Origin of the sequence: Streptomyces luteolifulvus, from assembly GCF_008806595.1 — a bacterium.
GTDB lineage: Bacteria > Actinomycetota > Actinomycetes > Streptomycetales > Streptomycetaceae > Streptomyces > Streptomyces luteolifulvus.
Map to the genome: position 1 here is coordinate 1007 of NZ_VZRB01000038.1, position 57124 is coordinate 58130.

The 57124-nt window shown below is 70.5% G+C and carries 50 protein-coding genes (1 of these 50 only partly in view); 19 read left to right on the forward strand and 31 right to left on the reverse strand.

Going from position 1 to position 57124, the window contains the following annotated elements:
* Positions 1 to 136 precede the first annotated feature (136 nt).
* From F7R91_RS34615 to F7R91_RS34635, 5 genes are all read right to left on the reverse strand, one after another.
* On the reverse strand, positions 137 to 949 hold the full coding sequence (locus tag F7R91_RS34615; RefSeq protein ID WP_150956299.1) for a DUF2637 domain-containing protein: 813 nt from the start codon (positions 947 to 949) through the stop codon (positions 137 to 139).
* 12 nt (positions 950 to 961) lie between these two features.
* The gene (locus F7R91_RS34620; RefSeq protein WP_150956302.1) at positions 962 to 1168 is read right to left on the reverse strand and encodes a hypothetical protein; all 207 of its coding nucleotides are present in this window, start codon (positions 1166 to 1168) and stop codon (positions 962 to 964) included.
* A gap of 225 nt (positions 1169 to 1393) precedes the next feature.
* A complete protein-coding gene (locus tag F7R91_RS34625; RefSeq protein WP_150956305.1) occupies positions 1394 to 1597 on the reverse strand; it encodes a hypothetical protein in 204 nt (67 codons plus the stop codon).
* Between the two features lie 280 nt (positions 1598 to 1877).
* Entirely contained in the window at positions 1878 to 2477 is a 600-nt protein-coding gene (locus F7R91_RS43905) for an LPXTG cell wall anchor domain-containing protein (protein WP_191971769.1), read from the reverse strand.
* A 366-nt stretch (positions 2478 to 2843) separates the two neighbouring features.
* Positions 2844 to 3248 carry a DUF2637 domain-containing protein gene (locus F7R91_RS34635; protein ID WP_150956311.1) on the reverse strand — a complete coding sequence of 135 codons (405 nt, stop codon included), beginning with the start codon at positions 3246 to 3248 and terminating at the stop codon, positions 2844 to 2846.
* 267 nt (positions 3249 to 3515) lie between these two features.
* On the opposite strand from F7R91_RS34635, the gene F7R91_RS34640 reads away from it, so the two are divergent.
* A complete protein-coding gene (locus tag F7R91_RS34640; RefSeq protein ID WP_225320960.1) occupies positions 3516 to 4781 on the forward strand; it encodes a S8 family peptidase in 1266 nt (421 codons plus the stop codon).
* 67 nt (positions 4782 to 4848) lie between these two features.
* Here F7R91_RS34640 and F7R91_RS34645 read toward each other — a convergent pair whose 3' ends face one another.
* Positions 4849 to 6282 carry a polysaccharide biosynthesis tyrosine autokinase gene (locus F7R91_RS34645; RefSeq protein WP_191971770.1) on the reverse strand — a complete coding sequence of 478 codons (1434 nt, stop codon included), beginning with the start codon at positions 6280 to 6282 and terminating at the stop codon, positions 4849 to 4851.
* A gap of 229 nt (positions 6283 to 6511) precedes the next feature.
* Between F7R91_RS34645 and F7R91_RS34650 the strand changes: the two genes are divergently transcribed.
* The 11 genes from F7R91_RS34650 to F7R91_RS43910 all read left to right on the forward strand — a co-directional run bounded on the left by F7R91_RS34650 (position 6512) and on the right by F7R91_RS43910 (position 18634).
* On the forward strand, positions 6512 to 8353 hold the full coding sequence (locus F7R91_RS34650; RefSeq protein ID WP_191971771.1) for a DUF4012 domain-containing protein: 1842 nt from the start codon (positions 6512 to 6514) through the stop codon (positions 8351 to 8353).
* A gap of 79 nt (positions 8354 to 8432) precedes the next feature.
* A complete protein-coding gene (locus tag F7R91_RS34655; RefSeq protein WP_150956324.1) occupies positions 8433 to 9599 on the forward strand; it encodes a glycosyltransferase in 1167 nt (388 codons plus the stop codon).
* Positions 9596 to 10576 (forward strand): NAD-dependent epimerase/dehydratase family protein, encoded by a 981-nt coding sequence (locus F7R91_RS34660; protein ID WP_150956327.1) that lies wholly within the window; start codon positions 9596 to 9598, stop codon positions 10574 to 10576. The genes F7R91_RS34655 and F7R91_RS34660 overlap by 4 nt, the downstream gene beginning before the upstream one ends.
* Positions 10560 to 12023: a lipopolysaccharide biosynthesis protein gene (locus F7R91_RS34665; RefSeq protein ID WP_150956330.1), complete on the forward strand. Its 1464-nt coding sequence runs from the start codon at positions 10560 to 10562 to the stop codon at positions 12021 to 12023. The genes F7R91_RS34660 and F7R91_RS34665 overlap by 17 nt, the downstream gene beginning before the upstream one ends.
* A gap of 182 nt (positions 12024 to 12205) precedes the next feature.
* Positions 12206 to 13312 carry a glycosyltransferase gene (locus F7R91_RS34670; RefSeq protein WP_150956333.1) on the forward strand — a complete coding sequence of 369 codons (1107 nt, stop codon included), beginning with the start codon at positions 12206 to 12208 and terminating at the stop codon, positions 13310 to 13312.
* A 173-nt stretch (positions 13313 to 13485) separates the two neighbouring features.
* Positions 13486 to 13995, forward strand: coding sequence for a GNAT family N-acetyltransferase (locus tag F7R91_RS34675; RefSeq protein WP_150956335.1), 510 nt, complete (start codon positions 13486 to 13488; stop codon positions 13993 to 13995).
* Positions 13995 to 14663, forward strand: a complete 669-nt coding sequence (locus F7R91_RS34680; protein WP_225320961.1) for a PIG-L deacetylase family protein — start codon at positions 13995 to 13997, stop codon at positions 14661 to 14663. Before F7R91_RS34675 ends, F7R91_RS34680 begins: the two co-directional genes overlap by 1 nt.
* On the forward strand, positions 14660 to 15358 hold the full coding sequence (locus F7R91_RS34685; RefSeq protein WP_150956338.1) for a WbqC family protein: 699 nt from the start codon (positions 14660 to 14662) through the stop codon (positions 15356 to 15358). The genes F7R91_RS34680 and F7R91_RS34685 overlap by 4 nt, the downstream gene beginning before the upstream one ends.
* Positions 15355 to 16515 (forward strand): glycosyltransferase, encoded by a 1161-nt coding sequence (locus tag F7R91_RS34690; RefSeq protein ID WP_150956341.1) that lies wholly within the window; start codon positions 15355 to 15357, stop codon positions 16513 to 16515. Before F7R91_RS34685 ends, F7R91_RS34690 begins: the two co-directional genes overlap by 4 nt.
* Positions 16516 to 16657: 142 nt before the next feature.
* Complete coding sequence (locus F7R91_RS34695) at positions 16658 to 17434, forward strand: class I SAM-dependent methyltransferase (RefSeq protein WP_191971772.1); 777 nt, start codon at positions 16658 to 16660, stop codon at positions 17432 to 17434.
* Positions 17435 to 18634, forward strand: coding sequence for a glycosyltransferase family 4 protein (locus F7R91_RS43910; RefSeq protein ID WP_150956359.1), 1200 nt, complete (start codon positions 17435 to 17437; stop codon positions 18632 to 18634).
* A 95-nt stretch (positions 18635 to 18729) separates the two neighbouring features.
* Here F7R91_RS43910 and F7R91_RS34705 read toward each other — a convergent pair whose 3' ends face one another.
* From F7R91_RS34705 to F7R91_RS34730, 6 genes are all read right to left on the reverse strand, one after another.
* A complete protein-coding gene (locus F7R91_RS34705) occupies positions 18730 to 19470 on the reverse strand; it encodes an FkbM family methyltransferase (RefSeq protein WP_150956362.1) in 741 nt (246 codons plus the stop codon).
* A 19-nt stretch (positions 19471 to 19489) separates the two neighbouring features.
* The gene (locus F7R91_RS34710; protein ID WP_191971773.1) at positions 19490 to 20479 is read right to left on the reverse strand and encodes an NAD-dependent epimerase/dehydratase family protein; all 990 of its coding nucleotides are present in this window, start codon (positions 20477 to 20479) and stop codon (positions 19490 to 19492) included.
* 123 nt (positions 20480 to 20602) lie between these two features.
* On the reverse strand, positions 20603 to 21484 hold the full coding sequence (locus tag F7R91_RS34715) for an FkbM family methyltransferase (RefSeq protein WP_150956364.1): 882 nt from the start codon (positions 21482 to 21484) through the stop codon (positions 20603 to 20605).
* Between the two features lie 24 nt (positions 21485 to 21508).
* A complete protein-coding gene (locus tag F7R91_RS34720) occupies positions 21509 to 22633 on the reverse strand; it encodes a glycosyltransferase family 4 protein (RefSeq protein WP_150956367.1) in 1125 nt (374 codons plus the stop codon).
* Between the two features lie 37 nt (positions 22634 to 22670).
* Complete coding sequence (locus tag F7R91_RS34725) at positions 22671 to 23795, reverse strand: MraY family glycosyltransferase (RefSeq protein WP_191971774.1); 1125 nt, start codon at positions 23793 to 23795, stop codon at positions 22671 to 22673.
* 11 nt (positions 23796 to 23806) lie between these two features.
* Positions 23807 to 24886, reverse strand: a complete 1080-nt coding sequence (locus tag F7R91_RS34730) for an NAD-dependent epimerase/dehydratase family protein (RefSeq protein WP_150956373.1) — start codon at positions 24884 to 24886, stop codon at positions 23807 to 23809.
* A gap of 253 nt (positions 24887 to 25139) precedes the next feature.
* On the opposite strand from F7R91_RS34730, the gene F7R91_RS34735 reads away from it, so the two are divergent.
* Together F7R91_RS34735 and F7R91_RS34740 are read left to right on the forward strand one after the other, a co-directional pair.
* The gene (locus F7R91_RS34735) at positions 25140 to 26420 is read left to right on the forward strand and encodes a nucleotide sugar dehydrogenase (RefSeq protein ID WP_225320962.1); all 1281 of its coding nucleotides are present in this window, start codon (positions 25140 to 25142) and stop codon (positions 26418 to 26420) included.
* Positions 26421 to 26850: 430 nt separating this feature from the next.
* A complete protein-coding gene (locus F7R91_RS34740; RefSeq protein ID WP_191971775.1) occupies positions 26851 to 28665 on the forward strand; it encodes a diguanylate cyclase domain-containing protein in 1815 nt (604 codons plus the stop codon).
* On the opposite strand, the gene F7R91_RS34745 is transcribed toward F7R91_RS34740, so the two are convergent.
* The 15 genes from F7R91_RS34745 to iolC form a co-directional block, all read right to left on the reverse strand.
* On the reverse strand, positions 28642 to 29211 hold the full coding sequence (locus F7R91_RS34745; RefSeq protein WP_225320963.1) for a hypothetical protein: 570 nt from the start codon (positions 29209 to 29211) through the stop codon (positions 28642 to 28644). The two genes, F7R91_RS34740 and F7R91_RS34745, sit on opposite strands and share 24 nt — an antisense overlap.
* A 154-nt stretch (positions 29212 to 29365) precedes the next feature.
* Positions 29366 to 29950 (reverse strand): vitamin K epoxide reductase family protein, encoded by a 585-nt coding sequence (locus F7R91_RS34750; protein WP_150956379.1) that lies wholly within the window; start codon positions 29948 to 29950, stop codon positions 29366 to 29368.
* Positions 29950 to 30447: a DUF5949 family protein gene (locus tag F7R91_RS34755; RefSeq protein ID WP_150956382.1), complete on the reverse strand. Its 498-nt coding sequence runs from the start codon at positions 30445 to 30447 to the stop codon at positions 29950 to 29952. The genes F7R91_RS34750 and F7R91_RS34755 overlap by 1 nt, the downstream gene beginning before the upstream one ends.
* Before the next feature lie 181 nt (positions 30448 to 30628).
* A complete protein-coding gene (locus F7R91_RS34760; protein ID WP_150956385.1) occupies positions 30629 to 30868 on the reverse strand; it encodes a chaplin in 240 nt (79 codons plus the stop codon).
* A 214-nt stretch (positions 30869 to 31082) separates the two neighbouring features.
* The gene (locus tag F7R91_RS44110) at positions 31083 to 31919 is read right to left on the reverse strand and encodes a chaplin family protein (protein ID WP_150956388.1); all 837 of its coding nucleotides are present in this window, start codon (positions 31917 to 31919) and stop codon (positions 31083 to 31085) included.
* A 103-nt stretch (positions 31920 to 32022) separates the two neighbouring features.
* A complete protein-coding gene (locus tag F7R91_RS34770) occupies positions 32023 to 32250 on the reverse strand; it encodes a chaplin (protein WP_150956391.1) in 228 nt (75 codons plus the stop codon).
* A gap of 441 nt (positions 32251 to 32691) precedes the next feature.
* Positions 32692 to 34260, reverse strand: a complete 1569-nt coding sequence (locus tag F7R91_RS34775; RefSeq protein WP_150956394.1) for a vWA domain-containing protein — start codon at positions 34258 to 34260, stop codon at positions 32692 to 32694.
* A gap of 147 nt (positions 34261 to 34407) precedes the next feature.
* On the reverse strand, positions 34408 to 35268 hold the full coding sequence (locus F7R91_RS34780) for an ABC transporter permease (protein WP_150956397.1): 861 nt from the start codon (positions 35266 to 35268) through the stop codon (positions 34408 to 34410).
* A complete protein-coding gene (locus F7R91_RS34785; RefSeq protein WP_191971776.1) occupies positions 35265 to 37907 on the reverse strand; it encodes an alpha/beta fold hydrolase in 2643 nt (880 codons plus the stop codon). Before F7R91_RS34785 ends, F7R91_RS34780 begins: the two co-directional genes overlap by 4 nt.
* A gap of 121 nt (positions 37908 to 38028) precedes the next feature.
* Positions 38029 to 39426, reverse strand: a complete 1398-nt coding sequence (locus F7R91_RS34790) for an APC family permease (protein ID WP_150956400.1) — start codon at positions 39424 to 39426, stop codon at positions 38029 to 38031.
* 247 nt (positions 39427 to 39673) lie between these two features.
* Complete coding sequence (gene mmsA / locus F7R91_RS34795; protein ID WP_150956403.1) at positions 39674 to 41176, reverse strand: CoA-acylating methylmalonate-semialdehyde dehydrogenase; 1503 nt, start codon at positions 41174 to 41176, stop codon at positions 39674 to 39676.
* Positions 41177 to 41190: 14 nt separating this feature from the next.
* Positions 41191 to 43092, reverse strand: coding sequence for a 3D-(3,5/4)-trihydroxycyclohexane-1,2-dione acylhydrolase (decyclizing) (iolD, locus tag F7R91_RS34800; RefSeq protein WP_150956406.1), 1902 nt, complete (start codon positions 43090 to 43092; stop codon positions 41191 to 41193).
* Positions 43089 to 43937, reverse strand: a complete 849-nt coding sequence (gene iolB, locus F7R91_RS34805; RefSeq protein ID WP_150956409.1) for a 5-deoxy-glucuronate isomerase — start codon at positions 43935 to 43937, stop codon at positions 43089 to 43091. The genes iolD and iolB overlap by 4 nt, the downstream gene beginning before the upstream one ends.
* A 7-nt stretch (positions 43938 to 43944) precedes the next feature.
* Positions 43945 to 44835, reverse strand: coding sequence for a Cgl0159 family (beta/alpha)8-fold protein (locus F7R91_RS34810; RefSeq protein ID WP_150956412.1), 891 nt, complete (start codon positions 44833 to 44835; stop codon positions 43945 to 43947).
* Positions 44832 to 45782 carry a 5-dehydro-2-deoxygluconokinase gene (gene iolC, locus F7R91_RS34815; RefSeq protein WP_150956415.1) on the reverse strand — a complete coding sequence of 317 codons (951 nt, stop codon included), beginning with the start codon at positions 45780 to 45782 and terminating at the stop codon, positions 44832 to 44834. Before iolC ends, F7R91_RS34810 begins: the two co-directional genes overlap by 4 nt.
* A 155-nt stretch (positions 45783 to 45937) precedes the next feature.
* On the opposite strand from iolC, the gene F7R91_RS34820 reads away from it, so the two are divergent.
* A complete protein-coding gene (locus tag F7R91_RS34820; RefSeq protein WP_150956418.1) occupies positions 45938 to 46855 on the forward strand; it encodes a sugar phosphate isomerase/epimerase family protein in 918 nt (305 codons plus the stop codon).
* Positions 46856 to 47053: 198 nt separating this feature from the next.
* On the forward strand, positions 47054 to 47254 hold the full coding sequence (locus F7R91_RS34825) for a helix-turn-helix transcriptional regulator (protein WP_150956421.1): 201 nt from the start codon (positions 47054 to 47056) through the stop codon (positions 47252 to 47254).
* Between the two features lie 53 nt (positions 47255 to 47307).
* On the opposite strand, the gene F7R91_RS34830 is transcribed toward F7R91_RS34825, so the two are convergent.
* Positions 47308 to 48351, reverse strand: a complete 1044-nt coding sequence (locus F7R91_RS34830) for a zinc-dependent alcohol dehydrogenase family protein (protein WP_150956424.1) — start codon at positions 48349 to 48351, stop codon at positions 47308 to 47310.
* A 60-nt stretch (positions 48352 to 48411) separates the two neighbouring features.
* A complete protein-coding gene (locus tag F7R91_RS34835) occupies positions 48412 to 50616 on the reverse strand; it encodes an MMPL family transporter (protein ID WP_150956427.1) in 2205 nt (734 codons plus the stop codon).
* Positions 50617 to 50814: 198 nt separating this feature from the next.
* On the opposite strand from F7R91_RS34835, the gene F7R91_RS34840 reads away from it, so the two are divergent.
* The 3 genes from F7R91_RS34840 (at position 50815) to F7R91_RS34850 (ending at position 54113) form a co-directional block, all read left to right on the forward strand.
* A complete protein-coding gene (locus F7R91_RS34840) occupies positions 50815 to 51519 on the forward strand; it encodes a TetR/AcrR family transcriptional regulator (protein ID WP_150956430.1) in 705 nt (234 codons plus the stop codon).
* A gap of 63 nt (positions 51520 to 51582) precedes the next feature.
* Positions 51583 to 51825 (forward strand): heavy-metal-associated domain-containing protein, encoded by a 243-nt coding sequence (locus F7R91_RS34845; protein WP_150956433.1) that lies wholly within the window; start codon positions 51583 to 51585, stop codon positions 51823 to 51825.
* 32 nt (positions 51826 to 51857) lie between these two features.
* Complete coding sequence (locus F7R91_RS34850; RefSeq protein ID WP_150956436.1) at positions 51858 to 54113, forward strand: heavy metal translocating P-type ATPase; 2256 nt, start codon at positions 51858 to 51860, stop codon at positions 54111 to 54113.
* A 701-nt stretch (positions 54114 to 54814) separates the two neighbouring features.
* Here F7R91_RS34850 and F7R91_RS34855 read toward each other — a convergent pair.
* Both F7R91_RS34855 and recD2 read right to left on the reverse strand, forming a co-directional pair.
* A complete protein-coding gene (locus F7R91_RS34855) occupies positions 54815 to 56104 on the reverse strand; it encodes a citrate synthase (protein WP_150956440.1) in 1290 nt (429 codons plus the stop codon).
* Between the two features lie 232 nt (positions 56105 to 56336).
* Positions 56337 to 57124, reverse strand: partial view of an SF1B family DNA helicase RecD2 gene (recD2, locus tag F7R91_RS34860; protein ID WP_150956443.1) — the final stretch only. 1471 nt of this gene lie beyond the right edge of the window; 788 of the gene's 2259 nt are visible here — the last part of the coding sequence; its start codon lies beyond the right edge, outside the window — the gene reads right to left on this strand; it ends in the stop codon at positions 56337 to 56339.

Below are 57124 nucleotides of genomic sequence, written 5' to 3' on the forward strand. Positions count from 1 at the left end.
CCTGCCTCGACGGGATGTTGGGTCTGGTGGAATTTACCGCCGCTGCGGGGCGCCCGGGGTGATCCGGTGCGCACAGCCGCGCGGTACCGGGGAGATCCGACCCGCCCTCAAACAGACCCGTCCGTCATCGCACCCGTCATCGCAGGAACCGCTTGCGGTCCACGAAAGGAGAGTTCATCGCGGTGAGCCGCAGCCGGTGCCGGGGCCTGCCCCGGCGATGCGGCCGGGTCAGGGTGATCTGGCGGACGAGTTGCTGGAAGCAGGCCAGCGACGCACAGCTCGGCAGGGCGGCCGCCGCGGCGTCGGTGAGCGTTCCGCGCGCCTGGACGACACACAGCAGCACCGAGGCGAAGGAGAAGAGCAGCACCACCACCCAGGAGTGCATGGCACGGCACCGGTGCAGCGCGGCACGGAGGATCGACAGCGCCGCCACGAGCCAGGGGCCGTACACAAGCAGCGGCCACCAGGAAACGGAGTCGCTCCGCGTATGGAAGACGGCGACCAGCCGCAGGGGTTCATACGTGGCCATGCCGCCGAAGACGCTCACCATCGAGGTGATGACGGCGGCCAGCGCGGCGATCAGATAGCTGAGGGTGCGCAGCCCGCTGACGCGTCTGGGTTCGCGCAGCTTCCGATGGCTCTGGGGCACCGTCCGCAGCGGCGGCAGTTCGGCGGTGATGTCCTGCAGATTCCTCAGGGGACTGCCCGGTGGCGGCGCGCCTGCCGGCGCCTCGTCGCGGACCGGGGGTGCGCTGGGGACCCGCTCGGCCGCCATGGCGTCCTGGAGCAGGTAGGCGAGTTCCTCGGCCGGGTCCCAGGTGGGGTCCGGCGGAACCAGGGGTTCCTGGAACACGTCCGCGCGACGGTGCCGGCCGGTGCCCCCCATGTCGTACGGGCCGAGGTGACCGGCGTAGAACCCGGAGTGGTAGTCAGTGCGCTCGTCGTTCATGGCGCAGCTTGATCATTCGGCCCGGGGGCAGGGACGGCGGCCTTCCAGGGTGCCCCAGCGTTGGAGGAGGTCGTCCTCCAGCCGCACCATGGTGTCCAGAAACGTCTGCAGCAACGGTTCGGTGACCTGCAGGACGACGGGCAGTCCCTCCTTGCTGAGGGTGCCGTTGGCGCTGGGCGCGGAGTACGCCGAGGCCGGAGTGTAGATGTAAGGGCCCATCGTCACCGCATGGGCCCTCGTCAGGCCCCTCCGGTCCTCTCGATACGCGAACAGGCCGATATTCCTTGCCCTAGTCATGCCCCGAATAACGCAGCCTCTTTGCCATGGATGCGCGGCAAACGGGTGAAGGAATGCATGGATAGGTACCTTATCGAGAGGCCATTCGACCATGTTCCACTGCTGTGCGAAAACCATATTATGAGCACGGCATGACCGGTCCGCGCGTCATGACCGGTCCGCGCCGACGGTCTCCGGCTGACGGTGCAACGGGTGAGTATTCTCTTCCAGCACTTCGATCATCCGGCGGCGCTGACGCAATTCAATGACATCGATCCGCCACATCCGGCCGAGCGGGTGCGACCCCAAAAGGGATCCCACGGTGCAGACAGAAGCACAGACGAGCAATGACCACAGAGCGGCGTTCCACATGATTGTCTCCATCGTCGAATTCGCGGCACACGGATAACGCGGACATGTATGCACAGTGACGGAAGAGACACAAGACGCCCCACAGGGACTAACCGGATGACTGCCGTTCCATCCCACATAACCGGTCGCGGTCGGGTCATCGCTTTTCAGCACGGACGGCAACGGCCGGCAGCGGACTCCCGACGCGACGCCGTGAAACGTGCGCAGGAAGTGTTGCTGCCGGCCGTCGTACCACAGGTACTGCCGCGGCTTCGCGGACCACGCTATGGGCCCGCCCCGGTCAGCCGCGCTTCACCCGCCGGGTGAGAACCATCGCCCCGCCACCGAGCAGAAGCAGCCCGGCGACCCCGCCCAGCAGGGCGGCCGAGTGGTCGTCACCGGTGTCGGCGAGGTGCGGCTTGCCGTGGTGGTCCGGCTTGCCGTGGTCGCCGCCGTTCCAGGCTCCGTCGCCGGACCCGCTTCCGTTGCCGGAACCGCCACCGCTGCCGGAACCGCCACCGCTGCCGGGCCAGCCCGGAGCCTCAGTGGGGTCGTCGGTCGGGGGGTCAGTCGGGTCGTCGGGCCTGTCCGGACCGTCGCCCGGACGGCCGGGACCGCCCGGTCCGTCACCGTCACCGTCACCGTCGCCGAGCACCCGGAGTCCGGCCGACAGGGTGAGGTCCGGGGCCTCGGCCCTCAGCAGGAACCGGTGCCAGCCCGGCTTGGTGTTCTCGGGAATGGTGACCGTTCCCTCCACCGTCCCGGTCCCATCGGCCTCGAAGTTGCCCAGAATGACGATCCTCGACGCAAGGGCAGCCTCAACGTCCTGGTTCGGCTGGAAGCCCGTTCCAGTGAAGTCGACCTCACCCCCCGCCTCGACCTCCGTCGGGTCGATGGTCAAGCTCCCCGCCGGGGGCGGGTACGGGGGTGGATACGTATTGGCAAGGGCGGGCTGCGCCCCCAGCACGGGTACAACGGCCAGGGCAGCGGAGGCCGCCGTGGCCGCGAGTGCAGCACGCCATTTGGATGACGCCGTCATCGCATTTCACGCTCCTCAAGTGGGATCAGGCCGACGCCATGGCGCGACCCGCGAGTACGGTATATGGATGTATGACGCCAAAAGGTCTGCCATAACGGCTGTTGGTGGATAAGAGGCCATCTGGCGCATGAAGATCACCGGAACGACGTCAGGCCTCCGGCGTTCGGCCGAAGCGCGCAACATCCCTGCCTCCACGCCAAGTTGGCGCATCGACAGGGCGAGGCGGGCTCAGCAGGGTCCCTGCTGCCGCGCGATCCCGCGGACCAGCAGCTGAAAGACGGTCAGCGCCACGACGACCGGGAGGGCCACGGCGCAGATGCCGTGCAGGGTCTTCGGCTCCCGGGCCACGCACAGCGCCACCGCCAGGGCGGAGAAGAACAGCACGACACACCACGCGTGCGTGGCCGGGTCGCGGTACAGGGCGGACCTCAGGATCGACAGCGAGGCGACCATCCAGGGCCCGTACACCACCAGCGGCCACCAGTTGTCCGCACCGAAGCGGGCGGGGCCGGCGGTCACCACCTCGGGCAACGGGTCGTAGGCGACGACACCGCCGAACACTCCGGCCATGGCGACGACGACGGTTCCCACCGCGGCGATCAGAAAGCCGACGGTCCGCTGCCTGGTCGTCATACACGCCACAACGAGTCCGGCCGTGAACCGGGTGCGAGGCATCCGGGTGACATGGGCGTCGCGACAAGGGGGCCACAGAGCCACACGGCTGACAGATGGTCGGGAAATCCCGCATCGCCGGACGTCGGGGTGCGGGCACCCCTCGCGCACCTGCAAGCTCTAGGGACACAACGAGCCGGACATACACGGCATAAGCCTTGATCCGCCTCGTCCCCTCGACGCATTCGAGAAAGGTCCGGGATGCCCAGAACATCCAGAACGTTTGGTGTGACCCTCCTCGCGCTGGCTCTGGCGGCCGCCACACCGAGCGCCCTCACCGGCTCGGCCTCGGCAGCGTCGCCGTCCAAGGCCGCCGCCCCCGACAAGGCGGGCATGATCGCCGGCCAGTACATCGTGATGCTCAAGGACGCCTCCGACCGGACGGAGGACATGGACGAAGTCCTGACGGCGGCAACCGCGCACGCCTCCGACATGGGCGCCCTCGTACGCCAGGTCTATCGCCATGCCCTCCTCGGCTACTCGGCGACGATGACCGCGGCCACCGCGGCCGAGCTCGCCAAGGACCCGCAGGTCCAGGCGGTGCAGAAGGACCAGAAGATCCGTGCCATGGCCCAGCCGGTCCCGACCGGCGTGAACCGGGTCGACGCCGACCTCAGCCCCACCGCGAAAATCGACGGTGTGGACAGGCGGGTCAACGCGGATGTCGCCGTCATCGACACCGGTATCGATCCGAACCACCCGGATCTCAACGTGTACCGGGCCGGCGGCAAGAACTGCCTGTCGTCGTTCCTGCCGCCCCGCGACCTGAACGGCCACGGCACGCATGTGGCGGGCACCATCGGCGCCCTGGACAACAACACCGGGGTCGTCGGCGTGGCGCCCGGGGTGCGGCTGTGGCCGGTCCAGGTGCTCGGTCCCACCGGCTCCGGGACCACCTCGAGCGTGGTGTGCGGCATCGACTACGTCACCCAGCACGCCGACGAGATCGACGTGGTCAACATGAGCCTGGGCGGTTCCGGCTCCGACGACCGCAACTGCGGCCTCAGCAACGGCGACGTCATGCACCGGGCCATCTGCAACTCGGTCAGGGCGGGGGTCACTTACGCCGTGGCAGCCGGCAACAGCCACGCGGACGCTGGGGGCACCGTGCCGGCCGCCTACGACGAAGTCATCACCGTCAGCGCGCTGGCGGACTTCGACGGCAAGCCCGGGCGCCAGGGCCGGGCGACCTGCTACGACGATCAGGACGACACGTTCGCCGACTTCTCCAACTACGGCCCCGACGTCGACCTGATCGCCCCGGGCGTGTGCATCCTCTCGACGTACTTCGCCAACCGCTACGCCACCATGTCCGGTACGTCCATGGCGACGCCGCATGTGGCGGGCGGCGCCGCGCTGTACCTGGCCACCCACCCCACCGCGTCACCGGCGGCCGTCAAGGCGGCCCTTCAGGCGGCGGGAAACCTCAACTGGACGCAGACAGGGGACGGAGACAACGTCAAGGAGCGTCTCCTCGGGGTCGGCGGGTTCTGACCGGCCGTCACCCCGGGCACACCCCCTCGGCAGCGCACCTCGGCATCGGCCGGAGTGCGCTGCCGGATCATTTCTCCCCCGCGAGATCCATCGGCGCGATCTCACGGCGGCCCACCGAAATACGCGGCGAGGGCAGGTCGCCGTAGGCGGCGTAGCTGTCGCCCTTGGGGGCCGCGGCCATGTTGAAGACGGTGCCGAGAATGCGGCCGCCCACGCGGTTCAGCGCCTCGACGGCGGTGCGGACCTGGTCACGGCTGGTCTTGGCGGCGCGGACGACGAGCAGCGTGCCCTGGGCCAGCGGAGCGAGTCCGATGGTGTCGGCGACCGGCAGCAGCGGTGCGGTGTCGACGATCACCACCTCGTAGGTGTCCGCCAGGTCGTGCAGGACCTCGCTCATACGGGCCGAGGCGAGCATCTCGGTGGGGTTCGGCGGAATGGCGCCGCTGGCGAGCACCGACAGCCCGTTGCCGGCCTTCTGCATCACGTCCTCGGGGCGGGCCTGCCCGATGAGCACGGTGGTCAGTCCCGCGTCCCGGACGAGACCGAAGGTGCTGGCCACGCACGGGCGGCGCAGATCGGCGTCGACCAGACAGGTGGCGACGCCCGCCTCGGCCAGGGACAGGGCCAGGTTCACCGAGGTGTTGGTCTTGCCCTCGCCGGGCACCGAACTGGTCACCATGATGATCCGCGGCCGGTCGTCGACCTGGGCGAACTGAAGATTCGTGCGCAGTTTGCGGAAGGCCTCGGCGCGTTTGGAGTGCCCGGCGGCGGTGACGAGCGGCTGTCCGGGGGCGTTCTTGTCGTACGGAATGGCCCCGAGGCCGGGCAACTCGGTGAGCTCGCCAAGCGCCTGGGTCGTCTTGAGGCTGGTGTCGAGGGTCTCCAGCAGGAAGACGATTCCGGCGGCGAGCAGCAGGCCGCCGAGCACACCGGCGGCCAGATTGAGCAGCGGCCGGGGCGAGACGGGGGCGGAGGGCGCGACCGCCATCTGCGTGACGCCGAGCGAGACCGGTGAGACGGGCTCGGGAGGTGTGCCCGGCTTGCGCTGGGGGCCGGTCGGCGCGGGGGTCTCCAGTCGCTCGATGACGGCGCTGAAACACGCGGCGACGGCATTGGCGATCCGCGCGGCGCGCTCGGGCTCGGTGTCCCGCACGCTGATGTTGATGAGCACGGTGTTGAGCGGGGCCTCGGCCGTGATCCGGGAGGCCAGTTCCTCCGGTGTGGTGGGCAGCTTCAGTTCACGCACCACCGGCCCGGTCACCCGTTGGGTGGACACGATGGCGGCGTACGACTGCACACGCGCCTGCGAGAAACTCTGCCCCTGATTCAGCTGGGTGGTGTCCTCGCTGGTGCGGGCCGCGACGAAGAGCTGCGTCCGGGCCTCGTATTCGGGGGTGCTCCATGCCGTGACGGCGACCGCCGCCCCGATCGCGAGAACCAGGCAGACCACCGCGGTCAGCCAGCGTCTGGACAGAGCCTTCAGGAATCCGTGGAGATCCAAGCTGCACCCCTCAAGAGAACCGAGGAAACCACCTAAACGGGAGGTTTGTTCCCTATGTACCCGGCTGAACATAGGTGCTGGAACGTCTCGATCCACGGAGCCACCCCCAATGTCGGCCCGACAAACAGCCCTGTGGCGGCCGTCCAGGTACCAACCAGTCGGGTGACTTCCGGGCAACACCCGTCCGCTCCTCGGCGGGGTGCTCCGTTCACCGATGTATGCATGTCTCATGACGGAGCGACAGGTGCCCCCCGTCCCCGAGCCTCCCGGTCCAGCCCAGGGCGTCCTACGCCTGCGCGCATACCTTCGGCGCCGTTCGGTCAGGAACGCGCTGCTGGTCTCCGCCGCACTGTGCCTGGCCGGTGTCGCCTGGATCGGCGTCACCGGGCTGCTCGCCCGCTCCGAGCTGCTGAACGTCCAGCGGGAGCTGTCCACGCTCAAGCAGTCCGTCACCAGCCCAGCGGGGAACACCCCCGGCGCGAGCCCCGAAGAAACGATGCGGAAGGCGGCGGCACATGCCGCCCGGGCCCATCAACTCACCACCGGGCCCGCCTGGTTCATGGCCTCGCAGGTGCCGTATCTGGGCCGGCCCGTCAGCACCGTTCGCGGCATCTCCGAGGCCGCCGACCGGCTGACCGGGGACGTGCTGCCGCCGATGGTGGAACTCGTGGCGCGGCCGATCGACGATGCCGGCCACCAGGGGCTCGGGGCTCTGCTGTCCGAACTCCGCGGCAAGGCTCCGGCCTTTGACCGGGCCGCCCGGGCGGCCGCCGACACCCGCAGGCTCGCCGACGGTCTCCCCCGTTCCCCCTGGGTGCCGGGCGTGGACCGCGCGCGCACCCGGCTGGTGACCCAGCTGCGACGGACGGCACCCGCCATGGCCGACATGGCCGTGGCGGGCCGTGTGCTTCCGTCCATGCTCGGTGCGGACGGTCTGCGGCGCTACATCGTGGTCTTCCAGAACACCGCCGAAGCGAGAGGCACCGGAGGTCTGCCGGGAGCCTTCGCCGTGCTGACGGCCGATCAGGGAAAGCTGTCCTTCGAGACCTTCGGCACCGACACGATGCTGGCCCATGTGCGCCCCACCGTCGACCTGGGAGCCGAGTACCGGGCCCAGTACGGGCGCATGGACCCCACCGGGACCTGGGCCAACTCGAATGTGAGTCCCCACTTCCCCTACGCGGCCCGTATCTGGACGGCCGTGTGGCGCAAGCACAGCGGACAGCGGGTGGACGGGGCGGCCGCGGTGGATCCCAGCGCCCTGGCGAGGCTGCTGCGGGCGACGGGCCCGGGCCGCCTGCCCGACGGAACTCCGCTCACGGCGGACAACGTCCTGGACCTCACCGAGCGCACCGGTTACGCCCGCTTCACCGACAGCCGGGAGCGCAAGGAGTTCCTCCTAGGTGTCGCCCGCGCCGCCGCCACGACGTTCACCGGTGCCCTGAGCACGCCCCGGCAGCTGCCGGAACTGCTCAGGGCGGCTTACGACATCACGCAAGAAGGACGCCTGAAGGTGTGGAGCGCCGAGCGCCGGGAACAAGGTCTGCTGCAACAGCACCCCTTGGCAGGAGCCATGCCGGCCCGGCCCGGACCCCTCGCCGGCGTCGTGGTCAACAACGCCGCGGGCGGCAAGCTCGACTACTACCTGGAACGGAAGCTGCACTGGATTCCCGGCCAGTGCACCCGGCGCGGACGCATGGTCACCGCGCGCGTCACGGTCGCCAACCAGGCCCCCGCGTCGGGGCTCCCCCCGTATGTCACCCAGCGCGTCGACAAGCCGCCGTACGCCACCCGGCCGGGAGACAACCGGCTGCTCCTGTCCTACTACGCCAGCGCGGGCGCACAGCTGAACGACGTGAGCATGGACGGCCGCCAGGTCAGCGTGGCCGGCACCGTCGAACGCGGCCACGCCGTCTACACGCTGGATGTGGAACTGCCCGCAGGGAGCAGCCGCACGCTGACGTTCCATCTCTATGAGCCGGTCAGCAACCGCGCCCCCGTGCTGCTGGACCAGGCGCTGGTCACGCCGACGCGTGCCCGTCTGGAGGCCGTGCCCGTCTGCGACGACTGACGCCGAACGCGCGCAGGCGCTCATCCCCTCCGATTCGCCATGTCATCGGCCGACACGCCCCTCGACGACAGGACCGCCCATGCATCTGCGCATCATGAGAGTCATCGCCAGGATGAACATCGGCGGTCCCGCGCTCCAGGTCTCGGCCCTGATGCGCGGCCTGGACACCGAGCGTTTCGACCATCGGCTGTTCGCCGGTTCCGTGGGCCCGGACGAGGCCGACTACCTGGAAACGTCGGCCACCGATGTGGCGGTGACCCGTATGCCCTTCCTGGGGCGAGCGGTACGGCCCGCCGACGACGTACGGGCGCTGCGGGAACTCGTCGCGGCGATGCGGCACTTCCGTCCGCACATCGTTCACACGCACACGGCCAAGGCCGGGGCGCTCGGGCGGGTCGCTGCCGTGGCGGCCCGTGTTCCCGCGCGGGTGCACACCTTTCACGGGCATCTGCTGCACGGCTACTTCTCACCGCGCAAGACCAGGCTGGTCGTACACGCCGAGCGAGGGCTGGCGCGGGGCACCGACCGGCTGGTGGCGGTCGGCGCGAAGGTGCGCGACGAACTCCTCGCCGCCGGGATCGGCCGGACGCAGCAGTACGCGGTGGTACCGCCCGGCACCGTGCTCCCCGCGCCGCCGGAGCGTTCCGAGGCCCGGCGGATGCTGGGTCTCCCCGAGGACGCCCCGGTCGTGGCCTATGTCGGCCGGGTGACGCAGATCAAGCGGCCGGACCGCTTCCTGGCCGTCGCACAGGAGGTGCGCCGCGCCGTTCCCGGGGCCCATTTCGTGATGTGCGGGGAAGGGGACCTGGGAACGGCGCTGCGGCAGCACTCCGGCCTGGACGGCGCCCTGCACCATCTGGGCTGGCGCACCGACGTGGAGACCGTGTACGCGGCGGCGGACGTGGTCCTGCTCACTTCCGACAACGAGGGCATGCCGGTCAGCCTCATCGAGGCGGGCCAGGCGGGAGTTCCCGTGGTCGCCACCGACGTGGGCAGCGTGGCGGAGGTCGTACGGGACGGCGAGACCGGGCTGCTGTGCGCGCCCGACGCCCCGGAGCTGGCCCACCACACCGTGCGGCTTCTCGGTGACCCGCATCTGCGCCGCCACATGGGCGAGCGTGCCCGTTCCTGGTCCACCAGCCGCTTCGGCGCGCAGCGCCTGGTCGACGACACCCACCGCCTGTACGCCTCCATCGCCGTGGCGCGAGGGTGGTGGCCCGCTCCGACAGAGAGTCAAAGCAAATGAACGTAGTAGTCACCGGCGGAGCCGGATTCATCGGGGCGAACCTGTGCCGTGAGCTCTCCGCCCGTCCCGGTGTGGGGCGGATCATCGCCCTGGACGACCTCAGCACCGGCCGCGCGGGCAACCTCGAGGGCGTCGACGCGGAACTGGTGGAAGGCAGCATCCTCGACGCCGGGCTGCTGGACGACGTGGTGTCGTCCGCGGACGCGGTGGTCCATCTGGCCGCGCGTCCGTCCGTCCCCCGGTCCCTCGCGGACCCCTTCGCGAGCCACGAGGTCAACGCCACCGGCACCGTACGGGTACTGGAGGCATGCCGCCGCCGGGGCACTCATCTGATCGCCGCTTCCTCGTCGTCCGTGTACGGATCGGTCTCCACGCTCCCCAAGCACGAGGACCTGCCCACCCGGCCCCTCAGCCCCTACGCCGCCAGCAAGCTCGCCGTGGAGGCGTACGTACTCGCCCATGGAGCCAGCTTCGGCCTTCCCGTACTCGCGCTGCGCTTCTTCAATGTGTACGGCCCTCTCCAGCCCGCGGGACACGCCTATGCCGCCGTCGTACCGGCGTTCATCGACGCCATGCTGCGCGGAGCGCCCCTGACCGTCTTCGGCGACGGCCTGCAAACGCGTGACTTCACCTATGTCGGCACCGTCGTCCGGGTGCTGGCCGACGCGGCACTCCGCGAAGTCACCTGCGCGGGTCCCGTGAATCTGGCCTTCGGCACGCGGGTCTCGCTCCGCGAGCTCATCCAGCGTCTCTCCGAGGTGGTGGGCGGCCCGCCGCCCACCGTGCACCACCTGGCGGCCCGTGCCGGGGACGTCCGTGACTCCCAGGCCGCCGACGACGTACTGCGCGGGCTCTTCCCCGATGTCGTGCCGGTGCCGCTGGAGCAAGGGCTCGCGGAGACGGTGCGGTGGTTCCGTGGGCTTCCGGCGTATGCGCCACAGCCGGCGGGCGAACCGGCTCGTGCCGGTTCGCTCTGAACCGGACGACGAGGTGCACCGGCAACAGGGCGGGACATCACCGTCATTCGCAAAGTCACCGGATGCCGCGACGGGGCCCCCGGCGCATGGCGGACAACGCAGGTCCTGGCGGCGCCATCTGCGGACCTTCGGCTCGCTGACCGCTGCCAGCCAGGTCGAGTCGGCGCTGTCGTTCGCCACCACCGCCGTGCTGGTCAGGCTGGTGGGCAGCGCCGGAGCGGGGGAAGTGCTGTTCGCGCAGTCGATGGCGACGATCTGGTTCCTGCTGTGGGATCCGCGCTTCGAGGACGCGCAGCAGCGGTTCGTCCCCGCCGAGCAGCTTCGCGGCCAGGGGAAGGGAACCCGGCTGTATGTCCGCATGCTCCGGCTGGACGTCGCGGCCGGAGTGCTGGCGACGGTGGTGGGCGCGGTGGCGGTCGTGGCCGCCGCCGCCATCGGATGGATTTCCGGCGATCGGTTCTGGCAGTTCCTGCTGGCCGTGCTCGCTGCCGGGGCGGCCACTCCTTCCGGCAGCGCAGCGGCCGGTTACGCGATCGCCGGTCAGCTGTCCAGGCTGGGCGGTGTCCGCCTGGTCCTCGCCGTCGTCGGCAGCGTGATCACCCTGACGGCCCTGCTGGTGACGGGCCCGGTCGGCTACCTCGCGGCGACCGTGGTCACCACGTCGGTCTCCACCTACGTGCTCACTGTCGGTGCCTGCCGACGGGTGCGCGAGAAATACGGCCGTCCCGCGGCCGGCCGTGCCGTGATGCCGACCGGTCTGCTGCCCTTCCTCGTGAAGAGTTCGGCGACGGGGTCGGTCTCCCTGGCCTCGGACACCGGCGTCTCCGTGCTGGCCGGGATCCTCGGCGGGCCCACGCTGGTGACGTATCTGAAGATCGCCAACGCGCCGGCCCGTCTCTTCTCGAGCTTCGTCAGCCCGGTGGCGACGCAGCTCTACCCCCGCATTGCGCGGGACGGCGCCGCGGGGCGCCGTGCGGCGGTGATGCGTGACGCCCTGCGCAGCAGTGCGCTCACCGGTGTCATCGGAGCGGTCGCGGTGGTGACCGCGGCCGGCATCATCGGTGCGCTCATCGGCCTGGTGTACGGGCCCGACTACACGATTCTCTCCACGTCGGCGGTGGTCCTGCTGGCGGGAGCGGCGCTGCGTGGCACGGTGGTCTGGTGCAAGGTGCTGCCGTCGGCCCTGGGGTTCCCGGGTGTCCGGCTGACCTTTCTGACCGTCGAGGGCGTGTGCCAGCTCGGGATGCTGGTCGTCGTCGCCCAGGTCTGGAGCACCGCGGAACGCACGGCGCTGGCCTTCTCGTGGGGCTCCCTGTGCCTCGTGTGCCTGAGCACGGCCGGCTGGTTCGTCCTGCTGCGCCACCTCGCCGGGCCCTTGTCGGTCACGAAGACCGCACCCCGGTCGGCGGGCCTCGGCGCACTGCGTGGCGCGCTGCGGCAGGACTAGGGCCGTCTGCGGCAAGAGCCTCCGGACAGGCCCTGGCCGCCTACGCCGTTGGTGTGCACCGGCTCCGCGTGGTGGTCGATCGGCACGGCCGCGGGCCAGGGCCGTGCAACGCTGAGGGCTGACGCCGCGATCTCGGGGGTCTGCGATTCCCGGTGTTCCGGCAGGCGACGGGAGGCGGCACGATGAGCACGGCGCGGGTCTGCGAAGTGATCAAGACGCTCGACCTCGGCGGCGCAGAGGTACTGCTGGTCGAGCGCCTCCGCCGGGCACGGCGGGCGGGGGTCGAGTACACCGTGGTCTTCATGCAGGCGGCGACCGACGAGTTGAGCGACGCTCTGCTGTCCGCCGGGGTGAACGTCGTGGATCTGCGCGGCTGTCCGCCGTGGCTCCGCTACGCCAGGCTCGTCGGCGCGGTCAGGCGGCTGGCACCCGACGTGATCAATGTGCACTCGCCCTCGCCCGCGGCGGCGCTGCGCCCCTTCGTCCGTCTCATGCGGCCCCGGCCCCTGCTGATCTCGACGGTCCATCAGGAGTGCTACAACTCGCTGGCCATACTGCTGAACCGTCCCACCCGGCGCCTCGACGACCTCGTGGTGGCGGTCTCCCAGCAGGTCGCCAGATCCCGAAGCGTGCGGGGTGCCCGCCGCGTCCGCACCCATGTCCACGGCATCGACGTCGGCAAGCAGCGCCACTGGGCCGGGCAAGCGGACCAGGTACGGCAGGAGTTCGGGATTCCGCAGGACGCGTTCGTCCTTGCATGCGTGGCCAATCTGAGACCGATCAAGAACCATCAGCTGCTGATCGAGGCGGCGTCACTGGTGCTCGCCCGACGCCCGGACGCACTCTTCGTACTCGCCGGGGACGGCCCCCTGCGTGAGCAGGTCCTGGCCGAGATCGACCGGAGGGGACTGCGCGACCGGATCCGCTTCCTGGGCAGGGTGCCGCAGGCCCATCGCCTGGTGGCGGCTTCGGACGTACTGCTCCTGTCCTCGCACAGCGAGGGGCTGCCGGTCGTGGTCATGGAGGCACTCGCGGCCGGCGTACCGGTGGTGTCCACGGCGGTCGGCGGTATCCCCGAACTGATCGAGGACAACCGCAACGGAATTCTCACCGCCCCCGGCTCGCCGGACGCCCTCGCGGAGGGCGTGCTTCGGGCCATGCGCCCCGAAGTCCATCGGGTGCTCGCCGCCGGGGCACGCGCGGACGCCGCGAAGGTGGACGTGGCCGGCACCGCCGAGTGGTTCGACGAGCTCTACGCGACCATGACGGCCGAGGTGCGCGGACGCTGACCTCTCTCGTCGCTGTGGCGGCGGCGCCGAGGCGGCCTGTTCCGGTGCGCGGGCCGCCGTGCCGGAGCTACGCCATCGGGGTGCACCGGATCGCGGAAGCGGCTCGTCGGCACCGTCGCCGGGGACGGCTGTGCCACGCTCGGGCGGTCGCCGACTGAACTGAGGTCCCCTGGATGCACGGCACGAACGACAGGGCTGCCGACTGTCGGCCCGGCCTGCACGTGCACCGCCTGGGCGACGTCGTGGACGACCTGCTGGGCGCGCTCACCGAACTGGAGCGCCGCGTGCACCGGAAGAGCAGCCACTACGACGATGAGCCGTGGCGGGCCGAGAACTTCGCCCGGGAGCTCCCCGGAAAGCGGGAGCTGAGCCTCGTGGCCACCGACTCCGGCCGGCCCGTCGGATTTGTGATCGCCTCCCGGAAGCCCGACGGAACGCACATCCACCGCGTGGCCACCGATCCCGGCCAGTGGGGCAGGGGCATCGCCTCCCGGCTGCTCACCCGCGTCCTCGCGCAGGCGTCCGGCAGCGTCAGCCTCGTCTGCGACCCGGGCAACGGCCCGGCGCTCGCGCTCTACGACCGCGCGGGTTTTCGCATCACCGGCACCACGCCGGACGGCAAGTTCTCCCTCGCCACCGGCACGGCTCCCCCTCAGCAGGTGTTCCCGGAGAGGAAGACGTGATGTTCTGCAGCAACCCGATGTTCGAGCGCAGCCTTTTCGTGGGCGCGCATCTCGACGACATCGAGCTGGCGGCCGGCGGCACCGCCGCCCGGCTGGTCAATGCGGGAGCGCAGGTGCGCTTCCTGGTGATGAGCAGCTCCGAGTACACCAGCTACAACGGCAGTCACTTCCGCGACGCGGACGTGGCGGTGGCCGAGGGCAGGGAGGCCGCGGCGACGCTCGGGGTGAAGGAGATCGACATCCTCCGCTTCCCCGCCAAGGACGTGGAGAACCACTCGACCGTCGTGGAGTCGATCAACGAGGTCGTCGACGACTTCCGTCCCACCATGATCTTCACCCACTGGCCGTTCGACACGCACCGCTCGCACGCGAACACCGCCCTGGCCACCATTGCGGCCGGCCGGTACTACAACTCCGTCGTCATGTACGAGCCCATCACGCCTTCGGGGCGCAGTTACGTCGGTTTCCGTCCCCAGCTGTACATCAGCATCGACGACACCATCGAGCAGAAACTCCAGGCCCTGCGGCAGCACGAGTCGGAGTACCAGAAGTACGGCGAGCAGTGGATCGAGGGCGTCGAGGCACGATCGCGCTACCGCGGATACGAGATGCGCGCCCGCTACGGCGAGGCGTTCGAGGTCTCGCGGCTGGAGGGCCTGCTGGCATGAGGGTGACGATCCATCAGCCCGAGCATCTGCCGTGGCTCGGTCTGCTGGCCAAGGTGGCCGCGTCGGAGTTGTGGATCGTCCTCGACTCGGTGCCCTACCGGAAGAACTACTTCCAGAACCGCAACCGGGTCCTGATCGACGGGAAACCCACGTGGGTGACCGTCCCGGTGACCGCTCCGTTCGGCACCCCGATCAGTGAGGTGCGGATCTGCGAGGTGCCCCACTGGCGACGCCGCTACCGCGGGCGCCTTTGCCAGTCGGTGTCCGGGTTGCCGGGCGCCCACAAGGTCGACGATCTGCTGTCGTCGGTCGATGCGGCGGCGCACGGCAGTTCTCTGGCCGACCTCAATCTCGACCTCGCCGACTGGCTGCTGGCGCAGTTCGACGTCAAGGTCCCGCGGATCCGCTCCTCCGAGCTCGACGCCCGGGGAGCCAAGGGAGAACTGATCGTCGACCTGTGCCGGGCGGTGGGCGCCGACGAATACCTCGCGGGGCCTTCCGGACGTGACTACCTGGACCTGGAGGCGTTCACCGAGCAGGGGATCAAGGTGAGCTTCTTCGACTTCGAACATCCGGTCTACAGCCAGGGCGAGAACGATTTCGTGCCGTGCCTCTCGGCCGTCGACGCCTGTGCTCGGCTCGCCCCCGAGGAACTGCCGCCTCTGCTGGCGGGCTACCGGACCGGTGCCTCATGACCGCCACGCCCGCCTCCGTGCCGGCGACGACGGGGCCGCAGCTCACGGTGGTGACCATCTCGGGCGCCCGGCAGGCGGACGTCGACGACTCGGCGGACTTCCGCACCTGGGCGGCGCTGGCCGACCGCGTAGGCCAGGCCCGGTGCGTCTGGGCGGGCCCCGGCCTGGAATGCTTCCGTGGCTCGATGCATGTGCTCAGACGGCCGCGCCGCACGGGCCCGCGCTCTCTGATCTGGGCGGCCGGATCGGTGCGCATCGGGGTACGCCTCGCGCGTGCCGCGGCAGTCAAGGGCGAGACGGTCGTCCTCAACGGTGCCGAACCCTGGGGATGGCTCTCCGCCTGGCTCGTCGCGCGACTGGTCCGTCGCCCCTGGCTGATGGACATTCACGGTGACTACCTCGCCCTGCCGGTGGCTTCTCTCGGCCGCTGGCGCAGAGCCGTGCTCCGGCGGGCCGTCGTCTCCTTCGCCCGCCGCGCCACTGCCCGCCGGGTCGTCGCTCAGTCGATGCGGGAGGCGCTGGACCGGCGCGGCATCCCCTCCGTCCTGGTCCCGCCACGGCTGCTGCCGGTCTGGGAGAAACCGCCGGAGCGGGCCCGGCCACCGCTGGCCGGTGCCTCTCCGCAGCTTCTGACGGTCGGTCGGCTGGTGTCGTCGAAGGGCTACGACCTGCTGCTGACAGCGCTGGCCGAGCTCGTCCCGGCCGTTCCCGGCATCCGGCTGCGCATCGTGGGCGACGGGCCGTTGCGAGACCGGCTCACTAACGAGGCGGCGCGGCTCGGGCTCCGCGGTCATGTGGAGTTCCTCGGGGCACGCGGGGTCGACGAGGTCCGCTCGGAGCTCTCCCGCGCCGACCTCTTCGTCATCTCCTCACGGGACGAGGGTCTGCCGAGGACCCTTCTGGAGGCGACCGCCTCGGGAGTGCCCGTCGTCGCCACCACGGTCGGCGGGATTCCCGCGGCCGCGGGGAGCTGGCCCAGTGTGTCGCTGGTGACCCCCGATGCGGCAGCAATCGCCGCCGGTGTGCGCCGGGTTCTGGCCTCGCCGCCCGACGCGGATCAGCTGGCATCCGTACGCCGCGATGTGCTGGCGTCCTACGGCTTCGACACCAATCTCGACGCACTGGCAGCCCTGTTCCGGACGGTCGGCACACCGTAATCGCACCAGCATTCCGTGTTGCGCACGGCATGTCCAATGGGAAGCGATAAGTTCTGACATGTCGTCACAAAAACAGTCACACAACGAGGAGGTCGCTGTGGGCCGAACGTCGACCGTCCGTCGATGGGTCAGGCACTCCGGCGTGGGGCCAGTCGCATCGGTGGTGGGCGGGTATCTCGCCATGCACACCCTGGGAACCGGCATCCGGCGGTACACACCCCCGACCGTCATGGACTTCACCCGGTCCGGCGGAGCGCTCGCCACGTCCGCGGCGGCGTTCCTCGAGAACCTCGGCTGGCCGGCAGCCGAAGTCGAAGAGGTGCTCCACGAGTACCGGGAGGTCTCCGAGCTCCTGGTCCGCCGCTATGCCGAGATCGAACTGTTCTATCCCCGGACCCACGGTGTGGAGGCCGAGACCAGCGCCGTGCTGTACGGACTCAACCGGCTGCTGAAGCCGCAGTCCGTCGTGGAGACCGGTGTGGCCGACGGCCGTTCCTCGTGGCTCATCCTCGCCGCGCTGGAGCGCAACGGCCAGGGCCGGCTGCACAGCTTCGACATCAACCGCACCGCCGGCCGGCTGGTGGGTCAGCACCCGCAGTGGCGGCTGGAGATCCTCGACCGCAAGGAGCCCGAGGCGTCGCTCGCCCATGCCCTGCAGCGCGTCGGACCGATCGATCTGTTCTTCCACGACAGCGACCACCTGTATCTGCCCCAGCTGTTCGAGTACAGCCAGGTATGGCCGAGGATGACCGAGGGCGGCGTCTTCGCCAGCGACGACGTGAACTGCAGCAGGGCCTTCCTGGACTTCTGCCAGGAGCGCGGCCAGCGCCCCCGATTCCTGTTCGACTCCAGGAAGATCACCGGTGCGGTGCGTCTGCCCGGTGCGCGCAGCGTCCAGCAAGGCCAGCTGGTGGGCTAGATGGGCAGCGCGCTGCATGGCGGAACACCCGGCGCGCCGGTCTCCGCGGAACCACAGGACCGCCCGCGCCTGGTGTATGTCGTCCCCCATCTGTCCCAGGACGAGTCGGAGCACTTCGCCCACATTCCGGCGCTGCTCGCCGCACTGGGGAAACGGGTCGATGTCGCGGCCGCCGTCGAGCGGGGCAGCCCGCCGGCGCGGCTGGCCGGTGTGCGCCTCCTGCTGCGGGTGCCCGGCCGGGGCCGGTGGGGACGGGTGCTGGGCACGGCGCTCACCGTCCACCGCTGCGCCCGCGCCGGCTACCGGACCTACTTTCTGCGCTACTCCACCCTGTTCGTGATCGTCCTGGTCCTCACCCGCCCGCTGTACCGCCACCGCGTCCTGCTGTGGCGGAGCGGGCTTCCCGATGTCCGGGCACCGGAGCAGCCGAGGACGATGCGGCTCGTGGCCCATGAGTTCGTCAACCGGGTCACGGCGCGGCTGGTGCACTGCCTGGTCACCGGCCCGGAGACCATGGTCCCCATCATGGCGGGGCTCTGGGGAGTGCCACGGCACAGGATGCGGCTGCTCTACAACGACGTCGACGCCGAACGGTTCGCTCCGCTCGGCACCACGGAACGCCGGGATGCCCGGGCGAGGTTCGGGTGGGCCGACGACGAGTACGTCCTTCTCTTCGTCCATCGTCTGTCGTACCGCAAGGGAGCCCGTCTCCTCGCGCCTCTGCTGGAGGCGGTCCTGCGGGGTGACGGTCCGGCCTCCGGAGCGCGGGTCCGGCTCGTTGTCGCCGGGGACGGACCCGAGCGGTCCCGCCTGGAAGGCGAGGCGGCGGCCCCGGAACTGAACGGGCGCATGCAGTTGCTCGGCGCTGTGCCCAACCACGACCTGCCCGAGTTGTACGGGGCGGCCGACTGCGTGGTCATGCCGAGCTACGAGGAGGGGTTCCCGCGGGTGCTGCTGGAGGCCATGGCCTCGGGCACACCGGTCGTGACGACGAACGCCGGCGGGTCCGCCGACGTGGTGGGAGGCGACTACCCGTATGTGGCGGAGGTGGGGGATCTCGACGCCCTGGTGGCTCATGTGCGGTCCCTGATGTCCGTCCCCGACGCGGACCGGCGCGCATGGGGGCAGCGGCTGCGGCGGCGCGCGCAGACGGAGTTCTCCCCCGAGCGCGTGGCCGCCATGCTTCACGCGATGTTGTGACGGGTGCTGCCCGGTGGATCCGGCCGCCCGCTACGGGGAAGGCGGCAGGCAAGGGAACGGTCCGCCGGGCGGGGCCCGGCGGACCGGATCCCGGATCAGCGGTCGGTGCGACGGCGGGCCTGGGCGCCGAGATGCCGCGCCGCCAGCGAGTAGGCGGGCCTCGGGAGCGCGGCCTTCGCGGCCCGGCTCGCCCAGATGTAGGGGGGCAGGTGCAGTCCGAGACGGTAGCGCAGCGCGCCCCTGGCAGCGGGCGACTGCGGGCCGGCCAGGCTCAGCCACTCCCGCACCGCGGCGCTTCCGGCAGGATCGGCCAGCGACTCGGGGGTGACGAACTGCTGACGGTGCTGCCGCAGCCGCTCCTCCACGGTCGCCCGCCGATGAGCCTGGCTCGGGATCTTCCGTACGTCGAAGTCGACGTAGATGCTGCGCAGCCGGCCGATCACGCCGCTGTCCAGCATGTCCTCGAGCACATCGCACTCACTGCCCTCGCAGTTGAGCTTCAGATAGATCTCGTCCCGCTCCGACGTGTTGGCCAGCAGCCATTCCGTGGCCCGCAGCAGGGCGATGGTCTCCGACTCGACGCGGTCGCCCGCCTGGTCCTTGTCGGCGTACACGCTCGCGCCCAGCAGACCGGTCCCGAAGAGCGTGGCCTCCCCCGACCGGCTGGACAGCCCGGCCGGAACGACCTGGACCCGGGAGTCGCGGAAACCACGGAGGATGCGCTGGCAGTGCCGCGCCGGCTCGAACGAGTAGATCCTCTCGAACCCCCACCTGGGGTCGAGGGCGACGTCCAGGGCCTCGCCGTAGTGCCCCCCGACGTCGAGGAAGATGCGCATGCTTCCCACTCTCTCGCCGCTAGGCGGTCGCGGTCGCCGGGGAGCCGGCCGGGGTACGGGCGGAGAGCCAGTTCCAGTGGTGCTCGATGCCTTGGGTCAGCGTGACCGAGGGGCAGTAGCCGAGCAGCGTCCGGGCCTTCGTGAGATCGGCCTCGGTGACCTGCACATCTCCCGGCTGGTACACATCGTCCCGCACGGGGACCTCCGCCCCGGTGATCTCGCCGACCCGGCGCAGCACATCGAGCACCGAGACGCTGTCGCCGCCACCGATGTTGACGGCTTCCGCGGTCGCTTCGGCGGTCGCGGCGGCGACGGTGGCCGCGACGGCGTCCGCGACGAAGGTGAAGTCCCTGCGCTGGCGGCCGTCCCCGTACAGATGCAGCGGCTCTCCGGTCAGCACCGCGCGCAGCATGCGCCCGATGGCCATGTCCGGCCGCTGCCGCGGGCCGTACACGGTGAAGTAGCGCAGCGCCACCACGCTGATGGGGCTGTCCGGCGCGAGTGCGTAGGCGAGGGCGAGCCGTTCGGCGGCGAGTTTGGTGACCCCGTACGGCGACACGGGAGCGGTGAGGCCGTCTTCGCGCAGGGGCCCGGTGCAGTCGCCGTACACACTGGAGGAGGAGGCGAGGACCAGGCGCTGGACGCCGAGGGAGACACAGGTGTTCAGCAGCCGCTGTGTCGCCAGCACATTGCATTCGAGGTACTCACCGAAGGTGTCCCCCCATGACGGCCGGACTCCCGGTACACCGGCGAGATGGAAGACGGTGTCCGCTCCGTCCACCCAGGGCTTGAGCTCATCCGTGACCAGGTCTCCCTGCACCAGCCGGAACCCTGGATGCCCCAGGAGACCGCCGAGGTTCTCGGCCGCGATGGCGTTGTCACCGGGCGAACGCCGGTCCACGCCGAGCACGGTGACCCCCTGACGCAGCAGGGACTCCACGAGGTGTGAGCCGATGAAGCCCGCTGCTCCCGTCACCACGGCGTGTTCGACCCGTCGGGCTGTACCCATGGACGACTTCCTTTCGTCGCATGCCCCTGCCGCGCCGCGCGGTCACGGGGCGTCACCAGTGAGCAGTGAGCCCCATTTTGGACCTGTATGCAACGATTGACCGTTTCATACACGCAGGGAGGGTCAGACCCGACCGCTCAGGCGTGCCTGCACCAGCTGCCGGCTTCGACGGTGCACGGCAAGGACGTCGGGCCCCGCGGAGGGCGTCTGCGGGGCCGGCACGAGCTGATTGCGGGCGGGGTCGTACATCACCACGTCGTAGCCGTGGTCCTGCAGCCACTCACGGATCTCGCGCGACGAGGAGCCGAAGCGATGAAGGAACTTGTCGACGAGTTCGAGCATCCACACCGCGGGCTCACCACGGGCGATCAGCCGGGAGGCGCCGCTGAGCGCGAGGTGCTCGGTGCCTTCGACGTCGAGCTTTCCCATGGCGTAGGCGCGTTCGGGCAGAAGCTCGTCGAGCCGGCCGAGCCCGACCTGGACCCCGGCCTGAGGAGGGTCCGCCTCCGTCCGGAGCCGGGAACCGGTGCCGTTGATGAAGAAGCGGACGCTGCCCTGCTCGGCTCCGATGGCCATGTCATGGACCGTCACCCAGTCGAGGGAGTTCGCCCGGAGGTTGTGCTGCAGCCGCTTCACATACGTGGGCACTGCCTCGAACGCGTGCACCGCCCCGCTCGGCCCGACGAGTTGGGCCGCGAGCAGACTGAACATGCCCTCGTTGGCGCCGCCGTCGATGAAGCCGTCTCCGGGACGGAGATAACGCTTCATGAACGTCATCTCCTCGTAGTCCGGAAGCCCGCCGAAATAGAGGAAGCGGCCCGGCTGCGTACTGTCGCGGTAGGCGCGGAAGGACATGCCGCCGAACACGGACAGATCCCGTGGCCGCCGGACCAGTCGCTTCCACGCCTGCCATCCGGCCATGGCAGCCAGGGCCCGGGCCCGGCGCCCCCGGTTGGCCGGGTGCTCCCAGGCCATCCGCACCAAGCCATGCATCGTCGTCGGCAATCCTCTGCTCCTGTTCAGCGCGCATCAGGTGGCGGAGTACCGCTGCCGCAACTGCACGCGGTACCAGTTCTCCACACGCTCCGCGACCCGTGGCCAGTCGAGCGCCGCGGCGGCACTCACCCCCAGGGCGCTCATCTTCCGTCGGGCCGGTTCGTCGTCCAGCACGGCGCCCAGTGCCCGTACGAGATCGGCCTTCGACCCGGACTCGAAAACCCTCCATGCCTCGCGATCAGGAACCACCGGATCGAGCGAGGCGTCCGACGACACCACGACGGGGGCGCCCAGGGCGAGCGCCTCCAGCGCTGCCGTCGGTACGCCTTCGCCCTTGCCCCGGAGCCGACGCGAGGCGAGGACGAACACCTCGGCCCTCCGCACGAGCTCGTACACCTCCGCCCGGGAGAGCGGACCGGCCAGCTCCACTCCCGGCCGGGTCGCGGCCATCCGGGCCAGCCGGTCCCGCTCCGGGCCGTCCCCGGCGACGACCAGCCGCAACCACGGCCGGCGGCGGGACAGTTCATCGAAGGCCTCGACGAGCAGGGTGTGGTTCTTCATCGGATTCAGCGCGCCGACACTCACGATCAGTCCGCGCTCGCGGGGCACGGCCTCGGACGGGGACGGCATGGCGGACAGCTCCAGGCCGCTCGACATGGTGAGGACACGTCGTTCGTCCACACCACGGGCGACGAGGTCCGCGGCTGTTGCCGATCCGAGCGCGACGAACGCGGTGACGTCCCTGAAGACCCGCCGTTGCAGAGAGCGCCGGCGGTGGGTCAGGGAGGCGTGCACGGTCAGGAACAGCGGGACGCGGAGGTGTCTGCACACGGGGCCGAGCACCAGACCCTCGACATGATCACCGTGCAGATGCACCAGATCGACGCCGTGCGCCCGCGGATCGTCGCACAGGCGCCGGATGGCGGCAGCGGCTTGTGCCGCGAACGCAAGCCGGTCCGACACGTGCGCCAGCGTCCGCGGCACTGCCCCGCCGCGCAGCGGCAGACGTGTGGCCCCCGGCTGGACGACCGATCCGTGCCGGAACGCCATGGTCACCTCGTGCCCCTGAGCGACCTGCTCGCGCGTGAGGCATTCGACGTGGCGTTCCATTCCACCCGGCAGGGGAGGAACCCGGTAGCTCACTCGGACGATGCGCATCGCAGCTTCGCTCCACCCCTTGATCGACTCGAACGCATCAGCCGGCCATGCCGGACTCGCCGATGCGACTGGGTTCCTTCCGAAGGTCCGGGGCCCCGCCGGCCGTCTGACGGGCCATCTGCCGCCCCACGGAGAGTTCGACACCGCCCGCGGCCGCGACGGACGGCGCGGGAACGGCAGCGGACGGAACTCTGAGCAGCAACGCCACCGTGGCCAGGCCGAGCACCGTGGCCGCCAGCAGCAGGCCGCCCGACGGCAGGACGCCGTGGGCCAGCAGCACCCCGGACAGACCGCCAACCGCGGCGAATGTCCCGATGGCAAGAGCGGTCTGGCGGACCGTCAGGCCCATCCGGCGCAGCCGGTGCGACGCATGGTCCAGCCCTCCCTGAAGCAGCGGCCTTGCCTCCCGGTAGCGGGAGAGCATGACGAGCGCGGTGTCCACGGTCACGACCAGGGTCGCGGCCAGCAGCCCGGCGGGCGCGGCGAGGCCGGCCGCGTCCTTGTGGAGGAGCACCGCCGCGCAGGCCACGGTGAAGCCGATGAAGAGGGACCCGGAGTCGCCGAGAAAGATCCGCGCAGGGTGCCAGTTGTGCAGCAGGAAGCCCAGGCACGCGCCGGACAGGGCCACGAGGACCAGTCCCAGCCCGGCCTGTCCGATCCACCACGCCTGCCAGCACAGGAAGACGCCGATGACGGCACCCACCGACGACGACGCCCCGTCCATGTTGTCCAGCAGGTTGAAGGCGTTGGTGGTGAACACGATCCACAGGACGGCGATGACGGCGTCGAGCGGGCCGCCGAGCAGCGTCGGATGTCCGCCGACGAGTACGACGGCCGTGGCCGCCGTCGCCTCCACGCCGAGCCGCACCGCCGGGCCCAGCGGGCGCAGATCGTCGATCAGCCCCAGCACCGCCATGACCGCGGCACCCCCGAGCAGTACCGCGAGGCCCGGGCTGCCGAAACCTCCGGCGAACGCCGTGGCGGCTCCCGCGGCGAGCGTGACGACCGCGACCGCGATCCCGCCGAGGTACGGCGTCGGCCGGGCATGGCCCTTGCGCCCGTTGGGCCGGTCGGTGACGCCGTACCGCAGGGCGAAACGCCTCAGCGGTTCCGTCAGCAGGGCACCGAGCGACAGGGCCACGCAGCCGACCGCGACCGTCATCGGCAAGGGACTCATGCCTGGCACGGGCCCGCCAGTGCAGATCCGGCGACGCTCGCGGTGGCCGCCGGAGGACGCTCCGCCCTGCCACCGGGAACGCTGGTCGACGCCAGGCGGTTCATCTCGTCGCGGGCGTCCGCGATGGCGTCCGTGAGCACATCGGAGAGGGTGTGCCGGGGCTGCCACCCCGTCAGCGTGCGCAGCTTCGTGGTGTCCGGGACCCTGCGCTGCATGTCTTCGAAGCCGGCGCCATAGGCCTCCGCGTAGGGCACGTATTCCAGCGGCGAGGCGCTTCCCGACTGGGCGATGACACGCTCGGCGAGTTCCCGGACGCTGATCTCCTCGGAGGAACCGACATTGAACGTATCGCCTTCCGCGGCTGGATTCCCCAGCAGAAGCATCAGGGCCTCGACGGCGTCCGCGACATGGAGAAAACAGCGCCTTTGCTCGCCGGCCGCGTGGACGGTGAGAGGCTCTCCGCGCACCGCCTGCCGGGCAAAGCGCGGAATGACCATCCCGTAAGCCGGGCTCTGCCGGGGTCCGACGGTGTTGAAGAACCGGACGATGGTCCCCTTCAGGCCCCGTTCGCGGTGATAGAGACCCGTGAGGATCTCGTCGACCGCCTTGGCGGTGCTGTACGACCAGCGGACCACGGAAGGGGTGCCAAGGATTCGGTCGGAGGTTTCACCCAGAGGTCCCGAGGAGTTCTTGCCGTAGATCTCCGAGGTACTGGCCACCAGAACCCTGAGCGAGTGGCGCTGGGCCGACTCGAGGACGGTCTCGGTACCCCTGATGTTGGTGATGAATGATTTCAGCGGTTGCTCGACGATAAGTTTGACCCCGACGGCGGCGGCCAGATGGATCACGGTGTCGCACTCGCGCGCCAACTCGTCCACCAGCAGCGGGTCCAGCACGGAGCCGTGGACGAAGCGGAAGCGCGGCTGCTTCTGCGCCCGGGCGAGATTGGCCATTCGCCCGGTGGAGAGGTTGTCGAGGACCACCACTTCCTTTCCATCGGCCAACAGCGCGTCCACGAGGTGCGAGCCGATGAAACCGGCTCCACCGGTGACCAAGTACTTCGAACAAGGATCCATGCGGGCCACTCCGGTTCGGTGGGTGAGCGTCGGACAACTCCCACAGGGCTCGGTCGTCACGCCGAGCCCAACATTCACCTATGGGAGAAATAGCGGAAATTGAAACATCGGCACGCCTCGCGACGGTTCTACGAGGCCGCCTGATACTCGATTGGAGTGATGCCCGGGAGACATGACGCCGCAATGGGTCCACTGGGCATCGTATGTGCCTCAATTGACTCGGAGAACTCTAACCGCCCGGGAGGCCACGGTGATGATGGCGCGCGACCCGCATGAGCAAGAGAAACTGATTGTCGTCGGTCAGGGATATGTGGGACTCCCGCTCGCTGTGCGGGCGGTGGAGGCGGGCTTCCATGTCGTGGGCGTGGACACCGACGAACTCCGCGTGAAGCGTTTGACCTCCGGCCATTCCTATGTCGAAGGGGTGGACAGCGCCCGTCTGACGGCCGCGCTCGACAGCGGACGCTACGAACCCACCACCGACTACGACCGGATCGCCGGCTTCGACGTCTGTGTGATCACCGTGCCCACACCGCTGCGTGACGGGGTGCCCGATCTCAGCTTCGTGGAAGGTGCGGGCCGGAGCATCGCCCCGCACATCACGGCCGGCGCCACCGTGGTCCTGGAATCCACCACGTATCCGGGAACCACCGAGTGCCTGCTGCGTCCGCTGCTGGAGGAGGGCAGCGCAATGAAGGCGGGCGTGGACTTCCACCTCGGGTACAGCCCCGAGCGCATCGACCCCGGCAACCCCGACTGGCACCTGGAGAACACACCGAAGGTGACCTCGGGGATCGACTCCGCGTCACTTCGCAAGGTGGAGCGCTTCTACTCGCAACTCGTCGAACGCACCGTGCCGGTCAGCTCGTGCCGCACCGCCGAACTGACGAAACTGCTGGAGAACACCTATCGGCACGTCAATATCGCGATGGTCAACGAGATGGCGATGATCTCGCGGCAGCTGGGGGCGGACATCTGGGAGGCCATCGAGGCCGCCGCCACCAAACCGTTCGGTTTCATGCCCTTCACTCCCGGCCCCGGCGTGGGCGGGCACTGTCTGCCGGTCGACCCCTCGTATCTGTCCTGGCAGGTCAAGCGGCTGCTGCGGCAGGACGTCCGCTTCATCTCCCTGGCCAACGAGATGAACGACCGGATGCCCGCCTATGTGACCTCGCGGATCACCCGGGGGCTGAACGAGCGCGCCAAGTCGGTCAAGGGCTCCCGGGTCCTGCAACTGGGCCTGGCCTACAAGAAGAACACCGGCGACATCCGCGAGTCGCCCGCCGTCATGCTCGCGCAGTCGCTGTGCCACCTCGGCGCCCATGTCGTCGCGGTGGAACCGCACACCGAGCCCTATCTGCTGCCGCCGGACATCATGTGCGTGGAGCTCACCGAGGAGGAGATCCGTGCGGCGGACGTGGTCGTCGTGGCCACCGACCACGACACCTTCGACTACTCCCTCGTGGAAAGCACGGCGTCCTACGTCCTCGACACCCGGAACCGCTGCCGGGGCCGGCAGGTGGAGGTGCTCTGAGTACGGAAGTTCGCTGAACTGCGCACAGGGGCGGTCGGGTACGGGACACTGAGCCCTTCCGCCCCTGCGCATGCCCGCCCTCCGGCCGCTTCTCGGAATGGCGGGCCCGGCAACCCTCGGAAACCGGTCATGTCCTACAGCGCGCTGCGTGCCCGATCCGTCACACCTCGCTCGGGGTTTCTCCTTACCGCTTCACGGGGGCCGGTGTCGTCACAGGGACGGCGTTTTCCTTATATCAGGTGAAGCGCATTCAGGACGGCCATGCGGATTGCGAGAAGATCTGCCTAGCCTCTTATCGGCTTCAGCAGTCTCGTACGTCTTGTCGATTTCCCTTCTGCGCTCGACCAACGCGGGGGTTCGCATGATCCACGGGGGGACCGGGCGAGCCGGTTCTCAGTTCGCAGTTCTGACCGTCGTCGCCGGAGCGGATGTGACGGCAGCCGTGCTTCTGCCGGCGGGAACGGGGGTGCCGGCCGCGCACGGTGTCGCCGCTGTCTCTCTGCTCATACGTTCCCGGACCGCCCCGCGGAAGGTACGTCTTCGCCTCACCCTGTTCGCCGTCTCGGTCGCGGCAGGCGGCCTGCACCATCTGCTGGCCGGCCGCATCGACTCCTCCGGGGCGCACTCCGCCGGAGGTCTCCCGTCCGTGGTCCGTCCGCTGGCGGGAGCCGGGATCGCCGCGTGTATGGGGGTCGCCGTCATCGCGCTGGTGATGGCCGCCGCGGACAACGGCACCACCCTGACCTCGCTACGACGGCTGCTGGACAGCTGGCTGATCGCGGGCTCCCTGCTCACCTCGGGCTGGGTACTGCTGCTGCACCGCGCCGACCAGGGCGGGGACGTGTCGGCCTCACTGCTCGCGCTCGCCCGCGTCGTCACGGACATTCTGGTGCTGGCGCTCTTCGTCGCCCTGCGCTTCTGCCTGAGGCGCTCCGAGCGCACGGCGACCACGGTGGGCGCCGTGGCCCTCGTCGTCCTGTTCACGGGTGACGTCCTGCGCATCGTGCTGCCCGCGCCGGGCGGCTGGTCCGGGATTCCCCTCGCCACGGCGTGCTCGATGACCGGGCTGACCCTTGTCGCCGTCGCGCCGTGGCTGCCGGGGGGTGTCAGCACTGTGGGGTTCGACCAGCGTTCGATGCCCGTCACCGGGGTGGTGGCGGCGTTCGTGCCCATGGCCGTCTGCGCGCTCGCCATCTCGGCGCACGCCGTCACCGGCGGCTGCGTCGACCTCGTGATGACGGCCCTGGCGGGGTCGGTGCTCCTCGCGCTCGGCGCCCGGCAGGGCGTCACCCACGCCGACCAACTGAGGATCGCTCAGGAGGCCAAGGCCCGTGAGGCCCATTACCGCACCCTGGTCGACGGCACCCTCGACGTGATCACGATCATCGGTCACGACGGAGTGGTGCGCTACGTCAGTCCGGCGGTCCACCCGGTCTTCGGCTACCGGCCCGAGGAACTGGTGGGCGCTCGTGTCCCCTTGTTCTGTCACCCGGACGACGTGCCGCCTTTGATGCAGGCCGTGCAGACGCTGGTGGACGACGCCGGGTCGGGGGCCCGGGGGCCGGGTCACCGGGTGTCCTGCCGGGTGCGGAGCGCCGACGGACGGTGGCGCCATGTCGAGTCGACGATCGGTCACCATCCCGAGGGCATGATCTTCATCAGCCGCGATGTGAGCGAACGGGTCGCGCAGCAGGCGCAGTTGGAACACCTCGCCTTCCACGACGCGCTCACCGGTCTGCCCAACCGTGCCCTGTTCGTCGACAGGGTCGCCCATGCCCTGCAGAAGCGGACCACGGGAGTTGCCCCGCCCGTGGTGCTCTTCGTGGACCTGGACGGCTTCAAGGCCGTCAACGACTCGGCCGGACACGCGACGGGCGATGCCCTTCTGACGCACGCCGCCCGTCGGCTCCAGGCGTCCGTACGGGCGGGGGACACGATCGCCCGCCTCGGCGGTGACGAGTTCGCGGCCCTGCTGGAATGGGAGGCGGCGACGCACCCGTCGAGCGCCAGGGAGGTCGCCGCGCGGATCCTGAGCGCGCTGAAGAAGCCGTACCGGATCGGCGGCAGGGATGCGGTGGTCTCCGCCTCGATCGGGATGGCGATGGCCGCCCCGGGGGTCACTCCGGACGAGCTTCTGCATCAGGCGGACCTGGCCATGTACGCGGCCAAGGCGGCGGGCAAGGGCCGTATCCATGTGCACGCCTCGCAGCCGCCGCCCGTCTCAAGTGGTGCCTCGCACCGCTGACGGGCCGAACAGGCTTCGGCGTGGGGGCCGGCGGCGGTGGTGCGAACCGCCGTGGTCGCGGGCCAGTTCCTCCATCGCACGGCGCAGGGCGAGCTCCAGGATGCCGGGCCGGTTGAGGGTGCCCGCTCCGTCGGGCGGGGTGAGCCAGCGCAGGGTGCCCCAGCGGCAGTGGGGCGCGGGGGCGGCGATCCAGCCTCCCTTCGTGACATAGCGGGTGCCGGGGCCGACCCAGATGGCGGCGGGATCGGGCGGCAGGAAGAACCCGACGCGACGGCCTCTGCCGTCCAGCAGCATGGGGCCGGGGGCGCCGGGAAGGTCGTCCAGCAGGCCGACGGCGCGCAGTCCGAGGCGTTCGGGGACGATCAGCACGTCCCACAGGCGCCCGGCGGCAAGGAGATGGACGGCCTCACTGCCGCGGCGCCAGTCGTACCGGCAGGCCCGCGGATCCTCCGCCGCGGCGGCCAGCCAGGCCAGCGCCCTCGTCCACCGTGCCGAAACCATCGCGAACCTCCAGGTGGTGCGGCCGTGGGCGGTCGGGCCGACCAACCACGGCAGGGTGTGCAGACGTGGATGCACGTTCAGGCCCAGTGCAGCGGGGCGGGCGGCCCCGTGCCATACGGCGGAACCGAATTCGCCGGATGGAGGGAGCGCCCAGGGCGTGACGGGGAGCGGCTTCGCACGACCGCGCTCCCCGGCGTGGTCAGCCCGTCCAGAAGTCCCACCAGCGCGTCAGGATCAGCATCCCGACGACACCGGTGTGCAGCAGCGGCGGCCAGAGGGTGAACTCGTCGAAGAACTTCCTCAGCCACTCGGGGGCGGGCAGAAAACGGTTCCGGACGATGAAGGAGGTCAGGTACCAGAAGATGAAGATGGTGGCGATCCACGCCAGACAGCACCACAGGCACAGGGCGCTGATCGTGTACAGCGACTCGAACTGAAGCCACGTCACGAAGCCGATCCCGAACAGCGCGCCCGCCTCGAAGGTCAGCCAGTACCACCCGGGAAACCTCGCGCCGGCCAGCAGGCTCATGCCGACGCAGATCACGATGCCGTAGGACACCAGGCCGAGCATCGGATTGGGGAATCCGAAGGCCGAGGCCTGGTCGCTCTTCATGATGTTGCCGCAGGAGACCACCGGGTTCAGGCTGCAGCCCGGCGTGAAGTCCGGGTCCTCCAGGAGCTTGAACTTGTCGATCGTGATGACCCATGAAGCGAGCAGTCCGGCGGCCCCCATGATGACCTGCAGCAGGGCGAACCCCCGGCCCGCGCCTTCGGCCCTGGCCATCAGCCGCGCAGGCCGCGGGCCGGCAGCAGGATGTGCGCGGCGGCGTGGAGGGTCTCCTCCGCGCCCGCGAAGGCGGCCAGGGCGCCGGGATCGACGGGCCTGCCGGGCCCGGCCTCCGGCCAGGGCCGCGTGGTGAACACGAGGTAGGCGTGTCCGCGCCGGCCGACGGCGGCGAGCCACTCCGGCGGCGGCACGCACTGGCCGTCGAGGTGGGGCATGGTGACGACGGCCCGGCCGGCCTCGACGAGCAGGCTGACGGGCAGGCCTGGGCGGGCGGCGGCGTCGACGAGTTCTCCGCCGGGCCGCAGTCCGGTGCTGAGCAGCAGCCGCTCGACGGCGGCGGAGGAGGCCTCGGGTCCGCCGGCGCCGTCCCCCAGGGAGTAGACGAGCAGACAGGGCATGTCGCCGTCGGGGGCCGCACCGCTCCAGGCCAGCACGACGAGGGTGCCCAGATCGGCGGCTCGGAAAGGGCGCGTTTCGCTTGAGGTCGAGGTCACCGCGGAACCCTATCGACGGGCCGGAAGGCGCCCGGTCGGCTTCTCACCCGTACAGGCCAGTGCCCGAGGGGTCTCCACACGAACGAGGGATGACGACGGACATCCGCTCGTGTTCCCTCCCGGCGCACCTCGGCCGCCCTCCCGGAGCGGGAGGGCGGCCGAGGGAAAGCCCGCGTCGACGTCAGTCGTTGCCGCAGAGGTTGCCGAGCGCCGGGTTCATCAGGCCGATGACGCTGACCGTGTTGCTGCAGACGTTGGCCGGGACGTGGACCGGGACCTGGGCGACGTTGCCCGACAGGGCGCCCGGCGAGTCGGTGGCGGCGGCCGCGGCGCCGGTGTCGGCGGCGGCGACACCGGCAGTGCCCGCAACGGCCGCGGCGGCGATGGTGGTCAGGGCCAGGCCCTTCGCGATACGCAACATGGAGGAGATGCTCCTTGGAATTGACACAACACCGGGCGGGACGCCCGGTGTTGTGTCAACCGTGGGGTGCGCCCTGGGGTTGTGCCGCCAATGGGGTGATGCTCGTACCCGGCGGTCACGCCCGTACGAGGAGTCCGGCACCGGCCGCACACCGCCCCGCGGGCGGCCCGGATGCCGGGCCCCGGGGGGCGGGTGCGGAGTGCCGGACGGGGTGCTACCTGCGCGCCGCGACCCGGCCGCGCCGGTACAGGATCGCTCCGCCGAGGAGCAGCGCGGCACCGGCGGCCGAGGCGGCGACCATGTCCTCACTGCCGGTGTGGGCCAGGGTGGGCGTGTCCTCGACGACGGGGGCGTCGTCCACGACCGGCGTCTCGAACTCGGTCTCGGGGGCGGCCTCGTCGGGACGCGAACCGCTCGGGGTGCCCACCGCCGGGTCGGTACGCGGCTCGTCCACCTCGGTGGCGGGCGTGTCACTGCCGGCCGGGACCGCGGGGGCGTCCGGGGTGACCGTGTCCGGGACCGCCGGCGTGTCGGGCAGCGTGGAGGTGTCGGGCACCTCGGGCAGCGCGGGGGCGTCCGGGAGAGCCTCGTCCGCGGGGACGTCCACGCTGGAGGCCGCGTCGGCTCCGGTGCCGCAGACGTTGGCGGCCGCCGGGTTGAGGGCGCCGACGACGTCGAGGGTGTTCCCGCAGGCGTTCAGCGGGATGCTCACCGGCGCCTGGACGCTGTTGCCGGACAGGACGCCGGGCGAGTCCGCGGCGTCGGCGACGGCGGTGGCCTGCGACGTGTCCGACCCGGAGCTGTCCGAGTCGTCGTTGAGGCAGACGCTGCCGAACGCCGGGTTGAGGAGGCCGACCACGTCGACGGAGTTCCCGCACAGGTTCACGGGACTGTGCACCGGCACCTGGACGTTGTTGCCCGAGAGGACACCGGGCGAGTCGGCGGTGGCCCCGGTCGCGTCCGCGTCGGCGAAGGCGGCGGCGGTGTACAGGGACAGGAGGCTCGTCGCGGCGGCGGCCACGATCGTCCCCCTGCTCAGGGTCTGTCGCACTTTTATTCGTTGTCTTCCTGCTTGGAGAAGTGGAAAGCCGGCCTTGGCGCCTTCAGGGCTTCCCAAGGCCGGCCGTGGCAGCCGGGCCGGCTGGTTTGCAGCGTCAGTCGTTGAGGCAGGCGGTGCCGAACGCCGGGTTCAGCAGGCCGATGACGCTGAGCGAGTTGCCGCACAGGCTGGCGGGGAGATGCACGGGAACCTGGACCAGGTTGCCGGAGAGGACGCCCGGCGAGCTCGCGACGGAACCGACGGCGTCCGTGTCGGCGAAGGCGGGGGCGGCCATTCCCATGGCCATGACCACGCCCGCCACGACAGCAGCGGTCTTCTTCATGAACTTTTCCTTCCCATTTACTGCGGTCATGCCCCTGTACCGGCGGAAACCGAGCGAGCACGGCATGAACGGCTCGCGTCATGACCTACAGGCTGTAAACGAGGGATAGACGTCCCAAGCAACTACGGAACGCGGCCTTCCCCGGAATTCACCCGAACGCCTCGCCCGCAACCGGCACCGGCACCGCACCCGGGCGAAATTCTCGTTTCACGGAAAGGCTCGGGCAGCCCACGCGGGGAAGGAACGAGGGCGGCCCGAGCGGTCACCGGGGGGCCGAGATCAGCCCCCTCGCATCAACCCGGTGCGACGGAATTGGTTTCGGGACGTCACCCAGGTGGGCCATCGGAGTGAACGGGAATTCTGTTGATCGACCCGTCATGGAAATCCGCTTTTCCGAAGGGAATGACCGGCGACATCCCGGTCGGGGCGGCGGCTGCCGGGCTAGTACCGGATGTCCCGCGCCCGGTCGATCGTCTCGGCGAGCTGCTGTACGTCCCTGTCCTCGGTGGTCCTCGCCAGACCGGCGGCGCGGTCGCCCAGGTCGCTGAGTCCCAGGTCGCCGGGCAGGGAGCGCCAGCGGTCGTCTCCGGAGCGCAGGGCGTCCGCGAAATAGGCGGCCACGGCGGTCACCTGGAGGCGGGGGTTCGCGTCCCAGAGCCGGTCGCCGAGGGAGCCCGCCTCCAGCCGGCCGGACTCCTCGTGCGGGGCCCGGGTGTCGGGGTCGAGCCAGCGGACGGTGGCCGTGGCGAGATGGCCGTCGGCACCCGGCCTGGTGCGTACGGCGTACAGGGCGGTGACCGTGTGGCCGGGGCCGATCTCGCCGCCGTCGACGCGGTCGTCGCGGAAGTCGTCGTCGGCGACCCGGCGGTTGTCGTAGCCGACGAGGCGGAACTCGGCGACCGTCTCGGGGTCGAAGGCGACCTGGGCCTTGGCGTCACGGGCCACGAGGTCGATGTTCTGCGGGAGTTGCTCGCAGAAGACCCGGCGGGCGTCGTCCTCCCCGGACACGTACACGGTGTGGCCGTCGCCCCGGTCGGCGAGGCGTTCCATCAGGGCGTCGCCGTAGTCGCTGCCGACGCCGACCCCGAAGAGGGTGATGCCGTGCTCGCGACGGGCGCCGTCGACGCGTTCGAGGATCGAGTCGGGGTCGGTGTCGCCGTCGTTGGCGAGCGCGTCGGAGACGAGGACGACCCGGTTGGTGGCGCCCTCGCGCCGGCCCTCGACGGCGGTGGCGTAGCCGGTCCGGATGCCGGCGCCGAGGTTGGTGGAGTACGTCGGCTCCAGGCCGTCGATGGCGTCGTGGACGCGGCCCCGGTGGTCGCCCAGCCGGGTCATGGGCAGGACGGTCTCGGCCTCGTCGCTGAAGGTGACGATGGCGACCGAGTCGTCGTCGCGCAGCCGGTCCGTCATCGTGCCGAGGGACTGCCGGGCGAGATCGAGGCGGCCGGGTTCGCCCATCGAGCCGGAGATGTCGATGACGAAGGTGAGGGCGGCGGGCGGGCGTTCCGCGGTCTGCCCGGAGGTGCGGGTGGCGAGGCCGACGCGGACGAGGGACCAGTCCTCCTCGTCGGTGCGGGCGCCGTCGACGGTGACCGAGAAGCCGTTGCCGTCGGGGCGTTCGTAGTCCTGGCGGAAGCTGTTGACGAACTCCTCCGGGCGGATGGTGGAGGGGTCCGGGCGCCGGCCGTCGGCGAGGGTGCGGCGCGCGTAGCCGTAGGAGGCGGTGTCGACGTCGAGGGCGAAGGTGGAGAGGTAGTCGGGCGAGGGTTCCGTCTCGCGGGCCGCGCCGTCCGCGCCGTCCTGCTGTTCGCCTTCCCGTACCTCGCCGCTGCCCCGGCTCTGGGCGGGGGCGGGAGCGGGGAGGGCTTCCGAGTGGTTCGGGACGTCCGTGCTCTTGCCGCCGGAGCCGCCCGCGCCGCAGCCGGCGAGCAGTCCGGCCGCGGCCACGAGCGCGAGCAGTGCGGCGCGTGGTCGTGCCGTGCGCGGTCGTCGTGTGCGGTGGGTCTCCATCTGCCGTGCCCCCTGTGTCCGTTGACGTCGACGTCTGTGACTGTGACGTTGCAGGGAGCCGGAACGTGCGCTCCGGGGCGTTGCGGATGCGTCTCGAAGAGGGCACGAAATGCGCCCGCCGAGACCGGTGGGTGATCTTCCGTTGACCTACGACACCACGTCCTTGCGGGCGAAACCCCGGAAGGCCAGGGCGAACAGCACCAGGGCGTACGTTATGGAGACGGCGGCGCCCTGGATCATGCCGGACCACTCGACATGCGGCTGTACGGCGTCGGCCCAGGCGAACTGCCAGTGCGCGGGCAGGAAGTCGCGCCAGTCGCCGAGGGCGGTGACGGCGTCGAGGACATTGCCCACGATGGTCAGCCCGACCGCGCCGCCGACCGCGCCCAGGGGTGCGTCCGTCCGCGTCGACAGCCAGAACGCGAGGCCCGCGGTGACCAGTTGGGACACGAAGAGGTAGCCCACCACCACGACGAGCCGCTGGGCCGCGGTGCCCGCGGCGAGTTCGCCGCCGCTCGGGATCTCCAGGGGTCCCCAGCCGTAGGCCGCCGTGCCGACGGCCAGTGCCACGACCGGCAGCAGCACCATCGCGGCCAGGCTGAGTCCGAGCCCGACGAGGAGCTTGGACGACAGCAGCCGGGCGCGCGGTACGGGCGCGGCGAGGAGGTAGCGCAGGGAGGACCAGCTCGCCTCCGAGGCGACGGTGTCCCCGCAGAACAGGGCCACCGGGATCACCAGGAGGAAGCCCGCGGAGACGAACAGGTTCACCGCGGCGAAGTTGGCGCCGGACGCGGTGGCCGTGTCCATCAGGGTCACCGCGTCGTTGCGTCCGCCCGGCTCGCCGCCGATCGCGAAGGCGACCAGCAGGACGAACGGCAGCGCGGCGAGGATGCCGCCCATGACCAGCGTGCGGCGCCGCTTGAGCTGGCGGACCAGCTCGACGCGCAGCGGCAGGGTGCGGCCCGCCCGGTAGCCGGAGGCCACGTCGGCGAGAGCGTCGGTGCTCATGCGGAGCCTCCGATCAGGGTGAGGAAGGCGTCTTCCAGGCGGCGGTGGGGGCCCACCGAGGCGACGGGCACGTCGAGCCGTACGAGCTCGGCGACCAGGGCCTGGGCGCTGCCGTCGGGGTCGAGCCGGACCAGGAGTCCGTCGTCGGTGCGCACGGCCGAGGCCACGCCCGGCAGCGCGGCGACCTTCTCCACGACGGGCTCCTGGACGGGCGCGGCGGTGCCGACGAGGAGGGTGTCGCCGGAGCCGACGATCTCGCCGACCGGGCCGGCCTGGATGAGCCGGCCCCGGTCCATGACCACGAGGTGGGTGCAGGACTGTTCGACCTCCGCCAGCAGATGGCTGGAGACGATCACCGTGCGTCCGGCGGCGGCGTACCGGATCATCACCTCGCGCATCTCACGGATCTGCGGCGGATCGAGGCCGTTGGTCGGCTCGTCGAGGATGAGCAGGTCCGGCAGGCCGAGCATGGCCTGGGCGATGGCGAGGCGCTGGCGCATGCCCTGCGAGTAGGTGCGCACGGCGCGGGCCAGCGCATCGCCGAGGCCGGCGATCTCCAGGGCCTCGTCCCTGTGGGCGTCCTCGGGCGGCCGGCCGGTGGCCCGCCAGTACAGCTCCAGGTTCTCCCGCCCCGAGAGGTGCGGCAGGAAGCCTGCGCCCTCGACGAAGGCGCCGACCCGCGACAGCACCGGGGCGCCGGGGCGGATCGCGTGCCCGAAGACGCGGACCTCGCCGCCGTCCGGCTGGATCAGGCCCATCAACATGCGCAGGGTCGTCGTCTTGCCCGCGCCGTTCGGGCCCAGGAGGCCCAGCACCTGCCCCTTCTCGACACGGAAGGAGAGGTCGCGGACGCTGTAGCGGTCACCCTTCGCGTACTTCTTGCTCAGGCCGGTGATCTGGAGCGGGACTTCGGCCAGTGCGGGATCGGGCGCGGGCGTGGCCGTGCGCCGGCGGCCCGTCAGCAGCAGCGCCGCGGCGAGCACGACGCCCGCGAGCGGCAGCCACCACACCCACGCGGGGAGCGGGGCGGCCGCGGTCGTCACACCGGGGGCCGTCGGCACCAGCAGATCGCCCTTCAGGGAGACGGTGTACGTCGCCGGGGCCGTCGGGGAGGCGTAGCCGAGGTCCGTGGAGGCGAGGACCAGCCGGAGCCGGTGGCCCTTGTCGATGTCGTGGTCGATCGCCGGGAGCGTGATCGTCACGTCCTTGCCGGACCCGGCGCCCTCGACCCGGATCGGGGTGACCAGCTGGGAGGGCAGCTGCCGGGTGCCGCCGGGGCCGACGTCGTACACCTTGGCGAAGAGCACGGCGTCGTCACTCGTGGACTTCACATGGACCGTGACGGCCGGCGATCCGGTGATCCGCAGGTCGCTCGTGACCGGTGCCGACTCGAACGCCGCGTACTGGCCGGGGAAGTCGAGGGACACGCCGACCCCGAACGCCGACAGCTGGGCGAGGCCGTTGGAACCGCCGAAGCCGGGCAGGGCGGAGAGCGCGGGCGGGCCGGCTCCGGCGGGGTTGTCGAAGCGCTGCTCGCGCCCGGTCAGCGGGATCGGCCGCCGTGCGTTCGCCAGGCCGGTGTACGAGTCCCCGCTCGCGCCCCGCAGCGGGACGGTGCCGTCGGTGGAGTCGACGCCTCCGGTGCGGGTGACACGGAAGGCCGGGCCCGTGTCGACGCCCTTGTCCGCCTTGAGATAGCGGTCGAACCAGGCGGTCACCCGTGCCTGCACACGGCCGGTCTCCAGGTTGCCGCCGTCGTGCCCGCCCGCGATCCAGTCGACGTCCACGGGGGCGCCGCCCGCACGGATCGCCTTCGCGGCCGCGTCGGACTGGGCCAGGGTGAACAGGGAGTCGGCCTGGCCCTGCACCAGCAGGGTCGGCACCTTGATGCGGTCGCCGACGGCCGACGGCGAGCGCTCTTCCAGGAGGGCGCGGGCCGCGGCGTCCGGGGTGCCGGACTCGGCGATCCGCTCGTACATCGCGCACAGGGCGGGCTCGAACTTGTCGCAGCCGCCGCCGGTGTTGAAGAAGATGCCGGCCCACAGCTTCTTGAACACACCGTCCGGGAACAGGGCGTCCGCGAGGTTCCAGTAGGTGATCGCGGGGGCGATGGCGTCCACGCGGTCGTCGTGCCCGGCGGCCAGCAGCGAGATCGCGCCGCCGTACGAGGCGCCCGCGAGGCCCACCCGCGGGTCGCCGGCGCTGTCGAGCCGGACCTGGGGCTGCCCGGCGAGCCAGTCGATCAGCCGGGAGACATCGGCGACCTCGCCCTTCGGGTCGTTCAGTCCGACCTTCCCGGTCGACTTCCCGAATCCGCGTGCCGACCAGGTCAGTACCGCGTATCCGTCCCGGGCCAGGTCCTCCGCCTGCTGCCGGACGTCGTCCTTGCTGCCGCCGAAGCCATGGCCGAGGAGCACGGCAGGGCGGCGGCCGGCGGAGCCGGAGGTGAAGTACGAGGTGTCCAGGCGCACGCCGTCCACGGACATCACCTGGTCGGTGCGGCGCACCGCGGGCGTGTCGTCGTCGGAGGCGACGGCCGTCCACGTACCGGCACCGGCGAGTACGACGACGGCGGCCGCGGCGGAAACGATCCGTCGGGGCCGCCGTGGTCCTCGCAGACCGGGCAGTCGAAGATCCATGCTTCAACGGTACGGGGTCGACCTGTCGGGGAGATGTCGACCAGAGGCCGAACTCACCGCCCTCCCGCGGGTGTACGGGACCTCGGTCGCGTACACCAGGCGCGGTACGGGACACGGGCTCTCAGACCCGCGCGTCCTCCGGTATCGAGACCAGCCAGCGGGTGTCGCGGCGCGGGCGCAGATAGAACGCCCAGTACAGGGTGGCGGCGGCGGTGATGCCGCCCGTCCACAGCAGATACTGCGTCTCCTGCTGACTGAGGATGTACGCGAGGACCACGATCAGCAGGACCGGCACCACCGGCCACAGCGGCATGCGCCACGCGTGCGTGTGCCGGTGGCTGCCGCGGCGGGCGAGCAGCGCGGCGACCGCCACGAGCAGGTACATGCCGGTCACGGAGACGCCCGTCACCCCGTACAGGGTGTCGAGGTTGACGAAGCAGAGCAGCGCGCCGGGGACGCCGACCGCGAGCGTGGCGACCCACGGGGAGCCGAAGCGGCCGAGCTTGGCGAAGACCTCGTTGACCGGCTCGGGCCACGCCTTGTCGCGGGCCGAGGCGAACAGGACACGGGAGTTCTGGATGACCATGACGATGCCCGCGTTGATGATCGCGAGGGCGACGCAGAGGCTGACGAAGGTACCGACGGCGGAGTTGGACCAGGCGGTGACCATGGAGCCGATGTCGCCGCCGGTGAGCTCGGTGAGGTCGGAGGCGCCCATCGTGATGGCGACGACCGGGACCAGGATGATCACGGAGGAGATGGCGAGGGTGGCCAGGACCGTGCGGGCCACGTTGCGGCGCGGGTGCTCCAGTTCCTCGGAGAGGTAGACGGCGGTCGAGAAGCCCTGGGTGACGAAGAGGGCGATCGCGAGACCGGAGACCACCAGCATGGCCGTGACGGTGTCCGCGTGACCGTCGGCGCCCGCCACCCGCATCGAGAGCAGGCTGCCGGGGCCGCGCTCCCCGTGGGCGAAGCCCAGCACCGCCACCACGGCGGCGGCGATGACTTCGAGGACCAGGAAGACGCCGGTGATCCAGGCGTTGGCGCGCAGATCGAGCAGGCCGGCGAGGGTGGCGAGCAGCATGACCGCGGCGCCCGCGACCGACGGGTCGAGGTGCACGACCGGCGCCAGGTAGTCGGCCGTGCCCATCGCGATCACCGGCGGGACGATCATGACGACCAGCAGGGAGAGCACGAAGACCAGCCAGCCCGCGAGCCGCCCGGCCATCGTCGACACCATGGCGTACTCGCCGCCCGCGCTGGGGATGAGGGTGCCCAGCTCCGAGTAGCAGAACGCCACGGCGATGCAGAGCAGCGAGCCGATGGCGATGGTCAGGGCGGTGGCGGTGCCGAGCGAGCCGAACAGGTCGGGGACGACGACGAAGAGCGTCGAGGCGGGCGTCACGCACGAGAGGGTGAGGAGGGTGCCGCCCACGACCCCGATGGAGCGCTTGAGCTTCTGGGGACTGCCGGGCGCCTCGATGACGGCGTTCTCGACAGGGCGGAGCGTGTCGGTCATGCGGGGTTCCGATCGACGGGGGGCAGCAGGGATCGCGGTGCATCGAACCCCGACGGAAACCGTCGCGTCAATGGGTACTTCTCTACGGAATTCGTTGTCGCATGACAGCAGGAGTGGCGTTCTTGACACAAAAGAGCAGTCGTTCGGGCGTTTGGCTCCCTACGGGAACCGCACTCCGTGTCCACAAGAAACAGGGCCGTCCGCTTCTGCGGACGGCCCTGCGACGGACGTCAGTGGTTGACGGACGTCAGTGGTTGCGCGGGAAGCCGAGGTCGACACCGGCGGGGGCGTCGGCCGGGTCGGGCCAGCGGGTGGTGACGACCTTGCCGCGGGTGTAGAAGTGCGTCCCGTCGTTGCCGTAGATGTGGTGGTCGCCGAAGAGCGAGTCCTTCCAGCCGCCGAAGGAGTGGTACCCGACGGGGACCGGGATCGGCACGTTCACGCCGACCATGCCGGCCTCGATCTCCAGCTGGAAGCGGCGGGCGGCGCCGCCGTCCCGGGTGAAGATCGCGGTGCCGTTGCCGAACGGCGAGCTGTTGATCAGGGCCACGCCGTCCTCGTACGTGTCGACACGCAGCACGCACAGCACCGGGCCGAAGATCTCGTCCTGGTAGGCCTTCGCCGTGGTGGGCACCTTGTCCAGCAGCGAGATGCCGATCCAGTGACCGTCCTCGAAGCCGTCCACGGTGTACCCGGTGCCGTCCAGGACGACCTCGGAGCCCTCGGCCGCCGCGCCCGCGACGTAGGACGCCACCTTGTCGCGGTGCACCTTCGTGATGAGCGGGCCCATCTCGGAGGTCGGGTCGTTGCCCGGACCGATCTTGATCTTCTCGGCGCGCTCACGGATCTTGTCGACCAGTTCGTCGCCGATCGCACCGACCGCGACGACCGCGGAGATGGCCATGCAGCGCTCGCCCGCGGAGCCGTACGCCGCCGAGACCGCCGCGTCCGCCGCCGCGTCCAGGTCGGCGTCCGGCAGCACCAGCATGTGGTTCTTGGCACCGCCCAGCGCCTGCACACGCTTGCCATTGGCGGAGGCGGTGGTGTGGATGTAGCGGGCGATCGGGGTGGAGCCGACGAAGGAGACGGCCTTGACGTCCGGGTGTTCCAGGAGCCGGTCGACGGCCACCTTGTCGCCGTGCACGACGTTGAAGACGCCGTCCGGCAGGCCCGCCTCGGCCAGCAGCTCGGCGAGCTTCAGCGAGGCGGAGGGGTCCTTCTCGCTCGGCTTGAGCACGAAGGTGTTGCCGCACGCGATGGCCAGCGGGAACATCCACATCGGCACCATCGCCGGGAAGTTGAACGGCGTAATGCCGGCCACGACACCCAGCGGCTGCCGGATCGCGGCCACGTCCACGCGGCTGGCGACCTGCGTCGACAGCTCTCCCTTCAGCTGCACGTTGATGCCGCACGCCAGGTCGACGATCTCCAGACCGCGGGCGACCTCGCCGAGCGCGTCGGAGTGCACCTTGCCGTGCTCGGCGGTGATCAGCTCGGCGATCTCGTCGCGGTGCGCGTCGAGCAGCGCACGGAACTTGAACAGGATCGACGTGCGCTGGGCCAGCGAGGACTGGCCCCAGGTCGCGAAGGCGTCCTGGGCGGCCGCCACCGCCGCGTCCACCTCGTCGACCGTCGCGAACGCGACCTTGGTGGTGACCGCGCCGGTCGCAGGGTCGGTGACCGGCCCGTACGTGCCCGAGGCGCCTTCGACGGTCTTGCCGCCGATCCAGTGGTTGACGATCTTCGTCATGACCGAGTACTCCTTCACAGATGGCGGCGTCGGGTCGAGACGTGCCGTTCGTACAGCTCACGTGCTTTGACCGCCGACGGGCGGGTCGCGGTCTCGGCCACAGGTACATCCCACCAGGCTTGCGCGGGAGGCGCCCCCGACACTGTGTCTGCCGTTTCGGTCTCCACGTAGACACAAGTGGGAGTGTCGGAGATACGTGCCTCGGCGAGCGCCGCCCGCAGGTCACGTACGGTTTTCGCGCGCAGCACGCGCATGCCCAGACTGGCCGCGTTCGCGGCGAGATCGACGGGGAGCGGCGCCCCCGTGTACCTGCCGTCGTCGGACTGGTAGCGGTACGCGGTGCCGAACCGCTCGCCGCCCACCGACTCGGACAGGCCGCCGATGGACGCGTAGCCGTGGTTCTGCACCAGCAGGATCTTGATCGCTATGCCCTCCTGCACGGCCGTCACGATCTCCGTCGGCATCATCAGGTAGGTGCCGTCGCCGACCAGCGCCCACACGGGCCGGTCCGGGGCGGCCAGCTTCACCCCGATCGCGGCCGGGATCTCGTAGCCCATGCAGGAGTAGCCGTACTCCAGGTGGTACTGGTCCCGGGACCGCGCCCGCCACAGCTTGTGCAGATCGCCGGGGAGCGAACCGGCCGCGTTGATGATCACGTCCGTCTCGTCGACGACGGCGTCCAGAGCGCCGAGCACCTGCGGCTGCGTCGGGCGTACATCGGGCTCGTCGGCCTCGAAGCAGGCGTCGACGCGCTGCTCCCAGCGCTCCTTGTCCTCGGTGTACTCGGCGAGGTACGAGTCGGCGACCCGGTGGGCGTGCATGCCCAGGGCCTCGGTCAGCTCCCCGAGGCCGCTGCGGGCGTCCGCGACCAGCGGCAGACCCGCCAGCTTGTGGCCGTCGTACGGGGCGATGTTGAGGTTGAGGAAGCGGACGCCCTCGCCGGTGAACAGCGTGCCGGAGGCCGTGGTGAAGTCGGTGTAGCGGGTGCCGACGCCGATCACCAGGTCGGCGGTGCGGGCGAGTTCGTCGGCCGTCGCCGTGCCGGTGTGGCCGATGCCGCCGACGTCCTGGGGATGGTCGTACCGCAGGGAGCCCTTGCCGGCCTGGGTGGAGGCGACCGGGATGCCGGTGGCGTCGGCGAACTCGGCGAGGGCCTCCTCGGCGCGGCTGTGGTGCACTCCCCCGCCCGCGATCACCAGCGGGCGGCGGGCCGCGCGGATCGCCCGTACGGCCTCGGCGAGTTCGGCCGGGTCTGCGCCCGGGCGGCGGACGGCCCAGGTGCGCTCGGCGAAGAACTCCTCGGGCCAGTCGTAGGCCTCGGCCTGGACGTCCTGCGGAAGAGCGAGCGTCACGGCGCCGGTCTCGACGGGGTCGGTGAGCACCCGCATCGCCTGGAGGGCCGCAGGGATCAGGGCCTCGGGGCGGGTGACGCGGTCGAAGTACCTCGACACCGGGCGCAGACAGTCGTTGACCGACACATCGCCCGCGTACGGGACTTCGAGCTGCTGGAGGACCGGGTCGGCCGGGCGGGTGGCGAAGACGTCGCCCGGCAGCAGCAGGACCGGGAGATGGTTGATCGTCGCAAGGGCGGCGCCCGTGACCAGGTTCGTCGCGCCCGGGCCGATCGACGTGGTGACCGCGTGCGTGGACAGGCGGCCCGACTGACGGGCGTAGCCGACGGCCGCGTGCACCATGGCCTGCTCGTTGCGGCCCTGGTGGTACGGCATGTCGTCGGCGTACTCGATCAGCGCCTGGCCGAGCCCCGCCACATTGCCGTGGCCGAAGATGCCCCAGGTCGCGCCGATCAGCCGCTGCCGTGTCCCGTCCCGCTCCGTGTACTGGGCGGACAGGAAGCGGACGAGCGCCTGGGCGACCGTGAGCCTCGTCGTCGAGGTCGTCGAGGTCGTCGGAGTCATCGGTACCCCCCTGTGCTGTCAACGTGGGCCGGGTGGAAGCAGATCCGCCACTCCCGCGTCTCGCCCGGGCCGGCCATGACGTTCAGGTAGTACATGGCGTGGCCGGGCTGGGCGATGGACGGGCCGTGCCATCCGTCGGGGACGAGGACGGCGTCGCCGGATCGGACTTCGGCGAGGACGTCCGATCCGCCCTCACGGGAGGGGAATACGCGCTGATAGCCGAACCCGTTCGGGCCGTCGATCTCGAAGTAGTAGATCTCCTCCAGCTCCGCTTCCTCGCCCGGCCGGTACTCGTCGTGCTTGTGCGGCGGATACGAGGACCAGTTGCCGCCGGGTGTGATCACCTCGACCGCGATGAGCTTGTCGCAGTCGAAGGCGTCGGCGGAGGCGAAGTTGCGCACCTGGCGCGCGCAGGTGCCGCTGCCGCGTTCCTCGACCGGAACCTCCGACGCGGGGCCGTAGCGAGCGGGGAGTCGTCGCCCGCACCTCGCTCCTGCCAGGGCGAAGCGGCCTCCCGCGTCGGAGGCGATCTGTGCCTGGGCATCCCGGGGCACGTACACGAAGTCCGTGACCGACGCGAACACGCTTTCCCTGCCCAGGAGTTGGAACTGTTCGGCGTCTGTGCGCACGGTACATCCGCCGTGCAGCGGAACGACGATCCACTCGCTGTCGCCGGTCGCGAAGGTGTGCGTGCCGCCCGGCGGGAGTTCGAGGATCCGGAGGCTGCTGTGGGTCCAGCCGGCCCGCTCGGGGCCGATGTCGAGGGCGTACCGGGCGTCGGCGGTCGCGCCCCTCGGGACGTACAGCCCGCTGTACGTGGCGGCGTGCGGCTCTGTGTTCGTCATGCGGCCCTCACAGCAGTCCTACGGCGGTGTCCACGGCCGCGGCCACATCGCCGTCGGCCGGGTACAGCAGCGAGCGGCCCACCACCAGGCCCCGCACGGTGGGCAGTTGAAGCGCCCCGCGCCACTTCTCGTACGCGGCGGCCTGATCCTCGGCGGAGCCCCCCACATCGCCGCCGAGCAGCACGGCGGGCAGCGTGGAGGTCTCCATGACCTCGGCCATGTCGTCGGGGTTGTCGGTGACCGGGACCTTCAGCCAGGTGTACGCGGAGCTGCCGCCGAGGCCGGAGGCGATGGCGATCGACCTGGTGACGGCCTCGGCGGACAGGTCGTTGCGGAGCCTGCCGTCCTGCGTGCGGCGGCTGATGAACGGCTCGACGAAGACGGGGAGCCGGCGGGCGGCCATGTCGTCGACGGCACGGGCGGTGGACTCCAGGGTGGTGAGGGAGCCCGGGTCGTCGTAGTCGATGCGCAGCAGCAGCTTGCCGGCGTCGAAGCCGAGGCGCTGGATGTCCTGGGGACGGTGGCCGGTGAAGCGGTCGTCGAGTTCGAAGCGGGCGCCCTGGAGGCCGCCGCGGTTCATCGAGCCCATGACGACCTTGCGGTCGAGGGCGCCGAGCAGCAGCAGGTCGTCCAGGATGTCGGCGGTCGCGAGGACGCCGTCGACGCCGGGCCGGGACAGCGCAAGGCAGAGGCGTTCGAGCAGGTCGGCGCGGTTGGCCATGGCCAGCTTGCGGTCACCGACCCCGAGCGCGCCGCGGGCCGGGTGGTCGGCGGCGACGATCATCAGCCGGCCCGAGTCGCCGAGGAGCGGACGACGGATGCGGCGGGCGGCGGCCTCGGCGATCGCCTCGGGGTGCTGGGTGCGGACACGGACGAGGTCCGGGACGTCGACGCTCACAGCACGGCCCCCGCGGTCAGCGCCGCTTCCACCTCGTCCGGTGTCGGCATCGCGGAGGAGCACTCCAGACGGGAGGCGACGATGGCGCCGGCCGCGTTGGCGTACCGCATGATCTTCTCCAGGTCCCAGCCCTCGAGCAGCCCGTGGCACAGGGAGCCGCCGAAGGCGTCACCGGCGCCGAGGCCGTTGAGGACGTCGACCGGCAGGGGCGGGACCTCGGCCGACTCGCCCTTGCTGTTGACGGCGAGGACACCCTTGGGGCCCTGCTTCACGACGGCGGTCTCGACACCGGCGTCGAGCAGCGCGCGGGCCGCCGCGTGGGGTTCGCGGACGCCGGTCGCGACCTCCACCTCGTCGAGGTTTCCGACGGCGACGGTCGTGTGCTTCAGCGCCTCGGTGTAGAACGGGCGGGCGGACTCCGGGTCCGTCCAGAACATCGGCCGCCAGTCGAGGTCGAAGACCGTCGTCCCGGTCCTGTTCCGGTGGGCGAGGGCGGCGAGTGTCGCGGTGCGGCTGGGCTCCTCGCTCAGTCCGGTGCCGGTGACCCAGTAGATACGGGCGTCGCGGACGGCGTCCAGGTCGAGCTCATGGGGGTCGATCTCCAGGTCGGGCGCCTTGGGCTGCCGGTAGAAGTACAGCGGGAAGTCGTCCGGCGGGAACACCTCGCAGAAGGTGACCGGGGTGGGCAGTCCGGGGACCGGGGTCACCCAGCGGTCGTCGACGCCGAAGTCCCGCAGCGCCTCGTGCAGATAGGTGCCGAACGGGTCGTCGCCGGTGCGGGTGATCACCGCCGAGCGCCGTCCCAGGCGGGCCGCGGCGACCGCGACGTTGGCCGCCGAACCGCCCAGGAACTTTCCGAAGGACGACACCTGCGGCAGCGGGACGCCCGTCTGCAGCGGATAGAGATCCACTCCGATCCGCCCCATGGTGATCAGGTCGTACGCCATCGAGTTCCCTTCGTGCCGTTCGTCTCGTGCCGTCTTCTCGGCTCGTATCGGCTCTCCCCGGTTTGTAGTCCCGTGCACGCGACCCTGTCAATGTTTTGTCCAGACATTCGGACCAGGCCTTGACACTCTCGGCCGGGATCCGCACGCTGGCGGCCATGACGTCGTTGCCGCCTCAGTCCTCACTGTCCCGTATCCGGATCGGATCGGCCCCCGACTCCTGGGGCGTCTGGTTCCCGGACGACCCTCGGCAGGTTCCCTGGCAGCGCTTCCTCGACGAGGTCGCCGCTTCCGGCTACGAGTGGATCGAGCTGGGCCCCTACGGATATCTGCCGACCGACCGGGCCGTCCTCGCCGAGGAGACCGCCCGACGTGGCCTGAAAGTGTCGGCCGGCACGGTCTTCACCGGCCTCCATCACGGCGGGGCCGTGTGGGAGAAGACCTGGGCGCATGTCGCGGACAACGCGGCGCTGGCCCAGGCCATGGGCGCCCGGCATCTGGTCGTCATCCCGTCCTTCTGGCGGGACGACAAGACCGGTGAGGTGCTGGAGCCGGACACGCTCACGCCCGAGCAGTGGCGGAACCTGACCTCGCTGACCGAGCGGCTCGGGCAGGAGGTCCGCGAGCGCTACGGCCTCCGGATCGTCGTCCACCCGCACGCCGACACGCATATCGACAGTGAGGAGAACGTCGTCCGCTTCCTCGACGGTACGGACTCGTCGCTGGTGTCGCTGTGCCTGGACACCGGGCACTACGCGTACTGCGGCGGCGACAGCGTCAAGCTCATCGAGACGTACGGCGAGCGGATCGGTTACCTGCACCTCAAGCAGGTGGACCCGGAGATCCTCGCGGATGTGCGCGCGAACGAGGTGCCGTTCGGGCCCGCCGTCGCGCGCGGGGTGATGTGCGAACCGCCGTCCGGCGTGCCTGCGTTGGGGCCGGTGCTGGAGGCGGCCCAGAAGCTGGACGTCGACCTGTTCGCCATCGTCGAGCAGGACATGTACCCGTGCGACCCGGACACTCCGTTGCCGATCGCGAAGCGGACGCGGGCGTTCCTTCGATCGTGCGGGGCGTAGGGGCGCCCACTAGCGCCCCCTCAGGGCCCTGGAGGCTCATCCAGCGGGCCCGGCCCGCCCTGCTGTGTCCGGTTTCTGTAACAGATGTCCCATGTGTGTACGTAAGGCGTCACACCCGCCCCACAAATCCTTTCCGCCTCAGCTCTCCCTCGTTCACCGGACACAGGCTTTGTGATCGCCGGCGCGGAGGTGAAGCTCATGACCGACCGAATGCTCTGGTCGTACAAGGAGATCGCGGCCCACATCAAGGTGCAGCCGGACACCGTGCGGTCCTACCGCAAACACGGTCTGCTGCCGCCGCCCGACCATGTGGAGGCCGGCAAACCCTTCTGGTACGCGGACACGGTCCAGGCGTGGGTGGAGTCCCGTCCGCGCAATCGCGGCCGAAGAGCGGACTGAGTGGGTCGACGAGGTGCTGATGTCGATCCTCGACCGTGAAGGGACGGCCGCCGTCAGCTCCATGGCGCGATGACCGTCACGCCGGCCCCCGGCGCCGTCTCCATCGCGGCCAGCGCGGCGGGCGCCGCGTCGAGGGTGATCGCGGACGTCACCAGCAGATCGGGGCGCAGCACGCCCGCGCGCACCAGCTCCAGCATCGGGGGGTAGGTGTGCGCGGCCATGCCGTGACTGCCGAGGAGTTCGAGCTCCAGGGCGACGGCCCGGGCCATGGGGACGGGGGTGGTGCCGGTGGGCGAGGGCAGGAGGCCGACCTGGACATGACGGCCGCGGCGGCGCAGGCCGTTCACGGAGGCGGCGCAGGTGGCGGGCGAGCCCAGGGCGTCGAGGGAGAGCTGGGCGCCGCCGCCGGTGAGCTCGCGGACCGCCTCGGCCGTGTCCGAGGTCCGGGCCGCGTCCACGCACTCGGCGGCCCCGGACTTCCGCGCCAGGTCCAGGGCCGCCGGTGACACATCGACGGCGACGACCCGTGCGCCCGAGGCCGCCGCGATCATCACCGCGGACAGGCCCACGCCCCCGCAGCCGTGCACCGCGACCCACTCCCCCGCCGCCACCCGGCCCTGCTGCACCACCGCACGGAACGCCGTGGCGAACCGGCAGCCGAGCGAGGCCGCCGTGGCGAAGGACAGTCCGTCGGGCACGGCGACGAGATTGACATCGGCGTGGTCCAGCGCGACGTACTGCGCGAACGAGCCCCAGTGGGTGAACCCGGGCTGGGTCTGCCGCTCGCACACCTGCTGGTCGCCCGCCGCACACGCCCCGCAGCTGCCGCAGGCACAGACGAACGGCACGGTGACCCGGTCGCCGGGACGCGAGCCGGTCACCCGGGCACCCACCGCCTGGACGACACCGGCGAGTTCATGGCCCGGCACATGCGGCAGCGTGACATCCGGGTCGTGGCCCTGCCAGCCGTGCCAGTCGCTGCGGCACAGCCCGGTGGCCTCGACACGCACCACGACGCCGTGCTCCGCGGGCTCCGGGTCCGGCACCTCCCGCACCTCGGCCGGCTCCCCGAACCGCTCGAACACCACTGCCCGCACGATGTGCCTCCCGCTGCCGGCTCCCGGGTCACCCCGGAGATCACCCCTTCCGGCGGAACGCTAACCGTGCGCCCCGACCTTGTCCCGCTCCTGTGTCACGGCCGGCGCCGGTTCCTCGCCCTCGCTCAGGCCGAACCGCTCGTGGAAGCGGCGCAGCGGGGCCGGGGCCCACCAGGTCGCGCGGCCCGTGAGGCGCATCACCGCAGGGACCAGCAGGCTGCGGACGATCATCGCGTCCATCAGGACCGCCAGCGCGATGCCGAGGCCGAGCATCTTGGTGTTGGTCACCCGGGAGGTGCCGATGGCGACCATCACTACGGCGAGGATCACCGCGGCCGCCGTTATCAGCCCGCCCGTGCGCTGCAGGCCGTGCCGGACCGCCTCGTTGTGGTCGCCGGTGCGGTCGTGCTCCTCCTTGATGCGGGAGAGCAGGAACACGCCGTAGTCCATGGAGAGTCCGAAGGCCACGCAGAACATCAGGACCGGAAGCGTCGTCTCTATCGAGCCGGGGCTGGTGAAACCGAGGAGGCCGGAGAGATGGCCGTCCTGGAAGACCCAGACCACCGCGCCGAACATCGCCGTCAGGCTGAGCGCGTTGAGCAGCACCGCCTGGACCGGGATCAGCACACTGCCGGTCAGGAGGAAGACCAGGAACAGGGTGACCACCGCGATGAAGGCGGCCGCCCAGGGCAGTTGCTCCGCTATCGCGTCCTTGGAGTCGACCAGGACGGCGGCCGTGCCGGTCACCTTGGTGTCGAAGGGCGCGTCCGTGGCCCGCAGGTCGCCCACCAGGCGCTGGGCGGGGTCGTCGACGGCCTCGCCCTTCGGGAGCACCGCGAAGTACGCCGCGTCGCCCTTGACCAGTGGTCCGTCGACCCTCATCACCTCGGGCAGAGCGGCGATCCGCTCCTTGTAGGCGGCGTACTGCGCCTGGGTCGCGCGCCCCTCGGCGAGCACTTCCAGGCCGCCGCCGGGGCTGCCGGGGAAGCCGTCCCGGATGTGCTGCTGCACGACGTGGGACTCGGCGGAGGAGGGCAGCTGACGGTCGTCGGCGGTGCCGAACTTCACGCCCAGGAAGGGCAGCCCGAGCAGGATCAGGACGGCGGTGGTGGCGAGCGCGAAGAACGGGGCGCGGCGCATGACGAGGGTCGCCGTGCGCGCCCAGGCCGTGCCCTCCTCGCCGGACGGCTTCGGCGCCCGGCCACGCCGGAACAGCCGGCGCAGATCGAGGGCGTTGACGCGGTGTCCGAGCAGCATCAGGGCCGCCGGGAGCAGGATCAGCGCGGCAGCCGCGGCCAGCAGCACCACGGCGATACCGGCGTAGGCGAAGGACCGCAGGAAGTACTGCGGGAAGAGCAGCATCGCCGCCAGCGACACGGCGACCGTGAGCGCGGAGAACAGGACCGTACGGCCGGCTGTGCGCAGGGTGGTGCCGATCGCGGTCAACGGCTCTGCTCCGGCGGCCAGTTCCTCGCGGAAGCGGCGGACGATGAACAGGGCGTAGTCGATGGCGAGACCGAGGCCCAGGGCCGTGGTGAGGTTCATCGCGAAGACGGAGACGTCGGTGAACTCCGTCAGGCCGCGCAGCACCGCGTTCGTGCCGAGAATCGCGACTATGCCGATACCGAGCGGGAGCAGGGCGGCCACGGCGCTGCCGAAGACCATGACCAGCAGCACAAGGGTCACCGGCAGGGCGATCATCTCGGCGCGGGTCAGGTCCTCCTGGATGGTCGTCTGCATCTCGTGGCGCACGGCGACCGGGCCGCCGACCGTCACCTCCACCGGGCCGTGTCCGCCCCGGTAGGAGGGCGCAATGCGGTCGAGGGTCTCGCCCATGGTCTTCTCGTCGCCGGTGATGCGCGCGGCGATCAGCGCCTCGCGGCCGTCCGTCGCTCGCAGTGCGGGTGCGCCGGACTGCCAGTAGGAGCTGACGCCTATGACGCCCTGCTCGTCGGCCAGACGCGCGGCGAGCCGCCTCGCCTCCGCGGCGACCGCCGGGTCGTCCACCGAGGAGCGGCCCGACTCGACGAGCAGGAGGAGGTTGGGCTGGGAATCGGGGAACTCGCGCTCCAGTGCCTTGGTCGCGTAGGTGGACTCGGCGGCCGGGTCCTCCCAGCCGCCGGCGCCCAGACGGTCGGCGACCCCGCTGCCGGCCAGCACCGCGAGCGCGGTGAGCACCAGGGCCACGAGCAGCGACAACCTGGGGCGGGCGGTGACGAAACGGGTCCAGCCCCCGATCCGCGGTGGCTTGTTGACTTCGGTCATCGTGCGGTGTCCCCTTCACCGTGGAACTTCACCGTGGAACTTCACCGTGTCGCCGCGCCCCGGCACCCTGTGCGCGGGCAGCGGCATGGAGGTGCCGTTGCCATAGACTGGCAAACACGAGAGTTCGCTCGCGTTTCCATCAGAATGCGAGCGACCACTCGCATTTGTCAATCGCGTGAGGAGAACTGGGGATGACGCATGCCCGAGAAGACCGGGAAGCCTGACGAAGAGCAGTCGGCCGAGAGCAGGCCGCGCCGCCTCCAGGCCCGCGGCCAGCGCCGTGTCGCGCAACTGCTCGAGGCCGCCGCCTCCGTCTTCTGTTCCACCGGCTACACCGCCGCGAGCACCAACGCCATCGCCCGGGAGGCGGGCGTCTCGCCCGGCACGCTGTACCAGTTCTTCCCGAACAAGGAAGCCATCGCGATCGAGCTGGGCGACCGGCTGATGCACGAGATGCGGGAGACCTACGGCGAGGCACTCGCCCCGGTCGACCCCGCGACCCCGCTGAAGGAGGCCGTCGGCGCGGCCGTCGACCGTTTCGTCGACTTCAACTGCCAGCACCCGGTGTTCTTCGCGCTGATGCACGGCCCCGACATCCCGGGCCGGATCACCGAGGAGCACGACGCCCTGCACGCGACCCTGGTCAGCCGGGTCGAAGCGCTGCTCGCAGGCTTCCTGCCCGACGCACCGACCGCCGACCTCACCCGCACCGCGACGGTCTGCGTGGGCATGTACAAGGCAGGCCTGGAACTGGTCCTGGCCCACGAGGGCGCCGAACGCGAGGCATACGTCCGGGAGCTGAAGAACATCCTTTTCCGCTATCTCGAACCGCTGGTCGGCGACAGGATGGCGCCCTCCGGAGCCCGCGGGGACCGTGACCCCGCTTGGGGGAATACCCCCTAGGGGTATACTCTGGCGTGTGAATCGGGCACCATCGGCCCCACATGCCTCTGCGAGGAGTACGACATGAGCACTCAGACCGAGACCACCCCGGGTTCCGTCACCGTCGTCTACAAGGTCAGCGGGATGAGCTGCGGACACTGCGAGGGCTCGGTCTCCGGCGAGATCTCCGAGATCCCCGGCGTCAGCTCGGTGAAGGCGGTCGCCTCGACCGGCGAAGTCACCGTCGTCTCCGCCGCCCCGCTGGACGAGGAGGCCGTGCGCGCGGCCGTCGACGAGGCGGGCTTCGAGCTCGTCGGCAGGGTCTGACCCCCGGCCCCGCCCCGCACCGGAGCCCCGACATGACCAGCACCACCACCGGGACGGCGATAACCGCCCACGCCGAAGTCGAGCTGCTCATCGGCGGAATGACCTGCGCCTCCTGCGCGGCCCGCGTCGAGAAGAAGCTCAACCGCATGGACGGCGTCACCGCCACGGTCAACTTCGCGACGGAGAAGGCCAAAGTCACCTACTCCCCGGAGACACGGGTCGAGGACCTGATCGCCACCGTGGTGAAGACCGGGTACACGGCGGAGCCGCCGGCGCCCGAGCCGGCGGCCGCCGAGGACACCTCCGACGACTCCCCCGAGGAGTCCGCGACCCCTGCGGACCCGGAACTGACGTCCCTGCGCCAACGTCTCGTCGTCTCCGCGCTCCTCGCCGCCCCCGTCGTACTGATGTCCATGATCCCGGCCCTCCAGTTCGACAACTGGCAGTGGCTCGCGCTCACCCTCGCCGCCCCCGTGGTGGTGTGGGGCGGACGGCCGTTCCACCAGTCCGCCTGGACGAACGCCCGGCACGCCGCGGCCACCATGGACACACTGGTCTCGCTCGGCACGCTTGCCGCGTTCGGCTGGTCGTTGTGGGCGCTGTTCTTCGGCGACGCCGGTATGCCCGGGATGAAGGACAGCTTCAGCTTCACGGCCCGTATGGACGGCGCCTCGACGATCTATCTGGAGGTCGCCGCCGGAGTCGTCGCCTTCATCCTGCTGGGCCGCTATCTGGAGGCCCGCTCCAAGCGGCGCGCCGGGGCGGCGCTCAGGGCGCTCATGGAGCTCGGCGCGAAGGACGTGGCCGTCCTGCGCGAGGGGCGGGAGGTGCGGATCCCGGTGGCCCGGCTGGCGGCCGGCGACCGTTTCGTCGTACGGCCCGGGGAGAAGATCGCCACCGACGGCACCGTCGTCGACGGCGTCTCCGCGGTCGACGCCTCCCTGCTGACCGGCGAGTCGGTCCCGGTCGACGTGGGCGTCGGCGACCCGGTCACCGGCGCGACCGTGAACGCCGGCGGACGGCTGGTCGTCGAGGCCACCCGCGTCGGCGCGGACACCCAGCTCGCGCGGATGGCGAAGCTGGTGGAGGACGCACAGAACGGCAAGGCCGAGGTGCAGCGGCTCGCCGACCGCGTCTCCGGGATCTTCGTGCCCGTGGTCATCCTCATCGCGGTCGCCACCTTCGGGGTGTGGCTGGGCGCCACCGGCAACTCGGTCGCCGCCTTCACCGCCGCCGTCGCGGTGCTGATCATCGCCTGTCCCTGTGCGCTGGGGCTGGCCACGCCGACCGCCCTGATGGTCGGCACCGGGCGCGGCGCGCAGCTCGGCATCCTGATCAGGGGCCCGGAGGTACTGGAGTCCACGCGCCGCGTCGACACGGTCGTCCTGGACAAGACCGGTACGGTCACCACCGGCCGGATGACCCTTCAGGCGGTGTACGCCGCCGAGGACGCCGACGAGAAGCAGGTGCTGCGGCTCGCGGGCGCCCTGGAGCACGCCTCCGAGCACCCCGTCGCCCGGGCGATCGCCGTGGCCGCCGAGGAACGGGGCGGCACACTCCCGGAGGCCGAAGGGTTCGAGAGCATGCCCGGGCGGGGCGTACGCGGGCGAGTGGAAGGCCACGAGGTGACCGTCGGGCGGCTCTTCGACGAGCTGCCGAAGGAGCTCGCCCGAGCGAAGGACGAGGCCGAGAGGCACGGTCGTACGGCCGTCGTGGTCGGCTGGGACGGCAGGGCACGGGGTGTCCTCGCCGTGGCCGATGCGGTCAAGGAGACCAGCGCCGAGGCGGTCCGCGAGCTGCGCGCGCTGGGGCTCACGCCGGTGCTGCTGACGGGGGACAACCGGGCGGTGGCCGAATCCGTGGCGCAGGCCGTGGGCATCGACCAGGTCATCGCCGAGGTGCTGCCCGAGGACAAGGTCGACGTCGTACGGCGGCTGCAGGGCGAGGGCCGGACCGTCGCCATGGTCGGGGACGGGGTCAACGACGCGGCCGCGCTCGCCGTCGCCGATCTGGGGCTCGCGATGGGGACCGGGACGGACGCGGCGATCGAGGCGGGCGATCTGACGCTGGTACGCGGGGACCTGCGGGTCGCCGCGGACGCGATCCGGCTCTCCCGCAGGACCCTGTCCACGATCAAGGGCAACCTCGTCTGGGCCTTCGGCTACAACGTCGCCGCGCTGCCGCTGGCCGCGGCCGGGCTGCTGAACCCGATGATCGCGGGGGCGGCGATGGCCTTCTCCTCGGTGTTCGTGGTGTCGAACAGCCTGCGGCTGCGGACCTTCCGCTGAACTCCCCGAAAGTTACTCGTGGTTAACCGAACTCGAGGTAAGAGTCCCTCTAGAGTCCGACGCCACCCTCACATAAGCTCTTCACAAGGCTCGCGCATCATCCTTACGCTTGAGTCCCGTTCGCTGTATTCGGGCTCTTGCGCATCTAACGGACATATGCGAGAGACGCAGATCACAGTGATGTGAACCTAACCATCGAAGGGGTTCGAAGGTCTAAGTTGACGATGTCAGGGAGCGTCTTGGGGGGCGCTGACTGGCATCTGGGGATGTCTTGGGGGACTTCCTCAGAATTGCGTTGGCCGGGGCACGTACACCGGGGAGCTTTGAGCGGCCCTCCCACGTGCGTTGTCCCGGCAGACCGCACACTGCAGTAGTTCGTACACAGGAGTAGTACGTCGAGTTTTGCTCGTTCTGCTCAACTCGCAGCACAGCGATTCAGGCGCTGTCCTCACAGATGCCCGGCCGGATCCCGTGGGGGGAATCCGCACCGGGACATGGGAAGGCGCCCTGGACGTCGGCCCGTGGGGGGACCGGCGCCGGGGCGCCTTTCGCTTGTCCGCTGTTCTGTGCGGACCGCTCCGTTGTTCGATGCGAACCGTTCCGCACGAACCCGTAGTTCCGCACGAACCCGTATACGAAAGGGAACGTACGAGGCCCCGCACCCGGAAGAAAAGGAGCGGGGCCGGCCGTGCGGGCTCAGCTCAGCGGGCCTCGACCGGAATGAAGTCGCGCTCGACAATGCCCGTGTAGATCTGGCGCGGGCGCCCGATGCGGGAGCCGGGCTCCTTGATCATCTCGTGCCACTGGGCGATCCAGCCCGGCAGACGGCCGAGGGCGAACAGGACCGTGAACATCTCGGTCGGGAAGCCCATGGCGCGGTAGATCAGGCCGGTGTAGAAGTCGACGTTCGGGTAGAGGCTTCGCGAGACGAAGTAGTCGTCGGAGAGCGCGTGCTCCTCCAGCTTCAGCGCGATGTCCAGCAGCTCGTCGGACTTGCCGAGGGCGGACAGCACGTCGTGCGCGGCGGCCTTGATGATCTTGGCGCGCGGGTCGAAGTTCTTGTAGACCCGGTGGCCGAAGCCCATCAGACGGACGCCGTCCTCCTTGTTCTTCACCTTGCGGATGAAGGCGTTGACGTCGCCGCCGGTCTCCTGGATGCCCTCCAGCATCTCCAGGACGGACTGGTTGGCGCCACCGTGCAGCGGGCCCCACAGGGCGGAGATGCCGGCCGAGATCGACGCGAACATGTTGGCCTGGGAGGAGCCGACGAGACGCACCGTGGAGGTCGAACAGTTCTGCTCGTGGTCCGCGTGCAGGATCAGCAGCTTGTCGAGGGCGGAGACGACGACCGGGTCCAGGTCGTACTCCTGCGCCGGCACCGAGAAGGTCATGCGCAGGAAGTTCTCGACGTAGCCGAGGTCGTTGCGCGGGTAGACGAACGGGTGGCCGATCGACTTCTTGTACGCGTAGGCCGCGATCGTGGGGAGCTTGGCGAGCAGCCGGATCGTCGAGAGGTTGCGCTGCTTCTCGTCGAACGGATTGTGGCTGTCCTGGTAGAAGGTGGACAGCGCCGAGACGACCGACGACAGCATCGCCATCGGGTGGGCGTCGCGCGGGAAGCCCTTGTAGAAGTTCTTGACGTCCTCATGCAGCAGCGTGTGCTGCGTGATGTCGTTCTTGAACGTCGTGAGCTCGTCGACGGTCGGCAGCTCGCCGTTGATCAGCAGGTAGGCGACCTCCAGGAAGGTGGAGCGCTCGGCCAGCTGCTCGATCGGGTAGCCGCGGTACCGCAGGATGCCCGCCTCACCGTCCAGGTAGGTGACGGCGGATTTATAGGCGGCGGTGTTGCCGTACCCGCTGTCCAGGGTCACAAGACCGGTCTGGGCGCGGAGCTTCCCGATGTCGAAGCCCTTGTCGCCGACGGTGCTGTCGATCACCGGGTAGGTGTACTCGCCGTCGCCGTACCGCAGTACTACAGAGTTGTCGCTCACGTCATCCCTCACCGACGTTGTGCCTCTTCTTCGAGGTTGCCCTGACTGTCTCTACCATCCCCCATTTGGCGCAGGAGAGTGCACTCGGGGTCGACCATTGGGCCTGTTGGCGGCACTCAGTGCCGTCAACCTGCTCATCCTGCCCCTCCGTGGCCCGCTTCCGGAAGAGTTCTGTGACCTAGGTGACTCGTTTGATCGATCATTTTTTTGTGAGCCTGCCTGAAGCGTGCGGTCACAGGCTCAAGAGCCGGAAATCGAGTGCCGTGCAGCGGCGTCCCGCGGACACCGTGCGCACCGCCTGTCCGATCGCTTTGCGTGAACCGACTAGGACAACCAGCTTCTTTGCGCGGGTCACCGCGGTGTACAGCAGGTTCCGCTGGAGCATCATCCAGGCACCGGTGGTGACCGGGATCACCACGGCCGGATATTCACTTCCCTGCGAACGGTGGATGGTGACCGCGTAGGCGTGGGCCAGCTCGTCCAGTTCGTCGAATTCGTACGGCACCTCCTCGTCCTCGTCCGTCAGCACCGTGAGGCGCTGGTCGACCGGGTCGAGCGAGGTGACCACGCCCACGGTGCCGTTGAAGACACCGTTGGTCCCCTTCTCGTAATTGTTGCGAATCTGCGTGACCTTGTCGCCGACTCGGAAGACCCGTCCGCCGAATCGCTTCTCGGGAAGGTCCGGGCGGCCGGGCGTGATCGCCTGCTGGAGCAGTCCGTTGAGGGTGCCCGCGCCGGCCGGCCCGCGGTGCATGGGCGCGAGAACCTGCACGTCGCGGCGGGGGTCGAGGCCGAATCTGGCCGGGATCCGGCGGGCCGCCACGTCCACGGTGAGCCGGCCGGCGGCCTCCGTGTCGTCCTCGACGAAGAGGAAGAAGTCCTTCATACCGTCGGTGAGCGGGTGCTGCCCGGAGTTGATCCGGTGCGCGTTGGTCACCACGCCCGACTGCTGGGCCTGCCGGAACACCCGGGTGAGGCGCACGGCCGGGATCGGGCTGCCGTCGGCGAGAAGGTCGCGCA

What these genes read in the sequence shown, in the direction of transcription:
- F7R91_RS34615 (WP_150956299.1), bottom strand. Translation starts at nt 949, where the DNA reads ATGAACGACGAGCGCACTGACTACCACTCCGGGTTCTACGCCGGTCAC.
- F7R91_RS34620 (WP_150956302.1), bottom strand. Translation starts at nt 1,168, where the DNA reads ATGGGCCCTTACATCTACACTCCGGCCTCGGCGTACTCCGCGCCCAGC.
- F7R91_RS34625 (WP_150956305.1), bottom strand. Translation starts at nt 1,597, where the DNA reads ATGTGGAACGCCGCTCTGTGGTCATTGCTCGTCTGTGCTTCTGTCTGC.
- F7R91_RS34635 (WP_150956311.1), bottom strand. Translation starts at nt 3,248, where the DNA reads ATGACGACCAGGCAGCGGACCGTCGGCTTTCTGATCGCCGCGGTGGGA.
- F7R91_RS34650 (WP_191971771.1), top strand. Translation starts at nt 6,512, where the DNA reads ATGACGGAGCGACAGGTGCCCCCCGTCCCCGAGCCTCCCGGTCCAGCC.
- F7R91_RS34655 (WP_150956324.1), top strand. Translation starts at nt 8,433, where the DNA reads ATGCATCTGCGCATCATGAGAGTCATCGCCAGGATGAACATCGGCGGT.
- F7R91_RS34660 (WP_150956327.1), top strand. Translation starts at nt 9,596, where the DNA reads ATGAACGTAGTAGTCACCGGCGGAGCCGGATTCATCGGGGCGAACCTG.
- F7R91_RS34670 (WP_150956333.1), top strand. Translation starts at nt 12,206, where the DNA reads ATGAGCACGGCGCGGGTCTGCGAAGTGATCAAGACGCTCGACCTCGGC.
- F7R91_RS34675 (WP_150956335.1), top strand. Translation starts at nt 13,486, where the DNA reads ATGCACGGCACGAACGACAGGGCTGCCGACTGTCGGCCCGGCCTGCAC.
- F7R91_RS34680 (WP_225320961.1), top strand. Translation starts at nt 13,995, where the DNA reads ATGTTCTGCAGCAACCCGATGTTCGAGCGCAGCCTTTTCGTGGGCGCG.
- F7R91_RS34685 (WP_150956338.1), top strand. Translation starts at nt 14,660, where the DNA reads ATGAGGGTGACGATCCATCAGCCCGAGCATCTGCCGTGGCTCGGTCTG.
- F7R91_RS34690 (WP_150956341.1), top strand. Translation starts at nt 15,355, where the DNA reads ATGACCGCCACGCCCGCCTCCGTGCCGGCGACGACGGGGCCGCAGCTC.
- F7R91_RS43910 (WP_150956359.1), top strand. Translation starts at nt 17,435, where the DNA reads ATGGGCAGCGCGCTGCATGGCGGAACACCCGGCGCGCCGGTCTCCGCG.
- F7R91_RS34705 (WP_150956362.1), bottom strand. Translation starts at nt 19,470, where the DNA reads ATGCGCATCTTCCTCGACGTCGGGGGGCACTACGGCGAGGCCCTGGAC.
- F7R91_RS34710 (WP_191971773.1), bottom strand. Translation starts at nt 20,479, where the DNA reads ATGGGTACAGCCCGACGGGTCGAACACGCCGTGGTGACGGGAGCAGCG.
- F7R91_RS34720 (WP_150956367.1), bottom strand. Translation starts at nt 22,633, where the DNA reads ATGCGCATCGTCCGAGTGAGCTACCGGGTTCCTCCCCTGCCGGGTGGA.
- F7R91_RS34725 (WP_191971774.1), bottom strand. Translation starts at nt 23,795, where the DNA reads ATGACGGTCGCGGTCGGCTGCGTGGCCCTGTCGCTCGGTGCCCTGCTG.
- F7R91_RS34730 (WP_150956373.1), bottom strand. Translation starts at nt 24,886, where the DNA reads ATGGATCCTTGTTCGAAGTACTTGGTCACCGGTGGAGCCGGTTTCATC.
- F7R91_RS34735 (WP_225320962.1), top strand. Translation starts at nt 25,140, where the DNA reads ATGATGGCGCGCGACCCGCATGAGCAAGAGAAACTGATTGTCGTCGGT.
- F7R91_RS34750 (WP_150956379.1), bottom strand. Translation starts at nt 29,950, where the DNA reads ATGGCCAGGGCCGAAGGCGCGGGCCGGGGGTTCGCCCTGCTGCAGGTC.
- F7R91_RS34760 (WP_150956385.1), bottom strand. Translation starts at nt 30,868, where the DNA reads ATGTTGCGTATCGCGAAGGGCCTGGCCCTGACCACCATCGCCGCCGCG.
- F7R91_RS34770 (WP_150956391.1), bottom strand. Translation starts at nt 32,250, where the DNA reads ATGAAGAAGACCGCTGCTGTCGTGGCGGGCGTGGTCATGGCCATGGGA.
- F7R91_RS34775 (WP_150956394.1), bottom strand. Translation starts at nt 34,260, where the DNA reads ATGGAGACCCACCGCACACGACGACCGCGCACGGCACGACCACGCGCC.
- F7R91_RS34780 (WP_150956397.1), bottom strand. Translation starts at nt 35,268, where the DNA reads ATGAGCACCGACGCTCTCGCCGACGTGGCCTCCGGCTACCGGGCGGGC.
- F7R91_RS34785 (WP_191971776.1), bottom strand. Translation starts at nt 37,907, where the DNA reads ATGGATCTTCGACTGCCCGGTCTGCGAGGACCACGGCGGCCCCGACGG.
- F7R91_RS34790 (WP_150956400.1), bottom strand. Translation starts at nt 39,426, where the DNA reads ATGACCGACACGCTCCGCCCTGTCGAGAACGCCGTCATCGAGGCGCCC.
- mmsA (WP_150956403.1), bottom strand. Translation starts at nt 41,176, where the DNA reads ATGACGAAGATCGTCAACCACTGGATCGGCGGCAAGACCGTCGAAGGC.
- iolD (WP_150956406.1), bottom strand. Translation starts at nt 43,092, where the DNA reads ATGACTCCGACGACCTCGACGACCTCGACGACGAGGCTCACGGTCGCC.
- iolB (WP_150956409.1), bottom strand. Translation starts at nt 43,937, where the DNA reads ATGACGAACACAGAGCCGCACGCCGCCACGTACAGCGGGCTGTACGTC.
- iolC (WP_150956415.1), bottom strand. Translation starts at nt 45,782, where the DNA reads ATGGCGTACGACCTGATCACCATGGGGCGGATCGGAGTGGATCTCTAT.
- F7R91_RS34820 (WP_150956418.1), top strand. Translation starts at nt 45,938, where the DNA reads ATGACGTCGTTGCCGCCTCAGTCCTCACTGTCCCGTATCCGGATCGGA.
- F7R91_RS34825 (WP_150956421.1), top strand. Translation starts at nt 47,054, where the DNA reads ATGACCGACCGAATGCTCTGGTCGTACAAGGAGATCGCGGCCCACATC.
- F7R91_RS34835 (WP_150956427.1), bottom strand. Translation starts at nt 50,616, where the DNA reads ATGACCGAAGTCAACAAGCCACCGCGGATCGGGGGCTGGACCCGTTTC.
- F7R91_RS34840 (WP_150956430.1), top strand. Translation starts at nt 50,815, where the DNA reads ATGCCCGAGAAGACCGGGAAGCCTGACGAAGAGCAGTCGGCCGAGAGC.
- F7R91_RS34845 (WP_150956433.1), top strand. Translation starts at nt 51,583, where the DNA reads ATGAGCACTCAGACCGAGACCACCCCGGGTTCCGTCACCGTCGTCTAC.
- F7R91_RS34850 (WP_150956436.1), top strand. Translation starts at nt 51,858, where the DNA reads ATGACCAGCACCACCACCGGGACGGCGATAACCGCCCACGCCGAAGTC.